Annotated in this window: 46 protein-coding genes (2 of these 46 only partly in view); 13 read left to right on the forward strand and 33 right to left on the reverse strand. The window is 50.3% G+C overall.

The window, feature by feature from the left end:
- On the reverse strand, positions 1 to 366 hold the beginning of the coding sequence (locus A7975_RS21685) for an ABC transporter ATP-binding protein (RefSeq protein WP_065386518.1). It extends 660 nt beyond the left edge of the window; 366 of the gene's 1,026 nt are visible here — the first part of the coding sequence; the start codon lies at positions 364 to 366; its stop codon lies beyond the left edge, outside the window.
- A 347-nt stretch (positions 367 to 713) separates the two neighbouring features.
- Between A7975_RS21685 and A7975_RS21690 the strand changes: the two genes are divergently transcribed.
- Both A7975_RS21690 and A7975_RS21695 read left to right on the forward strand, forming a co-directional pair.
- Entirely contained in the window at positions 714 to 1,760 is a 1,047-nt protein-coding gene (locus tag A7975_RS21690; RefSeq protein ID WP_053372722.1) for an LCP family protein, read from the forward strand.
- A gap of 98 nt (positions 1,761 to 1,858) precedes the next feature.
- Positions 1,859 to 3,172 carry a glutamate-1-semialdehyde 2,1-aminomutase gene (locus A7975_RS21695; protein WP_065386519.1) on the forward strand — a complete coding sequence of 438 codons (1,314 nt, stop codon included), beginning with the start codon at positions 1,859 to 1,861 and terminating at the stop codon, positions 3,170 to 3,172.
- A 444-nt stretch (positions 3,173 to 3,616) separates the two neighbouring features.
- On the opposite strand, the gene A7975_RS21700 is transcribed toward A7975_RS21695, so the two are convergent.
- The 8 genes from A7975_RS21700 to A7975_RS21730 all read right to left on the reverse strand — a co-directional run bounded on the left by A7975_RS21700 (position 3,617) and on the right by A7975_RS21730 (position 11,940).
- Positions 3,617 to 4,774: a PQQ-dependent sugar dehydrogenase gene (locus A7975_RS21700; RefSeq protein WP_255314430.1), complete on the reverse strand. Its 1,158-nt coding sequence runs from the start codon at positions 4,772 to 4,774 to the stop codon at positions 3,617 to 3,619.
- Between the two features lie 94 nt (positions 4,775 to 4,868).
- Positions 4,869 to 5,723, reverse strand: coding sequence for an inositol monophosphatase family protein (locus tag A7975_RS21705; RefSeq protein ID WP_065386520.1), 855 nt, complete (start codon positions 5,721 to 5,723; stop codon positions 4,869 to 4,871).
- Between the two features lie 108 nt (positions 5,724 to 5,831).
- Positions 5,832 to 6,650: a sulfite exporter TauE/SafE family protein gene (locus tag A7975_RS21710; protein WP_065386857.1), complete on the reverse strand. Its 819-nt coding sequence runs from the start codon at positions 6,648 to 6,650 to the stop codon at positions 5,832 to 5,834.
- Between the two features lie 107 nt (positions 6,651 to 6,757).
- Entirely contained in the window at positions 6,758 to 7,783 is a 1,026-nt protein-coding gene (uvsE, locus tag A7975_RS21715) for a UV DNA damage repair endonuclease UvsE (RefSeq protein ID WP_065386521.1), read from the reverse strand.
- Positions 7,784 to 7,786: 3 nt separating this feature from the next.
- On the reverse strand, positions 7,787 to 8,104 hold the full coding sequence (locus tag A7975_RS21720; protein WP_053372726.1) for a hypothetical protein: 318 nt from the start codon (positions 8,102 to 8,104) through the stop codon (positions 7,787 to 7,789).
- Between the two features lie 940 nt (positions 8,105 to 9,044).
- Complete coding sequence (locus tag A7975_RS33775) at positions 9,045 to 9,332, reverse strand: hypothetical protein (protein WP_141680385.1); 288 nt, start codon at positions 9,330 to 9,332, stop codon at positions 9,045 to 9,047.
- Between the two features lie 152 nt (positions 9,333 to 9,484).
- On the reverse strand, positions 9,485 to 10,597 hold the full coding sequence (locus tag A7975_RS21725; protein WP_065386522.1) for a D-alanine--D-alanine ligase: 1,113 nt from the start codon (positions 10,595 to 10,597) through the stop codon (positions 9,485 to 9,487).
- A gap of 23 nt (positions 10,598 to 10,620) precedes the next feature.
- Positions 10,621 to 11,940, reverse strand: coding sequence for an amidase domain-containing protein (locus tag A7975_RS21730; RefSeq protein WP_369688947.1), 1,320 nt, complete (start codon positions 11,938 to 11,940; stop codon positions 10,621 to 10,623).
- A gap of 288 nt (positions 11,941 to 12,228) precedes the next feature.
- Between A7975_RS21730 and acnA the strand changes: the two genes are divergently transcribed.
- The gene (gene acnA / locus A7975_RS21735; RefSeq protein WP_065386523.1) at positions 12,229 to 14,952 is read left to right on the forward strand and encodes an aconitate hydratase AcnA; all 2,724 of its coding nucleotides are present in this window, start codon (positions 12,229 to 12,231) and stop codon (positions 14,950 to 14,952) included.
- 128 nt (positions 14,953 to 15,080) lie between these two features.
- Here the strand turns inward: acnA and A7975_RS21740 are convergent, their stop codons facing one another.
- Positions 15,081 to 15,824: an IclR family transcriptional regulator gene (locus A7975_RS21740; RefSeq protein WP_053372729.1), complete on the reverse strand. Its 744-nt coding sequence runs from the start codon at positions 15,822 to 15,824 to the stop codon at positions 15,081 to 15,083.
- Between the two features lie 248 nt (positions 15,825 to 16,072).
- On the opposite strand from A7975_RS21740, the gene A7975_RS21745 reads away from it, so the two are divergent.
- Both A7975_RS21745 and A7975_RS21750 read left to right on the forward strand, forming a co-directional pair.
- Positions 16,073 to 17,128, forward strand: a complete 1,056-nt coding sequence (locus tag A7975_RS21745) for an alpha/beta hydrolase (protein WP_065386524.1) — start codon at positions 16,073 to 16,075, stop codon at positions 17,126 to 17,128.
- A gap of 77 nt (positions 17,129 to 17,205) precedes the next feature.
- A complete protein-coding gene (locus A7975_RS21750; RefSeq protein WP_369688948.1) occupies positions 17,206 to 18,300 on the forward strand; it encodes a Fe-Mn family superoxide dismutase in 1,095 nt (364 codons plus the stop codon).
- Between the two features lie 60 nt (positions 18,301 to 18,360).
- On the opposite strand, the gene folE is transcribed toward A7975_RS21750, so the two are convergent.
- From folE to A7975_RS21790, 8 genes are all read right to left on the reverse strand, one after another.
- Positions 18,361 to 18,954, reverse strand: coding sequence for a GTP cyclohydrolase I FolE (gene folE / locus A7975_RS21755; RefSeq protein ID WP_053372731.1), 594 nt, complete (start codon positions 18,952 to 18,954; stop codon positions 18,361 to 18,363).
- Positions 18,955 to 18,990: 36 nt separating this feature from the next.
- Entirely contained in the window at positions 18,991 to 19,212 is a 222-nt protein-coding gene (locus tag A7975_RS21760; protein ID WP_053372732.1) for a YneF family protein, read from the reverse strand.
- Positions 19,213 to 19,341: 129 nt separating this feature from the next.
- Positions 19,342 to 19,872, reverse strand: a complete 531-nt coding sequence (locus A7975_RS35510) for a methylated-DNA--[protein]-cysteine S-methyltransferase (protein WP_053372733.1) — start codon at positions 19,870 to 19,872, stop codon at positions 19,342 to 19,344.
- On the reverse strand, positions 19,865 to 21,043 hold the full coding sequence (queG, locus tag A7975_RS21770) for a tRNA epoxyqueuosine(34) reductase QueG (RefSeq protein WP_065386525.1): 1,179 nt from the start codon (positions 21,041 to 21,043) through the stop codon (positions 19,865 to 19,867). The genes A7975_RS35510 and queG overlap by 8 nt, the downstream gene beginning before the upstream one ends.
- A 3-nt stretch (positions 21,044 to 21,046) precedes the next feature.
- Complete coding sequence (gene rnhA / locus A7975_RS21775) at positions 21,047 to 21,481, reverse strand: ribonuclease HI (protein WP_053372735.1); 435 nt, start codon at positions 21,479 to 21,481, stop codon at positions 21,047 to 21,049.
- 57 nt (positions 21,482 to 21,538) lie between these two features.
- Positions 21,539 to 22,132: a signal peptidase I gene (gene lepB, locus A7975_RS21780; RefSeq protein ID WP_063845943.1), complete on the reverse strand. Its 594-nt coding sequence runs from the start codon at positions 22,130 to 22,132 to the stop codon at positions 21,539 to 21,541.
- Positions 22,129 to 22,686, reverse strand: a complete 558-nt coding sequence (locus A7975_RS21785; protein WP_053372736.1) for a DUF402 domain-containing protein — start codon at positions 22,684 to 22,686, stop codon at positions 22,129 to 22,131. The genes lepB and A7975_RS21785 overlap by 4 nt, the downstream gene beginning before the upstream one ends.
- A gap of 111 nt (positions 22,687 to 22,797) precedes the next feature.
- Entirely contained in the window at positions 22,798 to 23,220 is a 423-nt protein-coding gene (locus A7975_RS21790) for a GNAT family N-acetyltransferase (protein ID WP_053372737.1), read from the reverse strand.
- A gap of 354 nt (positions 23,221 to 23,574) precedes the next feature.
- Here A7975_RS21790 and A7975_RS21795 point away from each other — a divergent pair, with 354 nt between their 5' ends.
- The gene (locus tag A7975_RS21795) at positions 23,575 to 24,186 is read left to right on the forward strand and encodes a superoxide dismutase (RefSeq protein WP_053372738.1); all 612 of its coding nucleotides are present in this window, start codon (positions 23,575 to 23,577) and stop codon (positions 24,184 to 24,186) included.
- Positions 24,187 to 24,901: 715 nt separating this feature from the next.
- On the forward strand, positions 24,902 to 25,519 hold the full coding sequence (locus A7975_RS21800; protein ID WP_065386526.1) for a hypothetical protein: 618 nt from the start codon (positions 24,902 to 24,904) through the stop codon (positions 25,517 to 25,519).
- Positions 25,520 to 25,599: 80 nt separating this feature from the next.
- Here A7975_RS21800 and A7975_RS21805 read toward each other — a convergent pair whose 3' ends face one another.
- The 9 genes from A7975_RS21805 to A7975_RS21845 form a co-directional block, all read right to left on the reverse strand.
- Positions 25,600 to 26,718, reverse strand: a complete 1,119-nt coding sequence (locus tag A7975_RS21805; protein ID WP_065386527.1) for a S1C family serine protease — start codon at positions 26,716 to 26,718, stop codon at positions 25,600 to 25,602.
- Between the two features lie 15 nt (positions 26,719 to 26,733).
- Positions 26,734 to 27,996, reverse strand: coding sequence for an FxLYD domain-containing protein (locus A7975_RS21810; RefSeq protein ID WP_141680386.1), 1,263 nt, complete (start codon positions 27,994 to 27,996; stop codon positions 26,734 to 26,736).
- Between the two features lie 160 nt (positions 27,997 to 28,156).
- Positions 28,157 to 34,183 (reverse strand): S-layer homology domain-containing protein, encoded by a 6,027-nt coding sequence (locus A7975_RS21815; protein ID WP_065386529.1) that lies wholly within the window; start codon positions 34,181 to 34,183, stop codon positions 28,157 to 28,159.
- Between the two features lie 304 nt (positions 34,184 to 34,487).
- A complete protein-coding gene (locus A7975_RS21820) occupies positions 34,488 to 36,158 on the reverse strand; it encodes a ribulokinase (RefSeq protein ID WP_053372742.1) in 1,671 nt (556 codons plus the stop codon).
- Between the two features lie 14 nt (positions 36,159 to 36,172).
- Positions 36,173 to 36,868, reverse strand: a complete 696-nt coding sequence (gene araD / locus A7975_RS21825) for an L-ribulose-5-phosphate 4-epimerase (protein ID WP_065386530.1) — start codon at positions 36,866 to 36,868, stop codon at positions 36,173 to 36,175.
- A 164-nt stretch (positions 36,869 to 37,032) separates the two neighbouring features.
- Positions 37,033 to 38,142, reverse strand: coding sequence for a GntR family transcriptional regulator (locus A7975_RS21830; protein WP_053372744.1), 1,110 nt, complete (start codon positions 38,140 to 38,142; stop codon positions 37,033 to 37,035).
- Positions 38,143 to 38,280: 138 nt separating this feature from the next.
- A complete protein-coding gene (gene galU / locus A7975_RS21835; RefSeq protein WP_065386531.1) occupies positions 38,281 to 39,159 on the reverse strand; it encodes a UTP--glucose-1-phosphate uridylyltransferase GalU in 879 nt (292 codons plus the stop codon).
- A 92-nt stretch (positions 39,160 to 39,251) separates the two neighbouring features.
- The gene (locus A7975_RS21840) at positions 39,252 to 40,643 is read right to left on the reverse strand and encodes a sensor histidine kinase (RefSeq protein WP_082198372.1); all 1,392 of its coding nucleotides are present in this window, start codon (positions 40,641 to 40,643) and stop codon (positions 39,252 to 39,254) included.
- The gene (locus A7975_RS21845) at positions 40,640 to 41,314 is read right to left on the reverse strand and encodes a response regulator transcription factor (protein WP_053372747.1); all 675 of its coding nucleotides are present in this window, start codon (positions 41,312 to 41,314) and stop codon (positions 40,640 to 40,642) included. The genes A7975_RS21840 and A7975_RS21845 overlap by 4 nt, the downstream gene beginning before the upstream one ends.
- A gap of 157 nt (positions 41,315 to 41,471) precedes the next feature.
- Here A7975_RS21845 and trxB point away from each other — a divergent pair, with 157 nt between their 5' ends.
- On the forward strand, positions 41,472 to 42,416 hold the full coding sequence (gene trxB, locus A7975_RS21850; protein ID WP_053372748.1) for a thioredoxin-disulfide reductase: 945 nt from the start codon (positions 41,472 to 41,474) through the stop codon (positions 42,414 to 42,416).
- A 245-nt stretch (positions 42,417 to 42,661) separates the two neighbouring features.
- Positions 42,662 to 44,659, forward strand: coding sequence for a glycoside hydrolase family 13 protein (locus A7975_RS21855; protein WP_082198373.1), 1,998 nt, complete (start codon positions 42,662 to 42,664; stop codon positions 44,657 to 44,659).
- A gap of 189 nt (positions 44,660 to 44,848) precedes the next feature.
- Here A7975_RS21855 and A7975_RS21860 read toward each other — a convergent pair whose 3' ends face one another.
- A complete protein-coding gene (locus A7975_RS21860) occupies positions 44,849 to 45,160 on the reverse strand; it encodes a hypothetical protein (protein ID WP_065386532.1) in 312 nt (103 codons plus the stop codon).
- A 131-nt stretch (positions 45,161 to 45,291) separates the two neighbouring features.
- On the opposite strand from A7975_RS21860, the gene A7975_RS21865 reads away from it, so the two are divergent.
- Both A7975_RS21865 and A7975_RS21870 read left to right on the forward strand, forming a co-directional pair.
- Positions 45,292 to 46,257: a LacI family DNA-binding transcriptional regulator gene (locus A7975_RS21865; protein WP_176707781.1), complete on the forward strand. Its 966-nt coding sequence runs from the start codon at positions 45,292 to 45,294 to the stop codon at positions 46,255 to 46,257.
- A 69-nt stretch (positions 46,258 to 46,326) separates the two neighbouring features.
- Positions 46,327 to 47,604, forward strand: coding sequence for an MFS transporter (locus A7975_RS21870; RefSeq protein WP_065386533.1), 1,278 nt, complete (start codon positions 46,327 to 46,329; stop codon positions 47,602 to 47,604).
- A 98-nt stretch (positions 47,605 to 47,702) separates the two neighbouring features.
- Here A7975_RS21870 and A7975_RS21875 read toward each other — a convergent pair whose 3' ends face one another.
- The 4 genes from A7975_RS21875 to A7975_RS21890 form a co-directional block, all read right to left on the reverse strand.
- Positions 47,703 to 49,361, reverse strand: coding sequence for an alpha-amylase family glycosyl hydrolase (locus A7975_RS21875; protein WP_065386534.1), 1,659 nt, complete (start codon positions 49,359 to 49,361; stop codon positions 47,703 to 47,705).
- Positions 49,362 to 49,365: 4 nt separating this feature from the next.
- Positions 49,366 to 50,205, reverse strand: a complete 840-nt coding sequence (locus A7975_RS21880; protein WP_053377473.1) for a sugar ABC transporter permease — start codon at positions 50,203 to 50,205, stop codon at positions 49,366 to 49,368.
- Positions 50,206 to 50,207: 2 nt separating this feature from the next.
- Positions 50,208 to 51,521 carry a carbohydrate ABC transporter permease gene (locus tag A7975_RS21885; RefSeq protein ID WP_053377474.1) on the reverse strand — a complete coding sequence of 438 codons (1,314 nt, stop codon included), beginning with the start codon at positions 51,519 to 51,521 and terminating at the stop codon, positions 50,208 to 50,210.
- Between the two features lie 122 nt (positions 51,522 to 51,643).
- Positions 51,644 to 52,963, reverse strand: coding sequence for a sugar ABC transporter substrate-binding protein (locus tag A7975_RS21890; RefSeq protein ID WP_065386535.1), 1,320 nt, complete (start codon positions 52,961 to 52,963; stop codon positions 51,644 to 51,646).
- A 498-nt stretch (positions 52,964 to 53,461) separates the two neighbouring features.
- On the opposite strand from A7975_RS21890, the gene A7975_RS21895 reads away from it, so the two are divergent.
- Both A7975_RS21895 and A7975_RS21900 read left to right on the forward strand, forming a co-directional pair.
- Positions 53,462 to 54,490: a LacI family DNA-binding transcriptional regulator gene (locus tag A7975_RS21895; protein WP_053372754.1), complete on the forward strand. Its 1,029-nt coding sequence runs from the start codon at positions 53,462 to 53,464 to the stop codon at positions 54,488 to 54,490.
- 4 nt (positions 54,491 to 54,494) lie between these two features.
- Complete coding sequence (locus A7975_RS21900) at positions 54,495 to 56,459, forward strand: glycoside hydrolase family 15 protein (protein WP_065386536.1); 1,965 nt, start codon at positions 54,495 to 54,497, stop codon at positions 56,457 to 56,459.
- A gap of 83 nt (positions 56,460 to 56,542) precedes the next feature.
- Here the strand turns inward: A7975_RS21900 and A7975_RS21905 are convergent, their stop codons facing one another.
- Positions 56,543 to 57,671, reverse strand: the 3' portion of a protein-coding gene (locus A7975_RS21905) for a carbohydrate-binding module family 20 domain-containing protein (RefSeq protein ID WP_483295927.1). 32 nt of this gene lie beyond the right edge of the window; only the last 1,129 of its 1,161 coding nucleotides appear in the window; its start codon lies beyond the right edge, outside the window; its stop codon occupies positions 56,543 to 56,545.

The following is a 57,671-nucleotide window of genomic DNA, read 5'->3' on the forward strand; positions in this document are numbered from 1 at the left end:
CAGAAGCTGAAAGGATTCAATAACGCCGATATCCCACCATAATTGCGAGCGCTGGCCGAATACGACGCCAATGCCGTTTACGAATTTCTCGCGATCCTTGAACGGCACATAGCCGTTTACCTTGAGTTCTCCTGACGTTGGCACCAAAATGCCCGTCAGCATTTTGATCGTGGTTGACTTGCCTGCTCCATTCTCTCCTATATAGCCGCATATTTCGCCTTGCGGAATTTGAAAGGAAATATCTTTAACCGCCGTTACCTCATTGTACTCGCGTTTAAACAAGTCCTTGAGGGCGCCGGATAGGCCTTCGCGGTTCTTTTGCACACTGAATTGCTTGCGTAAATCCTTTACATCGATTGCTAACATCTGGTTGTTATAGCCCCTTTCGCTTCGACATTTCCTAGGAAATAGCGATCTTTTCTTACCTAAAACGATAAAACTTGCTTCTACATGTCGTTCAGCTTTATAATTTTATGATATGTAATCATACAGTAGTTCACGCCTAGCGTAAACGGTTGAGTCTGCCGGAGGCAGTTCAGCTTCCGTTTGCCGATGAAATATACGCACTTATATTTCCGGCGCAACCTGCTCCGCTAGCCTTCTTCCTGGATGCGGACCATTCGCTATGCCATCTTTGTTCATGCTTACATTTGAAATGTACCCTCTTGGGACAAAAAGATCCAGCAGCATCTGAAGGGAGCACGTCTAACGAAATGCCTAAAGAGACGAATAAGAAAAGAAAGTGGAAATGGTTGTACATCAGCCTCTCCGTAATTCTAGGCGCGGCGGCAGCATTTGTCATTTACTGGAGTGTAGGCATATATAATGCGCTGGATAACTTCAGTGATCCGGAGGCAACGAAGGCGCCTGTCGACGGCGTTGAAGCTACGCCTGTTCCGATCCCCGAATGGGAGGGCAAGGAACGCGTTAATATTTTGCTGCTTGGCGGTGATGCTCGTGGGGTTGATGAGGGCCAGCCGGCTCGTTCAGACTCCATATTGGTCGCTTCGTTCGATCCTGTTACCAAGAAAGCGCATCTGTTCTCTGTGCTGCGGGATACTTACGTCAATATCGAAGGACATGGCAAAGGCCGGATCAATACAGCGCTTACTCTAGGGGAATACCCGCTAGCGATGAAAACAGTCGGCGATCTGCTTGGTCTCGACATTCAATACTATGTATATACCGACTTTGAAGGCTTTAAGAAGCTGATCGATACGATTGGCGGCATTTACTTCGATGTCGAGAAAGATATGCATTACACGGACAACGCGGACGGCAACCGTTACGATATCGATCTCAAAAAAGGCTACCAGCTGCTCGATGGCGATAAAGCGCTTCAGTACGTTCGCTTCCGCCACGATGCGATGAGCGATTTCACGCGGACCGGACGCCAGAGAGAATTCTTGCAAGCAGTAGCAAAGGAACTTCAATCGTCTTGGAACATTATCCGCATGAAAAAAATTCTGGATAGCGTTCAGCCTTATGTGAAAATGAACATCACCGTGCCTGACATGCTGAAGCTAGGCCAGCTTGGCGTCAAAAGCCATGTAGCCAGCACGACGCAAATCCCGCCGATGGAACTTATCGCTGAGGACCGTGTTGGCGGCGCGTCCGTCATTGGAATCAGTGACGAGGATGAGCTTCGCTCCTACGTACAAATGACGCTTGAGCAGGATGATACGGTGCCCACGCCTACCGAATCCGCTACACCAAGCGACGGTACGGCAAGCAGCTCCAATACCAACTCGAAGCAGTAACCTATAGATACACGCAACGGCGAGCTTGAGTTGCGTGTATTTTGCTTCTTTTTCTACTACCGTTATTCACAACTACTTCAATTTGGAGGCTACTTTCCATGACCTTACAACGACCCAATTCAGAAAAGCTATACGAGGAAGCATTGCAGCATATCGTCGGCGGCGTCAACAGTCCCTCCCGTTCCTACAAAGCGGTAGGCGGCGGTGCCCCGGTGTTTATGAAACGCGGCGAAGGCGCTTATTTCTGGGATGTCGACGATAACCGTTACATCGATTATTTGGCGGCATACGGCCCCATTATAACCGGACATGCTCATCCACATATTACGGAAGCTATCGTTCGTGCCGCGCAAAACGGTACCTTGTACGGCACGCCTACCGAGCTCGAAATTACGCTCGCGCGCATGCTGAAGGAAGCTATCCCTTCACTCGACAAAGTTCGATTCGTCAACTCAGGCACTGAGGCAGTGATGACGACCATTCGTGTCGCACGCGCCTATACCAAGAAAAGCAAAATCATCAAGTTCGCAGGCTGCTATCACGGCCACTCCGACCTCGTGCTTGTCGCGGCAGGCTCCGGCCCATCGACGCTAGGCATTCCCGATAGCGCTGGCGTGCCTGCTAGCATTGCAAGCGAGGTCATTACCGTTCCGTTTAACGATCTGCCTGCGCTTAAGGAAGCATTGGATCGCTGGGGACACGAGACGGCCGCCGTCATGGTCGAGCCGATTGTCGGCAACTTCGGCATGGTAATGCCGCACGAGGGCTTCCTGGAAGGGCTCTGCAAGCTTACGCGCGATGCCGGCGCACTTGTCATCTATGATGAAGTCATCAGCGCATTCCGCTTCCATTACGGCGCTGCGCAGACGTATGTCGCTTTCCCGGACCATAAAGCGATTGAGCCAGACTTAACGGCGCTTGGCAAAATCATCGGCGGCGGCCTTCCGATCGGCGCTTACGGCGGACGCCGCGAAATAATGGAGCAGGTCGCTCCGCTTGGCCCTGCTTATCAAGCAGGCACGATGGCCGGCAATCCTGCCTCCATCTCCGCGGGCATCGCCTGCTTGGAGCTGCTGCAGGAGCAAGGCGTCTACGACAGAATGAACGCGCTCGCGACTAAGCTCGCAGCAGGGCTGCACGCTGCCGCTAAGCAACATGACATTCCGCTCACGATCAATCAAATTCGCGGTTCATTTTCCGCCCATTTCTGCGATCATCCCGTTACCAACTACGATGAGGCGCAGGATACGGACGGCGAGCTATTCGGCAGATTTTTCAAGCTCATGCTGGAGAAAGGCATTAATCTAGCGCCATCCAAATACGAAGCTTGGTTCTTCACAACCGCGCATACAGAAGCCGACATTGATGAAACCATTGAAGCCATTAATTATGCTTTCGCTAAACTGAAATAAACCCATACAAAACGGATTATCTCAAAATCAGTAAATTTCCTCGAAATGATTACTAACTTGGAACCGAAAGTCTAGACGACGGCTAGCCGCTCGTTTGGCGGGGAGAATGCGAAGAGATAAGGCTACTTTCTAGACTTATTTCTAGAATTTCAGCTTGCTTGGGTGAAATAGAGCTAGATTCTAGCTCTATTTTCCTTTGGCGCGCCCCGGAGGCTCATTTTCAGCGGAATGTGAAGAAATAAGGCTAATTTCTGGATTTATTTCTAGAATTTCAGCTTGTTTGAGTGAAATAGAGCTAATTTCTAGCTCTATTTTCCTTTGGCGGCGCAATTGCCGGAGAAGCGACATCATTTTAGGTAAAAAAAGAACCGTCCCTAAAGGTCTTTCCAGACCTTTCGAAACAGCCCCGTTTTGCGCTTCATGCGCTGCGTCATGTTCGCTTTGCTATTCAATTGGCTTAAGCAGCAGCAGACGGTCATCCGTCTTTGCCGGAATGCCGCGGCCATCGGTGTTGTTCGTAATGACGTAGATGCGTCCATCCTTCATTTTCACATCACGAAGCCTGCCTTCGCCCTCGAATACGACAGCCATTTCCTTTGTAGCCGGGTCGAACCGGTAAAGCGCGCCTCCCATCAAGGTCGCAATCAAAATGCGGTTGCTCTCATCCATCGTCGCTCCTGAGGGTGCGATTGCCGTTTCTCCTGAATGGTAAATAGGCGTTATCAATCCTTCGTGCTCTTCATCGCCATAAATGGTCGGCCAGCCGTAATTGCCGCCCGCATCAATCACGTTAATCTCATCATGCCCGCCGGGATCACCCGATGGACCATGCTCCGTATTAAACATCACATATTTATCATTCCATACGAGCCCTTGCGGATTGCGGTGCCCATACGAATACACATATGACCCAGGAAAAGGATTATCCTCCGGTACCTTGCCATCAAGCGTCATTCGCAAAATTTTACCGGCTAGGCTGCTTCGATCCTGCGCTAACTCCCTTTGCTGGGCATCTCCTGTCGTTACATAAAGGAGCTTATCCGGTCCAAAAGCCATCCGGCCGCCATCATGGTTCGCTGCTCCCGGAATCCCTTCAAGAAGTGCGCGCACCTCATCCCATTGCTCGCCATTTTGCTTAAGAAGAACGACTCTGTTCAAAATACGGCCTTTTTCCTCATAGGTATGATAGGCATATGCCATTTTGGACTTTGCAAAATCCTGCGCCAGCAGGAAGCCAAGAAAGCCGCCCTCGCCAAGGCCATGTACGCCTTTTTTCAAGCGCACCGCTTGACGGGTCATTTTATTGCCGTCAACTTTGACAACATTCCCTTCCCGCTCGCTAATATAAACGGTATCATCATCGAACGTGATCACCCACGGCACACGAAGGTCCTGCGCCAGCACCTCGTACGCTGCGGCTGTGTCGTCCGTCTCTGTAGGTTCGCTCGTTTCCGTTTCTAGCGGCTTATCGGTTGCTTCGGTTGCCGGCGTATTTGTCGATGGAGGTGATTCGGAAGTTTTAGTAGACTCGCATGCAGCCAGCATGCCCACGCATATCATTGTCATCATTAGCGCGGCTATTCGTTTTCTAGCAGTCAGCATCGTATGTTCCTCCCTCTCAATCAGGCATGAGCTATAACTAGAGACAAAGAAGGACAGCGTATCCGCCAGCAAGCAGTACGTTGTCCTTCCATCATTACTTATTTGCTTCCGCTTCGGCTAACGCTGCGATTAGCTCCTCTTGAATATGTCCATTCGACGCTACGACGTTGCGAACGCCCAAGTCGTAAGGCTCGCCAGTCGTGCTGCTTACGACGCCGCCCGACTCCTGCACAAGCAGGGAGCCTGCCGCCAAATCCCAGCTGTTAAGCCCAATCTCCCAAAATCCGCTCAGGCGACCTGACGCGACATATGCCATATGCAGTGCGGCAGAGCCGGCCATACGAAGATTGCGAACCTGCGGAGCTATCGCCTGTATGCCCTTCAAGTTCAGCGGTAGCGCATAATGGTGATCGGCCGGGAATCCGGTTGCAATAAGGCTGTCACGCAGCGTGTTATCGCTGGACACCTGCATCCTTTTACCATGAACATAGGCTCCCTTGCCTTTCTCCGCGACAAACATTTCATCCTTCATCGGATCGTAGACGACACCGACGATAACTTCGCCGTTATGGGCAAGAGCAATCGATACGCAGAAATAAGGAAAGCCGTGTACGAAGTTGGTTGTTCCGTCAATTGGATCAACAATCCACAAGTATTCAGCATCCCGAATATTTTCAAGCGCACGCGTAGAAGCCTCTGGCCCAGGCTCTACACCCTCCTCACCAAGAAAGGAATGGCGGGGAAAATGAGTCAAAATCAAATTTTTAATCAAGCGCTCCGAGCCTTTATCTACTTCCGTAACAAGGTCATGTGAAGAGTACTTTATATCAAGGCTTGCATGATTGCCAAGCTTCATTTTAATCCATTCTCCTGCTTTCGACGCGCAGTTGATTGCGACAGCAGTAAAGCTTTTGCCGCCTACAACGGAAGCATTGTTCTGGTCACTCACGGTCCATCACTCTTCCCTCTATGTAAATTTACGAACGGTTGTATCCACGTTATCTTCTATTACGCATAAAGCTCATCTCAAGTTTCGCATAAGACTATTTTCACAGTATTAAAATGATCTAACACCTTCAATAATTAATTGTGCGGCCAGCAGAAGCAGCGTTACTCGGAGCAGCCACAACAAACCTTTGCCGCTCATTTTCACAGCAATGGCAGCGCCTAGCTTGCCCCCGATCCAAGCTCCCGGCACTAAAGCCAGCACAAGCATCCAATCCGTCTCTCCCAAATAGATATGCATGCCGCTTCCAAGAATAGATGATAAAAAAATGACAAACATCGACGTAGCCGTAGCCAAATGCGGCGGAAAACGGAACAGCAGCACCATAAGCGGTACGAACAGCGAGCCGCCTCCAATTCCGAATAAACCCGAGATCAAGCCTACGCCAAAGCCAATGGAAAGCGCTGGAGCGATGCTATAGCTGTACGTATGCTCCTCACCGGATGCATCGGTCATCGTTCGAACGGTCGACCATTGTTTAGAAAACGGTTTCATATGGTCTCGAGCGATCAAAAGCGATGCCATCAGCAGCATAAAAACGCCGAATACAAGCTGGAACACGCCGGCAGGGAGCAATCCTGTCATTGCCGAGCCAAGCATGGCAGCGGGACCGCTCGTTATAAAAAATAACCAGCCGCTGCGAAAATCAACAATTTTCCGCTTGGCATAACTCAGTGTTGAAGCAAGTGCCGTAACGACTAACACCGTTAATGAAATGCCGACAGCCGTTGCGTGCCCAATTGCTTCGCCCGTCAGCACAGGTCCGATCAGCATGAGTACGGGAACGATAATAATGCCGCCGCCAAGTCCAACAATGCTGCCGAACATCGCCGCCACGACGCCGAGCAGTACTAGAAGTATCCATTCCATGATGCGATCACCTTTTTCAGCCATATTCGAGTTACTGCTGCGGGAGAGACTGCAAACATATAATAACACCGCCAAGGATTGGCCTTGACGGTGCTTACATTCAATCATTAGTGGTGAGCGTCAATCTCTACTCGTCCGCCATCTAACACTTTGACACCTGCTCCGCTTTGTTCCATTTGCTTAAAATCGTCCATGAGCTTGAATAAAGCCTCGTCCTTGCTCTTAGCCTCAAGCATGCAGTCCAAATATTCGGTGCTGCGAGCCGTCTGCCTTAGAAAATGAACTAATGGCTCTGCCTCCACAAAATCCGCATGACCACGGGGATCGGATACGCTTTTGGGACTGGAAGCATGAATTTTGCACGGAAGCTGACTAGCGCTTGTAAAGCCCAGCCTTTCTCGTTCCTTCTGCCAGGTTCGCTCTATTCTCGGCCATATGCCGTTGTAAAGCTCGTCCTCACTGACATCGCCATGATTCACGGCATGATGGTGAATATCGAGTACCATCGGAACCTCGACTTGCTCAGCTGCCTCAAGCGTCTCCCTTGCGTTAAACGTTTTGTCGTCGTTCTCAAGCGTGATCCGGTGTTTAAAACGAGGCGACAAGGCGCTGAATTGACGGATGAACCGCTCCCCAGCTACAGCCTTGTCGCCATATGCTCCACCGATATGTATGTTGCATTTGGTCGCTTCGTCCAGCCCCATCGCCTCTAACATGAGAGTATGATGGAGCAAGTCCAGCTCCGACTTTGCGAGCACCTCGGGCCTTGGCGTGCTGAACACGCAAAAGTGATCCGGATGAAAGGACACTCGAATGCCATTTTTCTGGGCGTATTCGCCGACTTCTTGAAAAGAAGGCGCTAGAGCCGCAAATGGATTCCATTCCAACAAATTCTCATGCGTAGCAAGCGGGATCAGCTTGGACGAAAATCGATACATTTGAATGCCGCTAGCTTTGCAATGCTTCAAAATGCGCAGCGTGCTTCGCAGGTTCTCCTCCGCAATACGCTCCAGCTTTCGGATGCCCGCCTCGCGGTCGTCCAGCTTCGAGAAGTTAGCGAACGTCATCGTTCTGGACGGTGATGCATTCTCTACCTGCAAGCTCATGGCGACAAAACCTAATCTAACGATCATTGTTTAAGCCCTCTCGCCAAAAAACATTTCAAAGGCAAGCGCCGTTTGAACCTTTGCTTCTTCGTCAGTCAGCTTTCTCACGAGCTCCATCTCCACTTGTGTCACTTCTTCGCCTTGGAAATTAATTTCCGCGATAGAAGCTAAAATGCGGACAATCGCTATCGCCTCATTGGCTGGCGTATAGGCAATAACCTTCTGGCCCGTCGGAAATACGCGAAAGCCGCTCTTCATCATTTTGCCCCGACCATACTCCAACAATTCATACAGCTCTTGTTCGGACTTAAATTTGCACACGGAGTTAAATTCAGTCGCAAAACCCATATTGTTTCCCTCCTTTCAGTGGAATTTCAACGGAGTTTCTACCAAACCTTCAGTGGCCACTACCAAACCTTCAAAGGCTACTCCCCAACCTTCAAAAGCTTTTCGAACCCACCCAAACCCTCCCTTCCAAGGGAGGGCCCCAAGGGTTGCACCCTCTGGACTCCCGCAACTGAACTAACGTTAGAGCTTGTGCGGCGCTCGGAAACCTCCATTGGCGGTGGATCGCTTTCGTCCCTGCGGGACACGCTTTACGTTTGTGCCACTTTCATTACCAAACCTTCAAATGCTTTTCGAACCCACCCAAACCCTCCCTTCCAAGGGAGGGCCCCAAGGGTTGCACCCTCTGGACTCCCGCAATTGGACTAACGTTAGAGCTTGTGCGGCGCTCGGAAACCTCCATTGGCGGTGGATCGCTTTCGTCCCTGCGGGACACGCTTTACGTTTGTGCCACTTTCATTACCAAACCTTCAAATGCTTTTCGAACCCACCCAAACCCTCCCTTCCAAGGGAGGGCCCCAAGGGTTGCACCCTCTGGACTCCCGCAATTGGACTAACGTTAGAGCTTGTGCGGCGCTCGGAAACCTCCATTGGCGGTGGATCGCTTTCGTCCCTGCGGGACACGCTTTACGTTTGTGCCACTTTCATTACCAAACCTTCAAATGCTTTTCGAACCCACCCAAACCCTCCCTTCCAAGGGAGGGCCCCAAGGGTTGCACCCTCTGGACTCCCGCAATTGGACTAACGTTAGAGCTTGTGCGGCGCTCGGAAACCTCCATTGGCGGTGGATCGCTTTCGTCCCTGCGGGACACGCTTTACGTTTGTGCTTCTATATTACTTTTAAGAGCATTAAACATCTTTAACACCATTCGTTGCTGCACTTTCCATACTTTCTATCGTATGAGACACGCTTCCAACATCGCACCCTTTAAACAGCAGATAATCAATCGAATATCCATTTAGCGGGAAATACTCCCGTTAAATTCTCAAATATAGGATCGTACCATGGATTAGCGGGAATTCCTCCATCTAATTTGGCGAAAAGTGCCTCATAGAGATGAGAAACTACATTTTTAGCTGGAGAAATTCCGGTTAAATTGGATTTCAGCCTCTTTTTAAAGAAATTAGCTGGAGCTTTTCCCGTTAATTGCTGCTGGTCCATCCGCCGACTTGAGCGAGCTCGAAATAAACAGCGACGAATAGGTCTACAAACAGCTTGTCCAAAGGACAAGAAAGAAAAAACTCCTTTATGTATCTATTTTGGCTCAGCGTTACGTTTTATGGGCTAACCGGCCACATAGCAACGTTCCATCATCCCAAAACAATAAATAAAAGATTTTTTCCTCGCACTATTTATGAATGGGTTATAAGTCCTTTAACCTGCTAAGTAGCGTCGCCTGTAAAATCGATGCGTTGCTTCTCGGCGTGGCGAGCAAGGGCTAGCGAAATTAATGTGTCTAACAACTCTTTATATGGAATGCCGGTTTCCTTCCACATGAGCGGGTACATGCTGAATGGGGTGAAGCCTGGCAAGGTGTTGACTTCGTTAATGAAAATCTGGTTATCGTTTTTCCGAAGGAAAAAGTCTACGCGTGATAAACCTGAGCCGTCGATCGACTGGAAGGCGCGAACAGCCATTTCTCGAATGGACTCCGTAATTTCTGGCGACAGGATAGCCGGAATTTGCATAGTCGACTTACCGTCAATATATTTGGCTTTGTAGTCGTAGAACTCATTGGATGGCGCAATTTCACCTGGCACTGAAGCTCTCGCATCGTCGTTGCCCAGTACGCTTACTTCGATTTCGCGGGCATCCACGAACTCTTCCACGATTACTTTACGGTCGAAGCGGAAGGCATAGTTAACGGCGGCAACTAATTCTTCGCGGTTTTTCGCTTTCGATACGCCGACGCTTGATCCCAGATTGGCTGGTTTAATGAAGCAAGGATAGCCGAGCGAAACCTCGCATTCCATAATGAAGAAGGAAGCATCCCTTTCCCATTGCGTCCGGTTGAAGTAGCGGAATACGCATTGCGGCAAACCTTCTTGGGCGAATACTTTTTTCATCAGAATCTTGTCCATCCCAACGGCAGAAGCGAGAACGCCCGCTCCAACGTAAGGGATGTTCGCCATTTCGAACAAGCCTTGAATCGTGCCGTCTTCCCCGAATGTACCATGCAGCAGCGGGAAAATAACGTCAATACGCGTCTCGTTCTCTGCAGACGCTTCTTTGTTTAAGCCCGCAAACAAAGGGGCGAGCGCAAAGCCTGATTGCTTCGCCTCGCTCCCGCCAAAACGGAGCTCCTCTACGCTGCTTGGGCGGGCATGGAGCGAGTCGCCCGTTTTCCATTCGCCTTGTTTTGTAATATAAAAAGGTTTGATTTCGTATTTGTTATAGTCAAATTCACCCATTACTGCGTAAGCCGTTTGCAAAGAGACCTCATGCTCTCCCGATTTCCCCCCGTAAACTAAACCTACTCGAACCTTGCTCCCCATGGCATATCCTCCGGTACAATTATTTATAATAGGTCTGCAATGTGAAAAAAACGATATTTCGTTTGTTCCGTCCATGCATAGGAATCACGATAATCCCAATAACGATGCCTGCTGGAAACCGTGTTGGCATTCACTAGCGGCATGCCGAACGAGTCAAAGGCCGTTACGATTGTGCTGTGCTGAAAACGATGATCGCCATTCCAGTCATACGTGATGACATCGCCAAGCTGCAGCTCATCGGCCGATTGTACAACCTCCGCGCGCAGGCCCGAAGACCTCGAAGCAGTCAAATAATTCGTTATAGCATTCGATACCGCCCAGCTATAGCTCCACCATTCGCTGCCTTTGTTACGTCCTTTATACCACCAGCCCGTTTCCCTCTTACCAGTATAGTTCATCGGAGCATTGCCTGCAAAGATGCACTGCGACACGTAATGTGTACAATTTACCTCAAAAAGCTCATACGACGGGTTGCCTTCATTCCACCAACGGTCCGCATATGCAGCAACCAAATCTCTCCTGTAACGAATGCCGGCTGGTCGGTGTTTGAATTGCTGTAATAGGTCATAATTTAAGTATGGTGTTGACGGTGACGATAGATCGCCAAATAGCTCCGAATGCTCATCGACGGTCATCCAGTTGTCTGAAGCAGTGCCAAAACGCGGCCTGCGCTCCGCTATGATCGGTTCTACGCGCAGGACTTCCCAGGCATTGCCCGAGGATCCAAGCCATAGACGTTCGAATTCGGATCTTTCCTCCATGTAAAATCGTCCAGACTGCTCCATCCTTCTTTTGATGTGAAGCCGAATGAGCACTGAAACTTCGCTGGATGATTCATTAAAACGGATAATCTCTGCTTTAGTCTCGCTGCCTGCCGGCAATGCGCCTCTAAGCAGATCACGCTCACGCAGACGCTCGAGCCTGCATCTTAGCCGGTCGCAGTGATCGGCATCGGTCACATAATCGGTCAGCACGGTGGCATGCTGATTCGCTTCTGCCTGATTGTATAAGCTCACATAGCGATGAACGGCAGATTTCCAGCCTTGCAGCTTCCCTTGCTGCGAGTATGGATCGTAATCCGATGAACGCAAAAGCGAATTCAGCTTAGACGTTTGCTGCTTGATTGGTTTTGCCTCTAGCATCGCTTTCTCTAGGCTTTGCAGCGCTTGATCGGCGCCATCGGCTTGCCGCTCCGCTTGCAAGCCGAAAGGCGATGGCTGCTTTTGCAGAGCATGTGTCGCAACTTTTTGCTGCGGCTTACGCTGTGGCGCTGCTGGCTTGGACGGCGCTGAGCTGCGCTTTTGACCTTGAGGACCCTGTCCCCCGTTACCCGTACGCGACATAGCAATCCCTCCTTAACCTTGTCGTGCATGCAATGCGTAAACGGCTGCAGCCAGCCTCTGGCAGAACTAGCTGCTTTAGCCTAACGCTGATTAACTGCTTCATTATATGAAGCCAGCTTCCGTTTCATGTAACATTCATCTTCATGGATTCCACACAATTTACAGGCCCATAAGGACATAATTGGACTTTACGGAAGGACTATTTTAACGATATACTATAGATATAGCGATTTTGAAATTGTGTTTCACAGAATGAAACACGAACTACATTCAAAGAGGAGAATGACGATGTCTACACAAAATCATTATTCGGTTCGCACAACGCTGGACGCAGGTGGCAAAACATACGCTTACTACCGTCTGGGCGGACTTGAAGAGCAAGGACTAGGCGACATTTCGAAACTGCCTTTTTCCATCAAAGTATTGCTTGAGGCTGCTGTTCGTCAATTTGACGGCCGCGCCATTACGCCAGAACATGTAAAGCAGCTTGCTACATGGGCTGACGGACGCGAAGATAAAGAAATTCCTTTCATCCCTGCTCGTATCGTATTGCAGGATTTCACCGGCGTACCGGTTGTCGTTGACCTCGCGGCAATGCGCGATACCGTGAAAAAAGCTGGCGGAGACCCGAAAAAAATCAACCCGCTCGTACCGGTCGATCTCGTAATCGACCACTCGATAATGGTTGACGCATTCGGTACGCCTGAAGCGCTTGAGTACAACACGAAAGTTGAGTTTGAGCGTAACGAAGAGCGTTACCGTTTCCTTCGCTGGGCACAAACGGCGTTCGATAACTTCCGCGCGGTTCCACCGGGCACAGGTATCGTTCACCAAGTTAACCTTGAGTACTTGGCATCCGTTGCAGCTACAAAAACAATCGACGGCGAAACTGTTGTATACCCAGACTCTCTTGTAGGTACGGATTCCCACACTACAATGATCAATGGTCTTGGCGTTGTCGGCTGGGGCGTTGGCGGTATCGAGGCTGAGGCTGGTATGCTTGGTCAACCGCTATACTTCGTAATGCCTGAAGTTATCGGCTTCAAATTGACTGGCAAGCTGGCAGAAGGCTCAACAGCAACTGACCTTGCGCTTACCGTTACTCAAATTTTGCGTAAAAAAGGCGTTGTTGGTAAATTCGTCGAGTTCTTCGGCCCTGGTTTGTCTAACATCAGCCTTGCTGACCGTGCAACGGTTGCCAACATGGCACCTGAATACGGCGCAACAATCGGCTTCTTCCCTGTCGATACAGAGACGCTTAGCTACATGCGCCAAACAGGCCGTTCGGAAGATCTTATCGAGCTTGTTGGCTCGTACTATAAAGCACAAGACATGTTCCGTACTGACGAGACGCCAGATCCTGTATTCTCTGACATCGTTGAGCTTGATCTTTCCACAATCGTTCCTTCACTTGCAGGTCCGAAGCGTCCACAAGACCGCGTAGAACTTACTGCAATGAAAGAATCGTTCAACAGCATCATCCGCACGCCGATCGACAAAGGCGGATACGGATTGACTGACGATAAAATCGATCAGGTTGTAACGGTTAAGCATAATGACGGCCAAGTGAGCAAAATGGGCACTGGCGCAGTCGTAATTGCCGCAATTACAAGCTGCACGAACACTTCAAACCCAAGCGTTATGGTCGGTGCCGGCCTCGTTGCTAAAAAAGCAGTAGCACTTGGACTTAAGAAGCCTGCTTATGTAAAAAGCTCCTTGACGCCAGGTTCGCTTGTCGTAACGGAATATTTGACAAAAGCAAACCTGCTTGAGCCGCTTGAAGCGCTAGGCTTCCACGTTGCAGGTTATGGATGCGCGACATGTATCGGTAACTCCGGTCCGCTTCCAGACGAAGTAAGCAAAGCGATCGCAGACAACGATATGACGGTATCCGCCGTTCTTTCCGGTAACCGTAACTTTGAAGGCCGCGTTCACGCGCAAGTTAAAGCGAACTACCTGGCTTCACCGCCGCTAGTTATCGCTTACGCGCTTGCTGGAACAACTAACATCGATTTGACTACAGATCCAATCGGATTTACGGAAGACAACAAGCCTGTATATTTGAAAGATATCTGGCCTACGTCCCAAGAAATCAATGATGCGATGACTGCTGCGCTTAACCCGCAAATGTTCCGCGACAAATACGAGAACGTATTTACGCAAAATGAGCGTTGGAACGCGATCTCGGTTCCTAAAGGCGAAAGCTACGAGTGGGATGCAAAATCGACGTACATCCAAAACCCGCCGTTCTTCGAAAACCTTGGTCCTGACCTAACGGATATCGAAGATATTCATTCCGCAAGCGTGCTTGCGCTTATGGGCGATTCCGTAACGACTGACCACATCTCACCTGCTGGTAACATTACGGTTAACAGCCCAGGCGGCCAATACTTGATCGAAAATGGCGTTAAACGCGAAGACTTCAACTCCTACGGTTCACGCCGTGGTAACCACGAAGTTATGATGCGCGGTACGTTCGCGAACATTCGTATTCGTAACCAAGTGGCTCCAGGAACGGAAGGCGGCGTTACGACTTACCTGCCTACGGATGAAGTGATGTCGATCTACGATGCTTCGATGAAATATCAAAAAACCGGTAAAAACCTTGTCGTTCTTGCTGGTAAAGAGTACGGTACAGGAAGCTCCCGTGACTGGGCGGCAAAAGGTACTTACCTGCTTGGCGTTAAAGCTGTTATCGCGGAAAGCTTCGAGCGTATTCACCGCTCCAATCTGGTTGGTATGGGCGTATTGCCACTCCAATTCCCAGAAGGCCAAGGCTGGAAGACGCTTAACATTACGGGTCGCGAGACATTCGACATCGTTGGCTTGTCCAATGACGTTACGCCTGGTGCGCAAGTTACCGTTACGGCAACACGCGAAGACGGCACAACATTCGACTTCCCTGCAATCGTGCGCCTAGATTCGATGGTTGACGTCGATTACTACCGCAACGGCGGTATCCTTCAAACGGTACTTCGCCAAATGATCGCAAACATGAACACAACAGCTTAATTGCTGAAAAAGTACAAAAAGAGAAGAGCATTGCCGTCCTGACGGCAATGCTCTTTTTTACGTTTAAGGAACAAAAAACAGCAGACCCGAAGTATGCCTTTATGCTTCGGATCTGCCGTTTATTATTGCTATAAAATCATAGTCCCCATCCGTTTGGCGGATTCCATCATAACCGGCGCATATTCCCTCATCGTCTCCATCGTCAGCCTGCTTGCAGGGCCGGATACAGACAACGCGGCTGTCAGCTTCCCTGTCCGGTTAAATATGGGTGCGGACAAGGCTGCAGCCCCCGTCTCGCGCTCCTCGAAGCTAGTTGCATAGCCCTGCAAGCAAACCTCTTCGAGCTGCTGCTTGTAATGGTCCAGATCGATGGAGTAAAGCCATGCCGGGTCTCCAAAGATGCTTTCCTGAACAAGCGGGTCGGAATAGGCAATGAGCACCTTGCTGGACGCACCGGCATACAGCGGCAGCCTTGCGCCTACCGGCGCCACTCTGCGCACGGGCTGATTGCTCTGCACCGCTTGCATGCGAATCCTCTCGGAGCCGTCTCTTACATATATGCTAACTGTTTCACCCAGCTGGTCGCGCAGCCGCTCCATCTCTGGCAGCCATATGGTGGCTTGATCGTCTGAACGCGACAAATTGGCGGACAGCTCCCACATTTTTAAACCTAAATGATAACGGTCAGTCGAGCGGTCACGCTCGATAAAGCCCTTCTCCTCGAGTGTAGCGAGCATCCGGTGAACCGTGCTTTTGTGCAGGCCAACATGTTCGGCAATTTCCGTCATCGCCCAGTCCGTCTTCGTAGTAAAGCATAGCAATATATCAAGCGCTCGATCCACTGCTCGAACCGTCGATTTTCCATCTTCCATGCAGCCGCACCTCTTCCTCAAAAGTTTCATCCAATGAAACCGATTCTCATTCAGTATAACTCATCGCTTCCATCATCGTAAAGAAAAGATCTTTACATTACAGCAATATTACAAATGATTAACATTACCTCGACATCAATTGACAGGCTCCTAGGACCGGACTACGATTAAAGTACTAGAAAAGAAAAGCGCTTTCAGCGCTGAGCCAAAAGATCCAAGAGAGCTGCTAGCAGAGGGAGGACGACGACATGAGCACGACCATCATGACACCATTGCCACTAGAAGGCGGATTTCCGCAGAACCTTCAGCCCTTCCCTTTGGGAGATTCCGACAACCTGTTCCAGCTTCGCAAAACAAGAAGCCGCGGCAAGCACCTGCTCGTCGCCTCCATCGCTTCACTCACGGCTATGATCCTGCTTGCCGTTATTATCTTTCATGGCTATGTCGCTTGGATGCTAGCTTATCCTTTTGTCGCACCGCTATCCTCAAATCCGCAAGCGGCTATCGGCCTAAACTATGAGGATGTCGTATTCCCTAGCAAAAGCGGAGATACGACGGTCAGCGGCTGGTTTATTCCGGCGGAAGCTGATGCGAGCGAAGCTGCGCCCTCGGCGCGCACAGTCGTTTTCAGCCATGGCTATGGCGCTAATCGTGAAGAATCCTGGGTACCGATGTATGAGCTCTCGAAGCTGCTGCACGGTTTGAACTATAATATATTGTTGTTTGATTACGGCTACGCCTCGAAGGAGTACAAGGCACCGGCCACCGGCGGCCTCGAGGAGTCGCAGCAGCTGCTTGCAGCCGTAGATTACGTCAAATCCCGCGGCGCTGAGGATATCGTCGTCTGGGGCTTCTCCATGGGTGCGGGAACCGCCCTGCAAGCTGCGCTCCAGACCGATGACATCGATGCGATGATACTCGACAGCTTATTTATTCCAAGCCCAGAGGCGTTATTTGATAACCTGAATCAATTTGTCTCGCTGCCGCGCTTCTCCCTGCCGCTTATCGAGTCGATGATTCCCCTTTGGACGGGAACAAGCTTCGGTTCTATTCCGGCAAGCGAGGTTATCTCGAATGTCTATGATATACCGCTTTTCATCATTCATGGCACGAATGACGTCAAGGCGCCATTCACGACCGCTGAAGCTATTGCCGAAAGCCAAGGCAACGTTCTCTCCCGCTCATGGATCGTGCAAGATGGCAAGCATGAGCTGCTGTTTCAAGTGCATCCGAGCGAATATATTCAGAGAGCAGCCCTATTTTTAAGCCAAGTCGATCAGCAGCTGCAAGCAGAAAAAGGATAAAACAAACAAGCACGACATAAGCCCGTTTCACAACGAATACATCTAACATAGATGCACTTGTTGCGACAAAGGAGGCGATGGTCGTGCTTTTTGTTTATGGAACGCTCATGCCCGTTCGCGTGATGGAATTAGTTCGGCATTGGAAGCTGCAGGAGAAAGAGCATGCCGCCGTTATTTTACAGGCAACTCCTGAGCTGGAGAGCCAGTATGTAGAGCTTCTCGAGTCCTGGGATCCCATCTTCTCGCAAACTGCGCATTATACGAATCAATGGCTGGATGATTGGGTGCCCTACCCGACACGCTTACCCTCACATATCGAACAGACCGTTGATGCGCTTGTTGACGCTGCGCTTGAGCAATCACGAACCTATGTCGATCAGCTCGCTCAACTGACTGAGCGCATAGCCGCTGTATCGACAACTTTAAGCAAAACTGTCATTTCCCATTCGATCCGAGAATCAAACTATTACATCGGCTTAATGAGCGCCTACCGGCAAGCTGTGAATAGCCCCGGCAACAGCCGGCAGCGCGCTCCGCTCCTGCAGGTTGTGCCGATTGGCGGCCATACGCTGCCTCCCTTGCCTTATGCCTATGATGCGCTTGAGCCTTATATCGATGAGCACACGATGCAGCTCCATCACCGCATCCACCACCAGTCCTATGTGGATGGCTTGAATAACGCGGAGCTTCAGCTGCAGACAGCGCGCAATACCGGTAATTTCGATCTCGTAAAGCATTGGGAGCGCGAGCTCGCCTTTCATGGTGCCGGCCATTATTTGCACACCCTCTTCTGGTACGTCATGTCACCGTACGGCGAAGGTGAGGCGATGGGCTCGCTCAGCAATCAGCTGCGAAATGATTTCGGCAGCTTTGCAGCCTTTAAGAAGCAGTTCAGCGAAGCGGCTGCGAAGGTCGAGGGCAGCGGCTGGGCTGTTCTAGTATGGAGCCCGCGCAGCAGGCGGCTAGAAATTTTGACGGCAGAGAAGCATCAAAACCAATCACAATGGGATGTCATCCCATTGCTCCCTTTAGACGTATGGGAGCATGCGTACTATTTGAAGCATCAAAATAAACGACCCGACTACGTGCAGGACTGGTGGAACGTCGTTCATTGGTCTTACGTGAATGAAAGGTTCGAAGAGGCGAGGAAGCTCGTTTGGGTGCCGTTCTGACAAGCGCAAATCAAAAAAGCCCGTCAGGAGAGATTCCTAACGGGCTTTCTATTGCGCTATTTATTGCTTGAGCAAAGTAAGGAACTCCGAGCGAAGCGCCGCATTGCTGCGGAATTCGCCTCTTACTGCGGATGTTACCGTCTTGCTGCCCGGCTTCTTCACGCCGCGCGCGCACATGCACAGATGCTCGCCTTCCACGACGACCATCACGCCATTTGGCTGCAGCTCCTCAGCGAGAATATCCGCAATTTGCGACGTGATGCGCTCTTGCACCTGCAAGCGGCGAGTTACCGCCTCGACAAGGCGAGCTAGCTTGCTTAGCCCTGCGATTTTGCCGCTAGGGATGTAACCGATATGTGCCTTTCCGAAAAACGGCGCCATATGATGCTCGCACTGACTGTAATACACGATGTCCTTTACGATGACGAGCTCCTCGTGCTGCTCATCAAATGTGACGCCAAGTACCTCGCGCGGATCAACCTCATAACCAGCAAAAATTTCCTCATACATCCGAGTTACGCGAGCGGGCGTTTCCAGCAAGCCTTCACGCTCCACATTTTCGCCAACCAGCTTCAAAATTTCTCTTATATGATGTTCAATCTGCTCCCGGTTGCTCGTCACATTCGAATTGACGTAATCTTTCCTTCCCGCCATTTCTGTACACTCCTTCCGGTCCTCGCACGCTTCTATTTATCTGCGAGGCATTTTTTGATTTTTCATCATGTGCTGTGCTTTTTGCATTTGCTGCTTATTCAAGTTGTAGCCCATTTGCTTAGCCATCTTCTGAATCATTTCCGGATCGTTTTGCATCTTCTCAAGCTGCTTCCGCAGATAGAATACGCCTACAAAAAAGCCCCCTACAGCTCCTGCAATTAAAGTTACAATCGGCACTACAATATTAACCCAAGACATACGTTCCACCCGACCCTTTCTAAATCTCCTGCTGTGTATAATGTTCCCATGATAGCATGTTCACCTTGTGTTCGCAATGAACAACATAACGCTAATTGCAACCATTTTGAAACAGCTAATCGGCTTGTATTAGGCTCTGGTCTCAAGATCAAGCAGCGCTATCTTAATCGGCAGCCCTCCGCCATAACCGACCAGTTGCCCGCTTGCCCCAATTACGCGATGGCAAGGCACAATGATCGATACCGGATTGCGATTATTCGCGCCGCCAACGGCACGCATCGCGCCCGGCTGTCCCAGCATCACCGCAATGTCTTTGTATGTGCACGTCTCGCCATAAGGGATTTGCTGCAAGGCTGCCCATACCTTCTGCTGAAAAGGCGTACCATACATCTCAATAGGCAGATCAAACTGCTGCAATTGCCCGGCAAAATAAAGCTTCAGCTGCTTCTCCGCTTCCATCAGCAGCGGATGCGACGATGCATCCACCAGCGTAATGTCAGCGGCATGCGGCCCTAAGTGGCGTACCGCCCACGGTTGAAGCCTATCCAAGGCAGCCTCATAGGAGGAAAAATCCAAATGGCAAATGCCTTTGTCCGTTGCCGTCAATGTCATCACCCCGATAGGTGAATCCAACTCGGCTGCGTATAGCCGCTCAGTCATTCGCGACACCTGCTTCCGTCTTCTTCTCGGCCTCTTTGTTGATTTGATCAAGCGCATTCGCTATCGCTTGCTGCGCTTCCTCATCGCTTTCTTTGCCTGAAGCTGCGAGCAAAGCCGCCTCCGCCTGCTCACCGCCAATTCGGGCGAGCGACCAAGCGGCCGTACCGCGCAGCACGGGGCGCGGATCTTGCTCCAGCACGCGAATCAAATCGGGCACCGCGCTTGCGTCTTTAAAGTTGCCCAGCGCGATCACCGCATTGCGCTGGATCGGCTTCTTGCCGCGCCATGCCGAAGAGGTGCTTCCGTATCTGGCTTGAAATTCTTTGTTTCCTATTGTAAGCAAAGGAATTAGCAGCGGCTTTGCAAGCTCGTTGTCGGGCTGCAGCTCCGGCTGGTGCGTCCAGTTTTTACCCCGGTTTATCGGACAGACGGTTTGGCAAGTATCGCAGCCATACAGCCGATTTCCGATTTTGCGCATGAATTCGTCGGATACCATACCCTTTGTTTGCGTCACGAAGGAGATGCACCTGCTGGAATTTAATTGGCCTGGTCCAACTAGAGCGTCCGTCGGGCATGCGTCAATGCATTTTGTGCAGGAGCCGCAGTTTTCCGTAATCGGCTCATCCGGCGCGAACGGTATATTCGTAATCATCTCGCCCAGATAAATCCATGAGCCAAGCTCAGGTGATATAATTGCGCAGTTTTTTGCACTAAAGCCAATTCCCGCACGCTCTGCGACCGCGCGATCGGACAAGGCACCCGTATCAACCATGCTCTCTACGCGAAGGTCCGGCACCCGCTCCCTCAGCCAAGCCTCCAGCTTCGCAAGCCGGTCCCGCAGCACTTTATGATAGTCGTCTCCCCATGCCGAGCGAGCCATAATGCCCCGCCTTGCTCCCGGCTCCGACTTGGGAGGATTCTTCAGCTTGGAGGGATAGGCGATTGCAATCGCTATAATAGACTGCGGATTGTCAAAAAGCAGCGCGGGATCCGTTCGCTTCTCAATATCAGGCTCCTCAAAGCCGGATTCTCTTCCCAGCTCGCGATGCCGAATCAAAATTTGTTTTAATGAAACGAAAGGATCAGCGGACGCGATTCCTATTTTGTCGATGCCTAGGCTTGGAGCAGCCTCCACCATTTCTTCCTTCAACTTTGCCCATCTATCATTCATGAGCTACAACCGTTTAATCGCTGCGCGAGCGAGCTCGTCACAGCGATTATTCCATTCGTTGTCGCTATGGCCTTTTACCTTTACGTATTCTACTTTATGCCTCTGCATAAGCTCCCAAAGCGCTTTCCAAAGCTCTTGGTTCTCAACAGGCTCCTTCTTGCTGTTCTTCCATCCGTTGCGCAGCCAGCCTTTGATCCAGCCCTTCTGGAAGCAATTCACGACATACGCCGAATCGCTATACACCTTCACCTGACAGGGCTCCTTCAGCAGCTTCAAACCCTCGATCACCGCCTGAATCTCCATGCGGTTATTCGTCGAATGTTTCTCGCCGCCCGAAATCTCCTTCTGATGAACGCCAAAAAACAGCACCGCTCCCCAGCCGCCCGGACCCGGGTTGCCGGAGCATGCTCCGTCTGTGTAGATGGTAACGTCCTTCATTGTCGATCCCTCCTTAAAGGTTTGCGGATGCAAACCTACTTCGTAAGCGTATACCTGCTATAATCCTCTTATTTCTTTATATGGCCATAAAATATAATCGGCTCTGCCCCGAATCAGCTCTTCCGGCACTGCATGAAACGTCCTGCTGTCTAGGCTAGCTCTAGCATGGCGATTATCTCCCATGACAAAATAATGCCCTTCGCCGATAACTTCTGGCCCATAGCTCATATCTTCGATTAAAGAATCCGTGTATGGCTCGTCCACCAGCTCGCCGTTGCGATATAAACGCTCATTGTGAACCTCGATACGGTCACCGGGAACGCCTACTACCCTTTTCACGAGATACTTCTCTTCTTTTGCGCCTGTATTCGGCTCCTTCAAAATAACGACGTCCCCGACCTTCGGCTTGCCGACCAAAAAAACGATTTTATTAACAAAGAGCCACTCATGGGCCGTTAATGTCGGTTCCATCGAATGCCCCTCGACTTTGGAGAGATTGAATACAAAAAAATGCAGTAGCATCACGACTGCAAAAGCAAAAACTAATGTTTTCGTCCAATCCAGCAGCTCTGCCAGCCATGAAGAACCGTTGCTAGCTGCGATATCGGCATCGTTCTCCCGCGCCTCATGATCCTGATTGATCCGGCTCATTGCTCCACCTCATCCATTCGTCTGCGCCATTCCTCATAATAAAGAGTCACGCGTTGGTCTTGAAAAGGGGGCTGTCCGAGGTCGATGCGTCGCAGAAGAGCTTCAAGCCCCTCCTGCACCTTATCGTCGACCATTTTCGGATAGTGGTAAGCCGCTTTATGCATCTCGTATTCATCTTGGTCGACAACGAACCTTCCGCCGTCTACCGTACGGATAACATCCAAATCATAGTCGATATAAGTGAGCACATCCCCCTGCAAATAAGGCGGCGAGGCGATGTTGCAATAATAGCGGACGCCCCCCTCCTCGAGCAAAGCGACGATGTTATACCATTGCCCAGGTATAAAAAAGGAGACTGCAGGAACGCGGCTGATCCACACTTTGCCATCAGACTCTTGAATCGGCGTTTGGCGGTTTATGAGTACGAACATAGACTCCGCCTTATGCTCATCAGCGCGCAGCTCATCCGGAACGAGCCAATTCTGCTGCCATGTACGGTGAATGTGACCGTTATGCTTGAAGCTTTTGATGACACAGTGCCGATATGGTTCCATCCCGTTCTCCTTGTTTAAGTGTATAGTAATAAGAAAAGCATATCTCACCGCCAAAAGCAATGGCGATGCAGATATGCCCTGCGTACAATCTAACATGCAGTAAAGTTCGCGTTAACCCGCAACAATGCTCAGTTTCTGAAAAGATCTGATAAAATCGTTGGCTACGTAGCCCATTGACTCATACAGCGGCAGAACCGGTTCATTATGCTCGTCCGCGGTTATTAGTATCTTTGTGACATGGCGCTGTTCGAAACGCTGGCGCAATGCCTGGATAAGCGTTCTACCGATTCCTTTCCTTTGGTGGAGAGGAGAGACGGCAATTCGATAATAATAACCTTTGTTATTATCAATCGTACCGATAATCATGCCCACAATTTCGGAATTTTCGACAGCGACTAGAACTAAATCACTATCCCATGACAACTGGCGGGCAAAAGCCTCCATCGTTTGTTCGTAGCACTCTTCTGATAGAACATCTTCGAGTAGTGCTGTAATTGATCGGTAATCGGACAACTGGAAGGAACGAACATTCATTTAAATTACACCTTCTATACCATGTCATAGTACTGCATTTAGAATATATTACGACAAATTTTAACGAAATCCTGCTTGTATCTTTAATATTCCTTAAAAAAATTAAACAAATCATCGATTATCTCCTGAAAACGCTTAATATTAAGCGCTTTCATCAATTTAATCGTTTTTTTTGTAAACTGATACGGTTCTATGTGACTATTTCGAATAATTTGCTCGGCTCTGTGTTACCCTATTGCAGGTATGTTTGCCGCCCCTCCCTCTTCCGACTTTTGAAACAATAATGTTGATTTATTCAATCGGATAAGGGATAATGGACTTGGATAACTACATATAATTAGGAGGCTGTAAAAAATGGCACATCAACTACCTGCATTGCCGTACGCGCACAACGCACTTGAGCCGCATATCGATGCGACTACAATGGAAATTCACCACGGCCGTCACCATAACGCATACGTGACTAACCTTAACGCTGCTTTGGAGTCCGCTCCAGAATTGCAAAGCAAATCAATCGAAGACTTGATCTCCGATCTTGCTAGCGTTCCTGAAGCAATCCGCACGGCTGTTCGCAACAACGGCGGCGGACATGCTAACCACAGCTTGTTCTGGGAAACAATCGGACCAAACGCTGGCGGAGCACCAACTGGCGCTCTTGCAGCAGCAATCGAAAGCGAGCTTGGCGGCTTTGATACGTTCAAAGCAGACTTCGCTAAAGCAGCTACAACTCGTTTCGGCAGCGGCTGGGCATTCCTAGCAGTAGCTAACGGCAAATTGAAAGTATACAGCTTGCCGAACCAAGACAGCCCGATCATGGAAGGCGAAACGCCAATCCTTGGTCTTGATGTTTGGGAGCACGCTTACTACCTGAACTACCAAAACAAACGTCCTGACTACATCGCGGCGTTCTGGAACGTAGTTAACTGGGATGAAGTTAGCAAACGTTACGATGCAGCTGTAAAATAATATTGTTTTTCCAGTGAGGCGCTGCCTCATGCGAAACGAGCCCTAGAAGCGATTCTAGCGGCTCGTTTTTTTGTGTCCGGTAAAAGTAGCAGTTGACCTCGCAATGAATGCTAATGAGCAGCACACTCTGCCTATGGGCGGTAGATGCTGCTTGGAGCGGCAGATGCTGCGGCAGTTGCAAGATTAACGGGAAAAACTCCCGCTAATTGAAGCGATATCAGCCGAAAATTAGCTTTAGCAGGAAAATCTCCCGTTAATTTTTAACTTTTGGCCCGATTGGAGTGGAAAGCGCGCCGATTCAGGACATTTTCCAGTTAAATGATGAAACTGCCGTTCACGGCGGGAAATTAGATGGAGCTTTTCCTGTTAATTCTGTTTAGCAGCAATGGTGGGTAAGCTCGCAAGGGTAGTTGCTTCATATAAGACTATATTAGGCTCCCTTAGCGTATGCGAGGACCAGTTAAAGTAGTGTGTTTGGCGTTTGGCGTTTGGCGTTGGCGAAAACATGATACTCGGGTGACACCCATTGCGTCTAGCGAGCCATAGAAGCGATTCTATAGGCTTGTTTTCTTTTGCTTATTGTTCTGATCAGATAGAATGGCGTTTTTCAGCATCACTAACTGTCAAAACTCCCGAACACCGCATAGGCGTTTGCCGCATACGATACAGAAGGATAAATGCCTATACTGTTACGTGAAGGAGACTGAGTGCTTGCATGAACTATACTTATGCTAACGGGCAACAACCTCTCGCAGCTCCGCGACAATCAGCTCGAGCCGGCAGCCGCGGCTGCGGCTGCGGCGGAACGCGCATGATTATGCCGACGCCTTCGCAAGGCGGCTTCGGACCGGGTGGTCCGGGCGGCTTCCCGCCGGGGCCGGGGCCTTTCCCGCCGGGGCCGGGGCCTTTCCCGCCGGGACCTTTCCCGTTCCCGATTCCATTTCCGGTGCCGTTCCCGTTCAATCCCGGGCCGCACGCGTCGGTAACGGTCGTCATCAACGGAGGAAGAGCGTTCCCGAACGTTACGCAGGCTTACCGGGTGCCATTCCGTCCGGGCTTGTCAATTTACCAAGCGCTAGCTGAAACCGGCGTCGTCCGTTTTAATTTTAACGGGCAGATCGTATCGGTTAGCGGCATTCCGATCAGCGGCAATATTAGCTACCGCCTGCTATTGAATGGCCGCATTATTCCTGCGACACTGCTTAGCTTCCCTGTTCAGCGCAATGATTCTATCGCTTTGGAGCTCGTTTACAACGGGCTGCTGCGCGAGGAAGATAACGAAGCTGAATGGCCCGACCAGAGCGATGAATCCATCCCGTCAGAAGAGATCTAAAACAAATTTTCCAACAAGCAAAGAGCTAGAGAAAACAGTCTCCCCCGGACGGTTTTTTCTAGCTCTTTCTCTATAGCCCCTTATTTGATCGCTTTCCCTTTGCCGCTCAGAAGCTTCAGTTGATCGTTTTCGTAGCCTACCTCGTACGTCACCTGATATTTGCTAAGCACATTTTTGCCGTTAACCCGCTCGTCAACCGAAATGATCGCGATGACCGTCGCCTTATCGTTTCTGCTGTTATTCACGTGCATATTATCGATTACGACGTTTAGGGTCCCGAGATAACCTTCCCTGAACTTCTCGTAGCTGGTGCCTTCTTTCCAGTTGCCGCCAAGCAGCGAGTACGCATACACGTAATCCGCATTGTTCAAGCTGTCATAGAAATGCGTGACGAGATAGCCAGCAAACTCATCTATCGAAGCACTATCCTTCAAATCATCCTGCTCCTCGGGCTGCTCTACCTCAGGAAGCTCCGTCATCGGCTCCTTGGACCAGCCCTCCGCAATCTCGATTACATTCGATATCGGAATGCTGAAGCCGATCGAACCCTGCTCATAGCCCGCCGAGTTAATGCCAAGCACCGCCCCCGTCTTCTGGTCAACGAGGGGCCCACCGCTGTTGCCTGGCGCAATCGGCGCCGAGATTTGGTATAAATCCGAGTACAAATACGGCTCGATCTCAAAGCTTCTGCCAAGGCCGCTTATAATGCCGGTCGTAACCGTATTTTGAAAACCTAGCGGACTGCCTACAGCGAGCACCTCATCGCCAACCTCCGCTTTCTCATCGCGCACGACCTGCAGCGGCTCCGTCCCGGCCAAATCGGTTACGCGTACGACGGCAATATCGGTCTCCGTACTAATGCCGATAACCTCGCCATCCAGCTCGCGGGCATCCGCGGTTTTAATTTTCACCTTATGGGAGCCAGCCACGACATGGGCATTCGTGATCAGATCACCCTCCAAATTATAAAGAAAACCGGAGCCTTGATCGCCATCCTCCGTCTCGATCATCACGACCAGCTTCTGCGTCTCGAAAATAATGTCCTTAAGCGTCTTTGTCTTTTTCTCTCCCGCAACTGCAAGCAGCGGCTTGCCTGTAAGCTGACTAGGCACTTTGGAATGAATGCCCCAAACCGCAGCCATGCCGCCGCATAAAATCAGGGTTGACGCGATGGCGCTGATCCATGCTCGTTTACTCATCTCATCGCCCCCCTTTTAATCCAAATACCAAGTCGCATGATCAACGACTACGGTCGTATTTTCAACATGTACACCATCCAAGGTGCTCGTAAAGCTCAATTTCCCGCCCGGATCCACATAATCCGGCGATGCTACAGCCGTGCCTTTGCCTACTTCTTTGCCAGCGGCATCATGCACGATGAACTGCACAGAAATCGAATAAATTGGGCGCGTTGCGGCATTTTTCAGCTCCCCTGTTATCGTTAGATTGCCAGCCTCATCGAGCTTCGAATCGATTTTCACAACCTCGACGGCTGCCGTTTGGTTTTTCAAATCCTCTGCCGCCGCTTGCTGCATGGCATGCTCCAGACGCTGCTGCTCGGTTTTCTCGTAATCGGTTTGAGCTTTATTAATTTTCTTCTCAAGCGCTGCCAATTGCTCATTGCCGCTTGCGATCTCAAGTCCTTTGGACGTTATCTCTAACGCTTCCGAGTAATTTTTGGTTTTCAGAAGAGCTTCCGCATCCTTTAAGCTAATCGCTACGATTTTCGCCAAAATCTGTTCCCGCAGCGCCGATGCTTCGTCGCCTTCTAAGTGATTCGCAACCTTAAGCTTAGCTTCAAGCTCATCTACCGTATTCAAATCCGACAGCTCATCCGTCAGCTTCATCAGCTCGAGCTGCGCCCTGCAACCGCGTAGCTGATCCTTCACCTTGGCATAGATCGGCTCCGTATGGCCTCTCAGCTCATTTTTAAGCTGATCGAGCGTCTCCTCTGCTTCCGTAAGGCTCTGCTCCTCGAGCTGCTTGCCAGCGGCTGCTGCTGATTGAGACAGCTGGATGACATGATCTACAACCTCGGCATCCTTCTGCACCGCTGCAAAGCCCGGACGAGCCATGCTTGCTTCCTTAAGAAGCGCTGCCGCTTCCGCATATTTTCCTGCAAGCGCCTGCGCTTTGGCCTCGGTTTGCAGTTTGAGTACTTTATCATTGATCCCCGATTGATAGATATAGTAGCTAAATACCGAACCCGCCGTAATAAGCGCAAGGATAATCGGCATCAACCACGTCCTCACTGAGCGTTTTGCACTCCTTCTCCGCACAATGCTAGGCACGCTCGGTTGCAAAGCTAATTCTCTCTCATAATTAGTCTCTATAGCAACGGCTGTCTCCGATAAGACGACAGTTTGGTTATCAATAGCAGCCGTAGTCGTTTCCTCGTCCATAGCGAGCAGTCTTCCGCACTGACTGCAATAGACCGCATCGTCAGTCCGCTTTTTTCCGCAATGATAGCAATACACTTCCGTTCAACTCCCAGCCCATGATTCTCTCTATTTACATCTATCTATTCTATATGAATTAGTAGGTAATCTCCATTTAATTTAGTGGAAAATTTAGTTAGGCAAATAAAGACAGCTTCCCGTGGTCAGAGACCAGAGAAGCTGCCTTTATTAAGATTGTTTATTTGACATCGTCACTAAGATTTGAGGTCCAAGTCTCAGTTCCATCTTCATTACGCTTGGCGTTATGGGAAATGGTTGCTTCCTGCACGTCGCCAAAGCCCCAGTGGCTTTGCGGCATGTCAGGGAATTGTTGAGCAAGGCCCTGCAATGGACCTCTGTAAAGCATGCGGTTAATCATCGTAACAGCCTCGACACGAACGATATTTTTTGTCGGCTTGAAGCTGCCATCCGGATAACCGGTAAGGAATTTGCCGTTGTACAACGCTTCGATAGTATCTGCCGCCCAGTGTCCTGTTGTGTCCTTAAAGTGTGTTGTCGCTGGTGCGCTCACTTCAAGCTTCAGGAACCTTGCCATTACGGATGCAAGCTCTCCTCTCGTAACAGGCGCATCCGGACGGAAGGAACCGTCTTCGTAGCCGCTGAAATAGTTGTTTTTTGTTGCGATCTCAATGTAGTTCGTTGCCCAGTGGCCTTTGCGAATATCGTTATAAGCCAATGGATAGTTTACATCCTCGTTTTCTGTAAGCCTTGCGACAATAGCTGCAAGCTCTGCGCGAGTCAACGAGCCTTCCGGCTTGAACTCCTTGTCGGGATATCCCAAAATATAACGATAATGCGCAAGGTCGCCAAAACGCTCGGAGTATACATTGATTTTCACAGATGATTTTACCGTTGCGCCGTTAGCCAGAAGCTCGCCTGGAATATCAAATGCCGTATCCGCTGCTTTCATAAGCGGCCATTCGATAATCAGCTTAAAGCCTCCCGTTTGTCCTGCAAGCACATTGGCAACCTTCCATACGACCAAGTTTCCGTTAACCGCTCCGCCAGCTGCGTCTACAATAACAGCTCCTGCCGGAACCGTAACTTTAATCTCGCCCGTTGCAATCGTGCCGCCGGTAGCATTTTTGTAATCAACGGAAACCGTCGATTTTGCGCCTTCCTTTACCTTGTTTTTATCCACGGAAAGGGTTAGCGTCGGATCAGCAGCCGGTGCGGCTGGCACACCTGCCGGAACCGGAATCAGCTCCAAATCATGTCTGACAATTTCCCATTCTACAGAAAGAACGGGGCTTACGTAGCTTTGGTATCCGTTCTTCGATACAACAAGATAATAATCGGTTTCTGGATAGACCATATACGCGTAGAATCCAAAAGCATCGCTTAGCTGCTCAGGACTTGCATTGTCATTCGGTGCAAACCCAACGAGTGCTGGCAAGGTCACAGTTGCTCCCGGCGTAATGCCTTTCCCTTTATTGCGAGCAGTGTCTGCATAATGCAGCACGACGGTTGCCCCTTCAATAACAGCCTTCGTAACTGAATCTGTAATCGTACCGTATGGATCAACCAACGCTTCGGAAATATTCATCTCGCCGGAAGCCGTTACGCTTACCGCAGTCCGGCTAAATGCAATCGCCTTGCCCGGTTCAACCTCATATCTAATTTCAAGCTCGTATTCGCCGATAGCGAGGCCATCCGCATTAAATACACCCTGTCCATTCAGCGCAAAAGCTTTCGGAGCTCCGCCTTCCGAAACATAGCTGCCGTCCGCCTGCTTCAAATAAATCGTCGTCTTGGCAAGCAGATCGCCGCCGAACATGGAGGATTTGCCGTCTGGCTGCTTAAGCAGCACGATGCCGGTTACCGTTTTCTCAGAGTCGAAATTTTCTTTCCCCGAGCCTGTAACTTCGCCAACCTGAGCCGTTTGTTTGTACGTAACAGGCGTAGCAACTCCGCCTACATATACCGATTGCGTCACATCCAAATCGTAAATGACGTCACCCTTCGGCACAACGACGTAGTAAGCTCCGCTTGCATCGGTAACGACCGTTTGATCAAAATCCACTCCGGCCGTAATAATGCCGTCCCCATCAAGATCAAGCGTCACGCGAACGCTGGCTCCCGCCACAGGCGTGTTCGAGCTGCCTTTCGTAATGAAGCCCTTCACTGCGGCAGGCTGGAACGTAATGCTCACTTCGTCCTGCGACTTCAAGCCACGTGCCTTATCGTACACGTTCGCCCGAACAGGAACGATTTGCTCGTCGACACCTGTAATTTTCGCCGATTTATACGTTGCTTTCGCTATTCCTTGCTCATCCGTTACCGCAGTATTGCCGCCTACGAATTCACCTTTATGAACAGGAGCCGTGAAAATAACGGTTACGCCTTCTATTGGTGATCCGTCAGCATTTGTCAGCACGGCCGTAAGCTCGGTTGTTGATTTGCCATCGCCCAAAATTTTCTCCGGGCTTGCCGTAAGATTTAGATCTGCTTTCAGCACTTCAAAGCCGTTATCAAGCAATCTTGTCTCAGAAGCTAATGGGGCACCCTCTACGTCAAATGCCGTAAAAGCTACATCATATTTGTTCGCTGCGGTTGCCGCAGGCAGCAAATACGTTGTTTTCTCCCACTTCTTATAGCCGTCGAGCGCAAAGCTGTCCTGATTGACTAATATAAGAGGTACTGAAATACCGTTCACATTCGCATATACCTTCTCCGCGAGCCAAGAGCTAACTGCACGCAGCGTGAGCTGCTCGCCGGGAATGATTTTTAATACGTTAGGATCGCCTTGAGCCTTGTCGCCTGCCCAGCCGTCCAGCGCTCGATGGATATTAATCGTTACGGTTGCCGGTGCAGAAGTCTGGTTGTCATAATCTGTTACGCTGTACGTGAAGCTGTCTTGTCCCGAAATAAAATCGTCATTTGGCGTATAGATCCACGTGTCGCCTGATACATCATCATCTGCGGGTCTAAGCGAGCCTTTGACTGGATTGCTCTCCAAGCCGTACACGAGCGTCGTTACCGTCTCCATGTCCGTCCCTTTAAACGTAATGATGATTTCCGTTGTGCCTTCTTCCACGTTTGCCGTGATAGGCTCGGCAACAGGCTTGCCGTTGTAAGCAATCGACACCTTAGCCGGTGCTTCGGCATATTGCTTGCCGTCGCTTGCGCTCCAATCGAATTCAACCGTGCTGCCTTCCGCCAAATGAGCTGAAGGCTGGAATTTCAAGCTTGCCAGCAAGCTTTTTGCAATCGGAGCCGAGCTGCCCTGCTCCAAATATACGGATTCCCCTACTGAAGAGGTATACCAAAGCGTTCCGCTCTCTCCAAATTGTGCAGGAAGGGTAATAATAACTGCACTTAATTGATCGCCGCCATCCGCATCTGTAAACCGAGGCGAATCTGTAAAATCAATCGCGTTAAAATCAATGACTCTGCCCGATAGGCCAGCCTTGATCATATCGCCAACAACTGGCGGCGTATTGATCTTAATTGTAATCTGTTTGTTGTCCTTCGTGTATTGCTTGCCATCCGAGCCGCTCCAGTCGAAGGTTACCGAACCTGTAGCGTTAGAAGCAGGCACGAAGGTTAATCCATTCAGCTCTCCCGCTTTGATCTCAAAGTCCGGAGTCGTTATCGGGATTGCCGGTCCATCTCCAAGCTGCAGCATTAACTGGCCTTTGGCTGGCTCAGGAAGCGATACAAGCTTCACTTTATCCAAGCTCTCGTGATCCTGGTCGCTGTATACAGCTGTAAAGTCTGCTTGCTTAAACGGTACCGTTTCACCTTTCAAAATCGATTTTTCAATTGGATCAACCGTCGGCGCGGCATTAGCCGTAATGGTTACTGTGGCTGCAAGCACCGCGTATTTCTGGCCATTTTCGCCATTCCAATCAAAAGCAGCTGTGCCTGTGAAGCCGCTTGATGCAGGAGCGAAGGATAGTTTAGCAATGTCTCCGATGGCGATTTCGTCACCGGCAGCAACGGCTTCGCCGTTTAACAATAGTTCACCTTGCTCTGCTGCAGGCAGCGTAACAATCTTTACTGCCTTAAGGCCATTCGCATTGGAAGCTCCGTTAGCCTTCGAGTAATGGCTTTTGAACTCATCTGCCGTAAAGCCGGTTGGATCGTATTGAAGTCCTGTTTTTGCAATATTGCTGACAACAGGATCATTTGTATAGGTAATGCTGGCTTTAGCTGGCGCTAAAGAGTACTGATTGCCGTCATACCCTTCCCAATCAAATACAACCGTGCTTTCTTCTGCCAGATTCATAGCTGGGACGAAGCGCAGGCTGTTCAAATCCGTTATCGCAATTTCTGTTCCGGATGTAACCTGAGTCTCATTTCCCGCTAACGTATAGAGAAGCTTGCCGCTAGTCCCAAAGTTCGCTGGCAGCGTAATGCGCACCTTCGTTAGCGCGTCATTTTCCTCATCGACATATGCATTAGGGTTAGCGAAGTCCGTTGCTTTCAAAGATACCGTTGTGCCCGCTATAGCCGCGAAAGAGATATCGCTTACAATCGGCGCAGCATTAATGGTGATCGTTACCGTCTTCGTATCCTTCGCATATTGCTTGCCGTCCGAGCCGTTCCACTGGAACGAAGCTGCGCCTGCGGCACCGCTTGCCGGAACAAAGCTCAGCTTGCCCAAATCAGCTGCGTTAATTTCGTTGCCGGCTGCTACCGCAACGGCTGGATTACTGCCATTTTTGAACCACAGCTTGCCTAGCGCCGGATCAGGCAAAGAACTGATTTTCACCTTGCTCAAGCTCTCGCTTGGCGTAGTTGCATCTGTATACTGGCTCGTGAAATCGATTGCTCCAAAAGCCAATGTCTCGCCTTGGTTAATCTTTTTGGCGATATTAGCCACTACAGGAGCGACATTTGCCGTAATGGTTGCTTTAGCATCAATGGCAGCATACTTGTTGCCATCATAGCCGTTCCATTCAAATGACGTTGTTCCCGTGAAGCCCCCAACTGCCGGAACAAAGCTCAGGTTAGCAAGATCCGCCTTAGCAATCTCATCGCCGAGTCCCACATTCACATTCTGAAGCTTAAGCGTGCCTCCGCTCGGCAGCGAGACAATCTTCACCATTTCAAGCTTAGCCGGCTGCGCTTGTCCGGTTACGCGATAGTACTTGCTGCTAAAATCCGTCAATGCGAATGTCGTTGGCTCATATTGAAGGCCCGTTTTCGCAATATCCTTTACTGCAGGATCAAAGGTGGATAAGGAATAAATATGCTGTGCGGTGCCCGGCTGATCTTTGTCTGCCTGCTTGTCGAACAGCATGATGTTCACTGTATACTCCTTATTTGGATCGGCGCCTGGAACGGCAAGATCAATATTGCCCCATGTGCTCGGCTCACCTTGTTTGGCGTTTAAGAAGCTTTTCTCCTTCAGATCCACGTTTTGATCGACGATTTCCGTGCCGATTTGCGTTTTCTGAATGACGTTGACTTCCATATAGAAGTCTCCGCCCGCTTTTGGCAGAAAGCCCGTATCAATCGTTACCTTATTAGTTCCGACTGCTACCGTTGCACCCGTAATTTCACCGGTTTGCCTTATGCCGCCATCAATGACAAGCTGGCCCCAATCGACGTTGGTTACCCAGTCGCTCTTGTTGTTCGGATGATCAAAATAATGATGAACGGAAATGCCTACGAAATGATCTTGATTAGCCGCGATTCGGCTCCACTGATCTTCTTTTATTTCAATTACGGTCGTATTCCATGAGTTGTTTTTTCCTGATAGGGCTCCCAAGTAAAACGCTTGCGGAAACTCCTTCTTGTATGTAGCAGTGCCGAACCCTGATGCCCGCCAAGGTGTTGTCGGCGCAGCCAATGCGATATCCTCAGGCTTGGATGAAAAATAGACGCGGTCCCATTCGCCTGTACCGTTCTTGTTCGCTTCATCATACTCGTCTACATCATAAGCCCGAATAAGCATATAGGCGCTTTTTGTAGGCTTTGCCTTAACATCGTTAATCTTAAATTCGATCGGATAGACATTGGCGCTCTCAGCACCTTCGTTGCCGACAAGCTTGTCCATATCATTGTCAGCCGTACTGTCGGCTGCGCCGCCCTTCCAGTTGTCCGTGCCGGTGAAGTAAGTGGCTCCTGTTGTATCCGTTCCTGCGGCATTCACAGCATAAGGAACCGGAAGAAGCTGTGCCAGCAACAAGGTTACCGCCATAAATAAGGCGATCATCTTTTTTCCCCATAAGCGGTTCCGCTTACGGCTTTTCATTCTTACACTTCTTGACTCCAAAATGTGCAATCTCCCTTCCGTGCTTCTTTTTTCGGGTAAGTCCAAAACACCTAACCCCTTCCTCTTTGTCATACTTTAGGTCTACTACTATATTACTAGTCATAACTGTACAATTTCTGTACAAGTTCGACAGAATGCGCGGCGTTCTCAAACAAACCTTGTCGAATGTTCTGCATTCCACAAAGCAGACAGAAAAAAACGACTCCGCCGCTTTTTATAGCTGCAAGAGTCGTTTGGGTTTAGTATGCTAATCGATTGGTTTGGAATAAGTCCGGTATACGGCTTAGGCTTGCTCTTCTTTAATCGCTTTAAGGCGTTTCATCACGTCGTTTGAGCCGCGGCCGTAGTAATCATGGAGCAGATTGTATTCCGCATACAGCTTCTCATAGACCGCTACATTCGCCGGGATCGGCTTGAAGGATTCCTCGCGGACGCGAGCCATCTTCTGAGCCGCGTCTACGATGCTGTCGAAGCCGCCTTTCGCCGCGCCGGCCGCTACCGCTCCGAACATCGCCGCGCCAAGCGCCGGCGTCTGCTTGGATGCCGCCACCTTGATTTCACGATTCGTAACGTCTGCATAAATTTGCATGAGCAGCGCGTTTTTCTGCGGCAATCCGCCGCATGCGTACAGCTCATTTACTTCGACGCCGTTGTTATGGAAAGCGTCAACGATTTTGCGCGTGCCAAACGCCGTTGCTTCAAGCAGGGAACGATAAATTTCCCAAGGCTTCGTCAGCAAGGTCAAGCCTACAATCGTACCCGTCAAGTCTGTATCGACCAGCACCGAACGGTTGCCGTTCCACCAGTCCAGCGCAAGCAGGCCCGATTCGCCAACGTTCAGCTCGCTTGCTTTGCGAGTAAGATAAACATGCACGTTTTCGCCAGCTTGCTCCGCCTCTTGAAGCACGTAGGCAGGAACCGATTCCTCAACGAACCATTCAAAAATATCGCCTACCGCCGATTGCCCCGCTTCATAACCGAAGTAGCCCGGAATGATGCCGTCCTCAACGACGCCGCACATGCCTTCCACTTCCTTCTCCTCCGTGCCAAGCAGCATATGGCAGATCGATGTTCCCATCGCCATTACCAGCTTGCCCGGCGTTACGACGCCAACACCCGGCACAGCCGCATGCGCGTCCACGTTGCCAACTGCGATTGCCGTGCCTGGCGCAAGGCCGATACGGGCAGCGAGAGCAGGAAGCAATTCGCCGGCTTTCGAGCCCAGTGGAACAACCTCGCCGCGCAGCTTCGTCTCCGTCAAGTTCTCCAGGCGCGGATCAAGCGCTTTGAAAAAATCCTTGCTTGGATAACCCTCTTGCTTATGCCACATGCCCTTGTAGCCGGCGGTACAGCTATTGCGCACGATATTGCCTGTCAATTGGCCGATAACCCAGTCCGTCGCTTCAACGAATTTATCTGCCGTTTCATAGATCTCAGGCGCTTCGTTCAAAATTTGCCAAGCTTTGGCCATCATCCATTCGGAAGAAATCTTGCCGCCATAACGTGGCACCCATTTCTCTCCGCGCTGCGCAGCCATCTCATTGATGAGGTTAGCCTCGTCTTGGGCCGCATGATGCTTCCACAGCTTCACCCAGCTATGCGGATTGTCCTTGTAGGCATCCTGCGTGCAGAGCGGCTCGCCTTTTTCATCAATAGGAAGCATGGTGCATGCCGTAAAATCGATGCCTAGGCCAATCACGTCGGCAGGATCGATACCGGATTCCTTCATCACGGCAGGAACGGACAATTCCAGCACTTCAATATAATCAAGCGGATGCTGCAGCGCCCAGTCATACTCAAGCTTTATGCCGGAGACCGGCAGCTTCTCGTCGATAACGTGGTGAGTATAAGGCGTTACGTGCTCTGCCACTTCAGCACCGTTAGATAGATCAACAAGAACGGCGCGTCCCGATTGTGTGCCGTAGTCCACGCCAATTGCATATTTTTTGCTCATTATCCGAGTCCTCCTTATTTTTGGCCGTAGTAGGCGTTTGCTCCATGCTTCCGCAAATAGTGACGGTCTAACAAGTCTTGGTCCATTGGCTGTACGTTCGGATTAAGCTGGAACGTATGAAGCGCCATTTTTGCCACTTCCTCCAACACGACTGCATTATGAACCGCATTATGCGGGTTCTTGCCCCAGCAAAATGGCGCATGGCTGTTAACAAGCACCGAAGGCACTTGATTCGGGTCGATCTTGTTTTTCTCGAACGTTTCGACGATCACGTTGCCCGTCTCCAGCTCGTAAGCGCCTTTGATTTCTGCTTCCGTCATCGCGCGCGTACATGGCACCTCGCCGTAGAAATAGTCGCCATGCGTCGTGCCAAGCGACGGGATTGCGCGTCCCGCCTGTGCCCAACTGGTTGCCCAAGGCGAGTGCGTATGGACGATTCCGCCGATCGTCGGAAATGCTTTATACAATAACACATGCGTTGCCGTATCGGAGGATGGACGCAGGCTGCCTTCAACAACGTTGCCTTCCAAATCCACAACAACCATTTGCTCCGCTTTCAACTCTTCATAAGGAACGCCGCTCGGCTTAATGACCGCATAGCCGGACTCCCTATCAATGCCGCTGACGTTACCCCAAGTAAATGTGACTAATCCGTATTTCGGAAGATCCATATTCGCTTCCCAAACCGCATGCTTTAGCGCCTCCAACATGAGAATTGTACGCTCCCTTCAAACTTGCATTCATGTACTTGCCCCTATTCACTTATACGGACATTACCATCGAATAGCTCTGTTTTTATTATAAGTTGTACGTACAAGTGTGTCACGTTTTTTTTTGCCGCATTTCAACCAAGCATGAAGCGATCAACGGCTGGCTAGCTTTTGGGCGGCTGCGTGGATTCACGGATCACGAGCTCAGGATCATATACCTTGTCCAGCGTTTGGCGCCGCTGCTGCTTCTCCACCATACCGAGCAGCATGACGACAGCATCAGCGCCCATTTCGGTTTTCGGGTGGGCGACTGTCGTTAGCTTCACCTCCGTAGCAGTTGCCAAGTTAGCATCATCGAAACCAACGATCGATAGATCCTCCGGTACGGAAAGCCCGATCTGCCGCACGATATCAAGCATTTTTACCGCAAGCTCGTCGTTGTAACAAATGATAGCGGTCGGGCGCTGCTCCGGTTCACGTTGAAGCAAATCGAATAGCGCCTGCGCCGGCTTATCCTGCTTCTCTTCCGTAGAGTAGCGCAGCAAATAATCCGGCGGAACGGTTAAGCCCTGCTCCCGGTGGGCTCTTAGAAAGCCGCGCATCCGGTGTACGCCCTGAAAGTCATCGGTTTTGAAAAAGCCGGCGATCCGCGCATGCCCAAGCTTAATGAGATGCTCCGCCGCGCGATGGCCCCCAAGCTCATCGTCGACCCGAAGGCAAGGCGCATCCACGTCGCTGTAGCGTTCATTCAGCATAATATAAGGAATTTTGAGCGCATCCAGCGCCAAAAAATAGTTGAAGTTCGGGTTCCCCTCGGCACTCTTCGTCGGCTCGATAATAAGCCCGGTCAGCGGCTCGCGAAGCATCGACTCTAAGCTGTCCTTCTCTTTCTCCTTCTCGTTATCGGTGCTTGCCAGCAGCAATCTTGCGCCTACCGCGCGCAGGCTGGATTCAACGCCTCTAACGATCGTCGGGAAAATATAATCCGATATATGTGTTGTAATCATGCCGATCGTCATTCCTTGCGAAGCGTTTTTCCGCTCCGGCGCCGACTGGTCGGATACGAACGTTCCTTTTCCTTGGGCGCGGTAGAGCCAACCCTCTTGCTCCAGATCACCGAGCGCCTGACGGACGGTTTGCCGGCTCATTTCAAACTGCTTGCCGATCTCATTCTCCGATGGCAGCTTATCATGCGGCTTAAACTGCGCCGTGACGATCCAGGATAAAATTTGCTGCTTTAATTGCATATATTTGGGCGTTTGCTGTTCCTTCACTTCACACCTCAGCTCCGTTAGTTGTATGCCTAGTAGTATAGCATAAGCTTAACTTGTACGTACATGATCTTGTCGCCGCAAGCGACAGCTCTATAAAACAAGAAAAGCCGCCCAGCGGCGGCCCTTCAAATGATAGCGTTAAGCGTTCGTCTCTTTCAGCCTATCCAGCAAATACTTCCTGACCTCAGCGCCCAGATCTGCACGCTCTAATGCAAAATCGATCGTAGCCTGCACGAAGCCCAGCTTATCGCCGACATCATGCCTGCGGCCATCGAAGCGGTAGGCGGATAACGAGGCTATTCGGTTTAGCTGCTGCAAGCTGTCCGTGAGCTGAATTTCCCCAGCCTTGCCTGGCGTTGCTTTCTCCAGCAGATCGAAAATAACAGGGTCGAGGACATAACGGCCGACAACCGCATAGTTCGAGGGAGCCTGTCCTTGCGCCGGCTTCTCGATAATATCGCGGACGCGGGCAACCTGCTTGCCGCGCTCGATATCAACGATGCCATACTTATGCGTCTGATCCCAAGGCACTTCCATGACGGCTACGACCGACGAATGCTCCTGCTCGTACACATCCATCATTTGGCGCAAGCAAGGGGGATCCGACTTCAAAATATCATCGCCAAGCAATACGGCGAAGGGCTCGTCCGCAATAAAGCGGCGCGCGCACAGGACTGCATGACCAAGTCCAAGCGGCTCTTTCTGGCGAACGTAATAAATATCAGCCAGCTGCGATATTTTGCGAACCATCTCCAGCATTTCCTCGTTATGGCGAGCCTCCAGCTCCATTTCAAGCTCAGCCGATTTGTCAAAATGATCCTCGATTGCCCGCTTGTTGCGACCGCTGACAATAACGATGCTCTCGATCCCGGATTGAACGGCTTCTTCTACTATATATTGAATAGCAGGCTTATCGATGATTGGCAGCATTTCCTTCGGCTGCGCCTTCGTGGCGGGCAAAAACCTGGTGCCTAGCCCTCCGGCAGGTATGATCGCTTTCCGTATCCGCTTCTCCATTTGTAGCTTCTCCCCCAAATCGTTACATTACACGCAAAATATGCTCCCTTCATCATAACGGTTATCCCCTTATTTATCCATGCTTTAGCGCGTTATGAGCTGCTGGGCGGAGCGAGCGGAAGCCGAATCATGAAGCTTGCTCCGGCAAGCTGGTCCGCACCCGGATCGAGCGTAATATTCCCGCCGTGAATTCTCGCGATCTTGTGGGCAATCGATAGTCCGAGACCGCTGCCCCCTTGGCTTCTGTCCCTAGATGCATCGCCTTTATAAAATCGCTCGAACACGCGCTCCCGATCCTCCTCGCTGATGCCAATTCCCGTATCCGTAATGCGTACGACAGCGAAGCCGTCCTGTTCCGTTAGGAAGCAAGATATTTTGCCATCCTCAGGGGTGAATTTCATGCTGTTGGAAAGCAGGTTCATCCAAACCTGATTAAGCTGATCGCGATCTGCGGTAATGGTGGTCTCCTCCATTAGCAGCTCAACCGTCTGCCTCTTCGCAATCCAATGAGGCTCGCATGCCAGTACGACATCGCGCAGCTGTCGATCCAGCCGATACGACTCGGGATGGAAAGGATGATGCTGCGAATCCAGCGATGCCAAGTTGAGCAGATTCTCGCTCAAACGCGAAAGGCGCATGCTCTCTTGCTTAATGATGCTAATGTAACGCTCCCGCTCCGCTTCCGTTACTTCCTCGCTGCGCAGCGCTTCGGCGAAGCCGCCAATCGAGGTGAGCGGCGACTGGATTTCATGCGATACGTTCGATACGAAATCCTGTCGCATCATTTCGAGCTGCGACAAGCTGAGCGCCATTTTGTTCATGCCCTCGGCCAGCTCGCCAAGCTCATCGCCGCGCCTTGCAGGCAAGCGGACGCTAAAATCACCTTCTGACATGCGCGTTGCGGCGTTCGTCATCATTTTTAACGGCATCACCAAATAACGCGCCGCTACCAAGATCAGCACGCTGCCGACCAAGAGCAGCGTGACGAGCAGCGTTACTGCCGTCCAGATAAAGTTGCTATTTTGCGGAAAACGATCCGGCTGAACGAATAACGCCCACCTCTCGCTGCCGAACTGCGCCAGCTTGCCAAAAGCCGGCGGCAATGGCGGCTCCCCTACCTCGCTGAATATGTTCAGCCGAACCGTGCTGCCCCGGAATGCGCTGAGCAGCTGCTCATATGTGAGACTTCTGAGCATCAGCTCGCTTCGCTCTCCGGCTGTTACGACCCGATTGTTAATGCTGACCGCGATAATCGATTGCCCCTGCAGAGCAGACATTTCATCCAAAAAAACCTTTATCGAAGTAGGCTTGGACACGGCATACAGCTGCTCGATCCGATCAATCGACTTCTCCATTAATTGCGGCAGCTGCCCCCTTGCATCCCGCTTGAACATTTGATTCGTAAATAGAAAAGCAACGCCAATGCTGATCAATACGATAATGAGAAAAGTGGCGGTTATCCGCACGTATAAGCTATGAATCATGCCCATTCCTCCAGCCGATACCCAAGGCCGCGGATCGTGACGATACGAAAGCGGTACTGCTCCTCGGGAAAGCGGTCACGCAGCCTTTTGATATGTACATCCACCGTTCGCTCGTCGCCCTCGTAATCCATCCCCCATATTTGTTCAATAAGCTGATCCCGCGCGAAGGTTTTGCCCGGATAGCTTGCCAGCTTGAACAGCAGCTCGAACTCTTTGGGCGGCAATGTAAACTTCTCTCCGCTCGCAGACATATGGAAGTCGGTTTGGTTCATGGTGACATCGCCAAATTCGACGGTCTGGGATGCGGTTATCCGGTATCTCTTGAGCAGCGCCTTGACCCTCGCAACCAGCTCCGGCGGATCAAACGGCTTAACCATATAATCATCCGCTCCAAGCTCAAAGCCTCTTACCTTCTGGGAGGTTTCCCCTTTGGCAGTCAGCATGAGCAGCGGGATATCATAGCTTGATCGCATAGCCGCGCAAAGCGCCCAGCCATCCATACGCGGCATCATCACATCGATAATCGCGAGATCAGCGCGAACCGCCTCAAGCTTCTCTAGTGCATCTACTCCATCTATCGCTTCAATGACCTGATAACCTTCTCTTTTCAAAAATAGGCCAACCAGCTCTCTAATGTTCGGATCATCATCCGCAACGACGATTTTCGGCATCTTGTGTGTCCTCCAGACCTGCTTATGTAGTCGACGCAATCAGCATACAATACGAACATGAACGTTACATGAACGATATTGACTTTGATGCTAGATTGTAATAATTTTAAAGTAGTATTTATTATCTCAGAGCATTTTTAACTGGAGGCGAATATAGATGACTTATAAAACGATTATTATCGGTACAGGTCCTGCCGGACTAACATCTGCTATTTACTTGGCTCGCGCGAACATGGAGCCGCTTGTTATTGAAGGCTGGCAGCCAGGCGGCCAACTTACAACAACAACGGAGGTCGAGAATTTCCCGGGTTTCCCTGACGGCATCCTCGGCAGCGAGCTGATGTCCAATATGCGCAAGCAAGCGCAGCGCTTCGGCGCTACATTCAAGACGGGCTCCGTAAAAAGCGTGGATTTCAGCAAACGTCCTTATACGCTTGACGTGGAAGGCATTGGCGAGCTGAAGGCGGAATCGATCATTATTTCGACAGGCGCTTCGGCTAAATACCTTGGCATTCCAGGCGAGCAAGAAAATATCGGACGCGGAGTCAGCACTTGCGCTACATGCGACGGCTTCTTCTTCCGCGGCAAAAAAATTATCGTAGTCGGCGGCGGCGACTCCGCAATGGAGGAAGCGGTGTTCCTTACTCGCTTCGCATCCGAAGTAAGACTCGTGCACCGTCGCGACGATTTGCGCGCATCAAAAATTATGCAGGACCGCGCTCGCGCCAACGACAAGATCGTTTGGAGCTTAAACCGCACGCCGCTTGAAGTCGCTGCTACAGGCATGGGCTTGCAAGGGTTGAAGGTGCGCAATAATGAAACGGGCGAGGAAGAGCTTCTTGAGACGGATGGCGTATTTGTTACCATCGGACACACGCCTAATACCGGCTTCCTTGGCGGCCAAATCGATACGGACGATCAAGGCTACATTATCGTGAAGCCGGGCACCACAGAGACGAACATCCCAGGCGTATACGCCTGCGGCGACGTTCAAGACCGCAATTACCGCCAAGCGATTACCGCTGCGGGAAGCGGCTGTATGGCTGCTCTTGATTGCGAGCGTTTCTTGGAATCACAGGCACATGAAGAGGTTCATGCGTAAACTTTTTTTTGCGAACCGACTAGTACAATACGTGCAAATTATGTATAATAAAATTGTTGAGAGATACAATAGAAAGGCAATGCTACCGCAACCATTTGTTCGCAATATGCTTCGCGTGAGCGGCGCCTGAACGTATTATGGGAAAAGGTACAACCTCGGCTTTTATGAGCAGAGATTGTACCTTTTTTCGCGTTTATAAGCTGTTTTCCACACTCTTTTTATACCATTTATAAGGAGCAATTATGATGTTATTAGAAGCTATATATCACAGGCCAAAACAAAACTGGGCTTACGCCTACGACGGTAAAACGCTGCACCTCCGCTTGCGCACCAAAAAAGACGATGTCGCAACAGTAGAAGCCATTGTTGGTGACAAGTATGCGTGGGACCAAACCCTTACAACGGTCCCGATGCGCATTTTCTCATCCGATGCTTTGTTTGATTATTGGGAGACGGCCGTCATTCCGCCCTTCCGCCGGCTGCGCTATGCGTTCCGTTTAACTAGCGGCGCTGAGTCGATTATTTTCTCGGACAAGGGCGTTGAGCTTACGCTTCCCGACAACTCCAATTCATTTTTCGACTTCCCTTATATTAATCCGATCGACGTGTTCGCGCCGCCGGCTTGGGTGAAGGATGCTGTGTTCTATCAAATCTTCCCGGAGCGGTTTGCGAACGGCGACCCGTCGCTGAGTCCGAAAAACGTACTGCCTTGGGGCGGCGAGCCGACTCCTCAGAACTTTTTTGGCGGCGATCTGCAAGGTGTAATCGATCATTTGGATCATATATCCGAGCTTGGCATAAATGCGGTCTACTTCACGCCGCTATTCGAAGCGACGACTAACCATAAATACGATACGCAGGATTATATGAAGGTTGATCCGCATTTTGGCACAAACGAGAAGCTCAAGGAATTGGTTGATGCCTGCCATGCCCGCGGCATTCGCGTGCTGCTTGACGCCGTATTCAATCATTCCGGCAAAACGTTCCCGCCATTCGTCGATGCGCAAAAGAACGGCCAGCAGTCGAAGTATGCGGATTGGTTCTATGTTCGGGAGTGGCCGCTGCAGGTCGTTGATGGCGTCCCTTCTTACGAGACTTTCGCCTTTGAACCGCTCATGCCTAAGCTGAACACCGAGCACCCGGAAGTAAAGCAATACTTATTCGAGGTTGCGCGTTACTGGATCGAGGAGATCGGCATCGATGGCTGGCGCCTTGACGTAGCTAATGAGGTTGACCATCAGTTTTGGCGTGAATTCCGCAAGACGGTAAAAGACGTCAATCCGGAAGCGTACATTTTGGGTGAAATTTGGCATGATTCGATGATGTGGCTGCAGGGCGATCAATTCGATGCGGTCATGAACTATCCGTTCACGAACGCGGTGCTCGATTTCTTCGCCTATCAAACAATCGACGCGACTTCCTTCGCCCATGCGATCGGCACGCAGCTTGCTGCCTATCCGCAGCAAGTAACGGAAGCGGCATTTAATTTGCTTGATAGCCACGACACGCCAAGGCTGCTCACGATCTGCGAGGACAATACGGAAGCGATGAAGCTCTCCTCCTTGTTCCAGCTGACTTACCCTGGAACCCCATGCATTTATTACGGGGATGAGGTAGGCATAAACGGTGCAGGCGACCCTGGCTGCCGCAAATGCATGGTATGGGACGAGGCTGAGCAAAATGGCGAGCTGCTGCAATTTTACAAGGCAGCAATTGGCCTTCGCCACCGTTATAGCGCGCTTCGCAGCACGGACATCCGCTTCGTGCATGTCGGCGCAGAAGACGGCACCTTGGTGTACGAACGCCGTGATGGCGACCAGCGCTTGCTTGTTGCGCTGAATGCGCGCGGCAAAGCTGCCGACGTTAGCTTCACGATTGATTCGGCTGCGTCCGCTGGGCAAGATGCAACTCCTCACGCTGTAGCTTTCACAGGCTTCGCTAGCAAAGAGGTGGCTGCCGCTGAGAATGCAGCGCCAGCTGAAGCTTTGAAAGCTGAAGTTAATACCGTCACAGCTGAGGCTGCTGAGGAAATGGGCGCTGCTGCTGTTCAAGGGAACGACTTGACCGATGCTGCTGCCGCTGTCGTGAAGAGCAATAACGATTCGACTTGGTCCGTTTTGTTGTCAAGCGTTAGCGAAATCGCTGAAAGCTCTAGCGTAGCAAGCAATGCCGCGGGCAAGCTGAAGCTTACGCTGCCAGCTTATGGCTTTGTGATTTTGGAGCAAGCCAAAGCTGACGTTTAATGGTTAGCTGTAGTTGCTCGAAGTAAAGGCATAGACAAAGAGGCGGTCCACCCGATGGACTGCCTCTTTGCGCTTTGCTGAACGAGTCAGTAAGGTGCGGCAGCGTACGATCCCCTTTTGCCACACGCCAGCTTCACTCTATAAGCACCTATACGTGCTGCTCCCAATATTTTTTTATGCCCCTGAATATTAAGATGACTTATTTTTAATTTGTTTTTGCAATTGAGCGATTTGTTTCTGCATCTGCTCTATCTGTAGCTGCACTTGCTGCTGCTCACGCTGTTTGTCCTGCTGGTCCTTTTGCGATTGAATTTGTGCCTTCTGTTCTTGCTCCAGCGCTAGAGCCTGCCCCGCAGCTGTAATTATATCCCCAGCCGTAACTAGCAGCTGCCCAATAAACTGGATGAGATCCGGAAGATTATCCCCATTATCAAAAATAATATTGTCTCTCGTTCTACCGCTTCTTGCGCCTTTGCCCGGGTTATCACGGTTGTACGCCATACGAGTCCCTCATTTCATATTAAAATATTCGCCGTCGTGAAATTAGGTGACAATTTACATTTTATCCCTATGTTGCAAGTGCCGCTAGACAATCGCATATGGTTCATGCCATAATAACTTAAACGATTAAGTTGTTAGTTTTCATACGAGCAAGGAGCTGCATACCCATCAAAAAAGCTACGCTTAAGGATATTGCGAAAGCCGCCCAAGTTTCCGTCGCTACAGTAAGCTATGTGCTCAACAACGTTACCAACCAGACGATCCCCGATGAGACCAAATGCCGGGTGCTGGATGCCGCAAAGCAATTGAACTACGTTCCAAACCTAGCCGCGCGCTCACTGGTGAAGCAAAAGTCAGGCTTGATCGGCATCCTCATCAACCGGGCGAACAACGAGGGGATTTGGAAGCAGCTTCGTTACGCTTCATTCATTAATCGGCTTGAGCGTCTGTTAACGGATCGAGGCTACCATGTCGTCTTATCATCGCTTGAGGCCTTGAATCCAAAGCTCGATGTAATATCGGAGCGAAAATTAGACGGCGTGTTTGTCGTAGACGTAAAAAGCGAAAATTTCCATCTCATATCCAGCCACTTCTCCGAAGGCGTGCCGCTCATTGTCATCGACAGCATCATTGATGACCCGCTTTTTTATAAAGTGAACTTTGATTATAGCGACGCTTTTGCCAAAGCAAGTGCCTCATCGCTCCTCCATCCCAGCTATATCGTTATGGACAGCTTGAATAATGCCGAGCTTACCCAGTCCATAATTAACAGCAGCGGCATTGATCCAAAGCTCATTCATATGATGGAGGATGAAGATCAGCTGCAGCGATTTCTTGATCAACATGCGGATAAAAGCGGAGTCGTACTCAACGAATTCATCGGGGCGATCACAGCAAAGTATGCCAATCCGGCGAAGCTCGCCGTTATTTGCACCGCTGATTGCCCAGAAATCCTGCCGGCAGCAGTGACGCGTGTCCAGTACGACAATCGCAAGACAGATGAAGCTTTTCAACTGATGATGACCCTTCTAGACGATCCAAGGGCTGGTCCTGAGCATAAATATATTGAAGTCGAAGCAAGTCCAAGCGCAGAGTAATCTCTGCCTTTTTCTATAATAACTTAAACGTTTAAGTTAAGCTCCACCCACATTAAGGAGGAATAACCTATGCTTGAACTAGCCAAAAATGCGGAAGCCAATCCATCCCATGCTCAGCAGCAAAATTCCGCTGCCCCTTCCATTTGGCGCAACCGCTCGTTTATGCTCGTCTTCTCCAGCTACAGCTTGTCGCTGCTAGGCAATACGTTCCACAGCATCGCATTAAACTTATGGGTGCTGCAAACTACAGGCAGCGCCAAGCTCATGTCGGTTGTACTCATTACCCACCTCGTCATCAGCATGTTATTCGGTTCCTTCGCGGGAACAATTGCCGACCGCACCGACCGCCGCACCTTAATGTGGGTGACGGATATCGTCCGTTTTGTTCTTGTCGCCGCCATCGCCGTTCTAATTTTTCTTCCGAATGTGCCCTTTATTTATGTCGTCCTATTAACCGGGCTTGTAGCGTTTGCAGGGGTATCTCGAACGCCCGCATTCCAAGCCTCCCTTATCGAGATCGTTGGCAAAGAGCAGCTTACGAAAGCCGTTGGGGCGATCAGCATTTCCGATAACATCATTCGAATATCCGGCTTCGCGCTAGGCGGCATTGCCGTCGCAGCCTTTGGCGGGGCATTTGCGATTGCCATCGATGCCGCAACCTTCCTCCTATCAGGCATTCTTCTCTTGCTTGCAGGCAAATTCCCTTATGCAGCCGTCCGGGATGACGCAAAGCCAAAAACCTCCTTTAAGGAGGATCTCACAGCCGGCTTCCGTTATGTTTGGCATGATCCATTTGCCAAGGGCGTCATTATTTTGCTGCCGCTCGTGATGTTCTTCTTTTTATCCACATTTATGCTCATTCAAGTAATGGCGGTTCAGGTATGGCAGGCAAAACCCTTTGTATTCGGACTAATGGAGGCCTGCATTCCGCTCGGGTACGTCATAGGGTCTATTTTGATCATGAGGTTTAATACACGTTTAAAAAGCAGAGGAAAATGGATCATTGGGAGTATGATCCTGATGGGGCCAGTCTTTATTGCGATTTCGCTGCTGTCCTCGGCTGCCGTCGCGCTCCCGTTAATTCTGCTCGTCGGCTTCCTCTTCTCCTTCAGCACGACGATCATCTTTATTGCGCTGCGGGTCGCCATTGATCCCGCAATGCAAGGCAGAGTGTTCGGGCTAATCGGCGCTTTAACCAGCGTCGCTCCTCCAGTTGGGTTAGCTGTATTCTCTACCTTTTCCGACATTTACGGCCCAGCCGTCATTATCGCCATTAGCGGCGCAGCGATGCTTTTCATTGGGCTCCTCGCCTACAGCCGGATGAAGTCCATACGCGAGTTCAACTAAAGGTTATCCCTTTAATGAGCCGCCAAGCGCAAAGGATAGTCGGTTAGATATAACAAAAAGAGGGAACCGCACATGATGTGCGATTCCCTCTAATCGTTTTATTTCAAAATAACGGTACTATACGCCGGCAGCGACAGCTTGCTTCCGTCCAGCTTCGCTCCGCTGTTAGTCGCACGGGCTAGCTCCTTGAACTCGCCAAACGTCTGCGACGGCTGCAAATCCGTCGTTTGCTGCTCGCCCGATAAATTATGCACGACGAGCACCCGTTCACTCGCCATGACGCGGACGTACACGCTCAGCTTCTGATTGGCAGGCTCCAGCTTAAACTCCGCAATTCCTCCGCTCTGCAAAGCCGGCTCCTCGTTGCGCCACTTGATCAGCTCGCGATAATGATGCAGCATCGACTGATCATCTGCCGATTGTGCTTCGACGGATACCGAAGGAGCATCCGCATTAAAGCGTGACTTCTCCCATGTCGTCTGCCCTTCGCCTCCGCTTGCCGCGCTATACCACAACATCGGCTCGCGAATGTACTCATCCGGCTTAGCGCCCTTCATGCCAAGCTCTTCGCCATAATAAAGATATGGCGTGCCCGGAAGCGTGAGCAGCATAGCAGCGGCCATCTTCGCATGGTTGACATTGCCCGCCAGTACAGTCATGGCACGGTTTTGGTCATGGTTGCTCAGGAACGGAGCATCAACAAAGGTTCCGCCAGAAGACTTCTCATATACGCCATATGCGCGGCCTAACGAGAAAGCCAGATCTGCATCCTGCTCCGAGCTCGCCGCACTAAGCAAACGTCCAGCAAGATCAAAGTGGAAGGCCGAGTTCAGCGCTTGATCAAAATAAGGCGCGATAACGGTTAACGAATCCCATACCTCTCCGATCAAATAAGCATCCGGCTTCACTTTGCTCATGCCCTTGCGGAACTCCTGCCACCAAACCTTGTTTTTCTCCTGAACCTCAGGCGTGCTCGCCGTTGAAGCAAAATCGCCATAAATATGCTTGGCAGCATCAAGGCGGAAGCCGTCCAGACCCTGCTCAAGCCAGTATTGACCGATTTTGATCATTTCCTCGCGCACCTTCGGCTCGTCGAAATTCAAATCCGGCATGCCTTCCCAGAAGACACCCAAATAGTTAAGGCTGCCATAGCTATGCCATGGGTCGCCGCCTACCGCGCCGTCCGCCCTTACCTGCTCGCCCTGCTTCGCAAAGGTATACCAGCTGCGATAAGGGCTTTTCTCATCCGCGAGCGCTTCCTTAAACCAAGGATGCTCCTTGCCCGTATGATTAACGACAAGATCCATAATGACTTTAATGCCGCGCTTGTGCGCTTCATCCAATAGCTTCTTCAAATCTTCCAGCGTGCCGTACTCTGGATTTATCGCGTAGTAATCGGTTGTATCATAGCCGTGGTAGCTGGGCGAGGCGTTAATCGGCATCAGCCAAATGCCGCTCACGCCAAGCTCCTTCAAATAATCAAGCTTGGCGGTTACGCCATTCAAATCGCCGACCCCATCACCATTCGTATCATAGAACGAACGGACGAATATTTCATAGTAGACTCCGCCAGGCTGCTCATCTACTTGATAAGTGGCAGCGACCGGCTCTCCGCTTTGCTGTGCGGCTTCATCCGCTTGCGCAGCGGCCGGTTTCCCGCTATTGCTTCCTTCATCTTGGGAGCAAGCCGCGAGCATAGCCAGCAAAATCAAGCCTAGCAGCATCGCTGCCGCATAACGAACCCGTTTGACTCCCATGCCTTTATCCTTTCGAAGCGCCAGACATCAGCCCTTGTACGAGGAAACGCTGCAAGAAGACAAACAGCAAGGTGATCGGAATCGCAATCAATACAGCTCCCGCTGCGAACAGCGTGAAGTTACTGTTCTGGTAAGAGTTAACGAGATCCCACATACCGACGGCAAGCGTCCAGTTGTCTTTGCTCCGAAGCACCAATCTCGCAAAAATAAAGTCAACCCATGAGCCTGCAAATGAAGTCAGCGCCACATAGGTCAGCATTGGACGCGACAATGGCAGCATGATTTTCACAAACACTTGAAGGTGCGAAGCACCGTCGATTCGAGCCGCTTCATCAAGGCTCCGCGGAATCGTATCGTAGAACCCTTTGACAACGAAACCCCCGAGCACTGAGCCCGCTGAATATACGATAATAAGAGCAGCATGCGTATCAAGCAGGTTAAGCTGCAGCAAGAAAATGAAGATCGCGATCATGCTCATGAATCCCGGGAACATGCCGAGTACAAGCATAACCGTCAGCGTCATCTTGCGCCCGCGGAAGCGGAAGCGCGACAACGCGTACATGCTGAGCGTGACTAGAATCGTTGAGAAGATCATCGTCAGCGTCGCAATTTTCAACGTGTTCATATACCAAACCCCGTAACGGAAGCTCGGGCTCGTGAACAGCTCTTTATAGTGAACCAAAGTGAATGTATCCGGAATGAGACTTTCGCTAAATAGAGCCGTACCCGGCCGAAGCGAGGATAGCAGCACCCAAAGAGCAGGATAGACTGCACAGATCGCTATACCGATCAAAATGACATAGCTAAGCGTCAGACGCACAATATTTGCGGTTTTGCGGCCCATTTTCATTGAATCATATCCTCCTCTTTAAATGACCGCGAACGGCGATAGTTATAAATAGAGAACGACGCCACGATAATGAAGATAATGATGCCGATCGCAGACGCCATATTGAATTGGCTATTGTTCAGCGTGAGCTTATACAGCCAGGTGACGAGCAAATCCGTGCTTCCCGCGTATTGATAATCCCCTTTTACCGGGTCACCGTTCGTCAGCAAGAAAATAACGTTAAAGTTATTCATGTTTCCTGCGAACTGCGTGATCAGAATCGGAGCGGTAGAGAACAAAACAAACGGAAGCGTAATAATACGGAATTTCTGGACGCCAGTCGCCCCGTCTACATCAGCCGCTTCGTACAAATCTTTAGGGATAGCCGTCAATACGCCGAGAATAAGAACCATCGATACCGGAATACCGATCCACATATTCACGATAATAACGGTGACCTTTGCCCAAAATGGATCAGTGAGCCACGGCAGCTTACCCATGCCGAAGTAGCCTAAGTATTGATTGATCGGACCAAATTGTCCGTTGAACAAGTTTTTCATCACGAGCAAGGAAATAAGCTGAGGGATCGCATACGGAATGATGAACAGCGTACGCCAAAGCTTTTTGAAACGAATGCCCTTTTGTTCAATAAGAAGCGCTACGAGCAAGCCGCCGAAATAGGTCGTTACCGTCGCGATAACCGCCCAAACAATCGTCCAAGTGAATACGCCTACGAAGGTATGGCTCCATGTCTTGAGTGTCAGCAAGTTAGCGAATGTTTGAAAGCCTACCCAGTCAACCAGCTTAGCCGGAGGAATATGATCAGGCGATGCATAGTTGGTGAACGCGAGCATGACCATGAAGATAATCGGCATGATTGTTAAAAACAATACGCCCAGCGCCGGCAGCGTCAGCATCAAATGCGGAAAATTGCGATCCGTCAAATGTGCCAGCGTTTGGCGGAAGCTTGCAGGCGTGGCTCCTTCATCTCTTTGCTTTCCGTTCCGATATGCATCGCGGATATTCATAACATAGATAACGACAAAAAGTATGAATATAATTAACGTAATTAATCCGCTTATTAATAGAAAGATCGAATGATCTCCTTCTACTCGAACACTGATTTTACCGACTTTCTCAAGCCCTTGCGTTTTCTCGCCGAGCGTAACTACGCCCCAGATTGCTCTTCCTAAATTCGGAACAAAATACATAAGCGCTGCCGCTTCAACAGCGAGCATAATTAAACCTTTAACGATTTGGCGGTTATACAATTGGCCAAGACCCATTACGAGTAACGACAATATAGCCGCGGTGCTGCGATGACGATTCATCCCGCCTGGCTCCCTTCCTTTCATATAAAAAAAACATCCTGCCGCAGCTGTTAACGCAAGCGGCTAATAAACATCGGTTTACCCGCCGAACAGCTTCGGCGGGTAAACCCGATTAGATGATATTATTTTGCTGTTGCTGCGCCATTGTTTGCATCTTTGATTTGTTGAACCGCATTGTCGAGCGCTTCTTTTGCATCCTTGCCGGAGTTCCATACGTCAGCGAAAGCTGCGCCGATTGGGCTCCATACGTTACCCATCTCAGGGATAGATGGCATTGGCGTCGATTGGTTGAACTGCTCTAGGAAGCCTTTAACAACTTCGTTTCCTTGTACGGTAGCGTCTGCTGCCGCTTCGATGTTCGCAGGAATCGCACCTGTGAGCTCAAAGTTTTTCAACTGTGCTTCTTTAGTCGAAGCATAGTAGGAGAATAGACGGGCTGCGTTCGGGTATTTCGAGAATGAGTTAACATACCAAGCTTTGATGCCAGAGAAGGAAGAAGCCGGTTGGCCGTTAATGCTAGGCAATGGAGCTACGCCGAAATCAATTCCTGCGTTTCTGTAATCGCCAATTGTCCAAGGACCGTTAATATCCATTGCCAGCGTTCCGCCAATGAACAAACCTTTTTTAATATCGTAGTTGATATCCCCGGAATTCAAAGGCAAGATGCTGTTTTTAAGCGAGCCGTAGTATTTCAGGCCAGCGATTGCGCCTTCTGTGTTAAGGCCGATATCTTCTTTGTTTTGACCGTTATCGCCGTATACATAACCGCCAGTGGAGATGAACGGATAGCTGAAGTAGAAGTTGCCTACATCCCACATCAAACCGTATTTGTTGTTTTTCGTGTCGTTAAACGTTTTGGAGAACGCTACAACCTCGTCAAACGTTTTTGGAGCTTCTTTGATTAGAGCCTTGTTATAAAACAGCGCGTAAGTTTCTACCGAACGCGGGTATCCGTAAAGTACGCCGTCGTAAGTAACCGCGTTTACGGCGATTTCTGAGTTCGCGCTTTTGGATTGCTCTTCGTAGAAATCATTTGGCAATACTAGGCCCGCTGTAACGGCTTTACCAAGGTTATCGTGCGGGAACAAAACAACGTCTGCGCCAAGACCTGCAGGACCGTCAGTAACAAGCTTGTTAACTTGATCGCCTGCGCCGATTTCCTCGAATTTAATTTCGATGCCGTATTTTGCAGTGAACTCCTTCGCAATGGCTTCAACGAAAGGACGCTCTTCTTTACTTTCCCATACTAGAAGCGATGCGCCTTCTTCAGGAACGATATCTTCTGCTGCTGCGCCTTCATCTGTTTTGTTGTTTTCTGTATTGTTCGCTGGAGCATTAGTTGCGTTGCCAGCTTTTTCTGTGTTGCCGCCTTTGTTTGATCCGCCGCATGCGGAAACGATAAACAAGGCTACAATTAATGACATTACAAACCACTTTTTCATGCTAGGTGATCCCCCTCCATAATGTGTTTCATGCCTTTTTTTGAACTAGCGCCTTCCAAACAATTCCTTGAGCCCATCTTCATAAAATGCCGATTTCGTACAAACAATATGCGTAATAATTAGAACCGCTATGCCATTTTAAACGACGGACACGGCAAGCGCAAACGTTTGTACAAGAATCGCTAGAAAATGCTGCGAAATCGGTTTATTAGCCGTTTCACAATTTTTTATGACCGTAAAATTGTCTTGTAAGCGTTCTATTCGTGTTTTCATCATACAACAGGGCATGCGGTTTGTTAAAACGTTTGCACAGTTCAATTTTCCGGAAAAATAATATGTTAGCTTTGATTTTCGCCTGTTTTCTCTTTCTGCTTCAGTTTTTTATCATTTGTATAACGCTTTCCTAAGATATATATTTACTTTTAGACAACAGTTGCATTAGGATGAAGCATATTAGCACAAGCACAAACGATTTGCGCGATGGGGGCTCAACTATATATGGTAACCATTAAAGATATTGCGAAAGCAGCCGGTGTATCGCCCTCTACTGTATCCAGGGTTGTGTCCAACCACCCTCGTATTAGTAAGGCAACTACCCAGAAGGTTAAACGAATAATGGAGGATATGGGCTATCATCCGAATGTGATGGCGAAGAGCCTCGTATCAAAGACAACCCAGACGTTAGCGATCATGCTGCCACGTCCTGCGGAAGAGCTGTTCCAGGATTTCTTCTTTGGCGAGCTGCTGCGCGGCATACTGACACAATCAACGCGCGCAGGCTACGATATGCTGCTTACTGCCGCCACCTCGCCAAGCGACGAGACCGAAACGATTTCCCGCCTTGTGTTTGGGCGCAGAGTTGACGGCGTAATACTATTATCCTCCAGGGTAAATGACCCCTTAATTGATCTATTGAACAAACATAACTTCCCTACTGTATTGATTGGGCGCACGGAAGACCGTCCTAACATTCTATCTGTCGATAATAATAATGAACAAGCAGCCTACGATGCGACTCAGCATTTGATTCTCCAAGGCCATGAAAGAATCGGCTTCGTGAGCGGACCTCCTTCTCTAACCGTTGCGCATGACCGCATGAAAGGGTACCGCAGAGCGATGCAAGAGGCTGGGCTGCCCGTCAAATCGGAATGGATCGTTGAGGGCGAATTTTTACAGCAAAGCGGCTATCGTGCGATGTCATTTATGATGAGTCTGCCTGAACGCCCTAGCGGCCTTGTCGTTATTGACGACGTTGTCGGCTTCGGTGTATTGCGCGGCTTGACTGAACTTGGCTACAAAGTGCCGGATGATCTCAGCCTCGTTAGCTTTAATAACATTGCCCTATCCGAGCTTGCCACGCCGCCGATCAGCTCTATCGATATAGGAACATACCAGCTTGGCTACACGGCTTCGCAAATGTTAATCCGGTTAATTCAAGAGGAGAGCGTGCATCAAAACCGCATGATTATTCCGCATAGGCTGATCGTTCGCGAATCTTCGATTCAAACCGTAACCAAAAGGAGTTGACAGCATGTCAAATAAAAAACCGTTTTTAGTGGATGCCATTATCGGCAATTCCAAGTTTCTCGCATCGCTTGGCCGCACAGGCAAAATGTATCGCCTGTGGTGGCCGAACATCGACCTGCCGCAGCATGTCGATGCGATTCGCACAGGCATTCAATGGGATCAATTACCCGTATCTTGGTTTGATGAAGACGCGGATGGCTGGAAGCATGAAGCTAAATACGCGGACAAAACAAACATTTTGGGCGTTAGCGCCCGCTCGGAGCAGCAGCCTATTCAAGTAGACAGCCTCCATCTTGCCGTACCGGGTCAAGATATTATCGTTCGTGAATATACCTTCACGAACAGCAGCAATCAGCCTGCTTCCTTCTCGTTTATCGTGCATTCCTCTTTCCTAGTGAGCGAGAATCAGCTATACAATACGACGATGTTTAATGTCGATAACGATTCATTGGTTCATTTTCGCCATAAGTACTATTTTGCGCTTTCAAGTGCAAACGTATGCACTGGTTACCAATCCGGACTGGCTTGGGATATGGTTCAGCAAGGCGAGCTAAACGGAAAGAACATCGATATGAGGCCAGACGGCGCCTTAAAATGGCGCATCGACGAGCTGGCAGCCGGCGCATCCGTGACGATTCCCGTCTATTTAACCGCCGGTCACGATGAAGAAAGCGTATTGCAACAAATGCGTACTGCAAAAAGCAAACCAAGCGCGGAATGGATCGCTGAGACGACGGCTTACTGGACCAACTTCCTCGCAGAGGCAGCGCCATGTCCGATAGACGATGCCGAAATTTCCGACTTGTACGACCGCTCCCTGCTTATGTTTAAGCTGATGTCTGACGAGCAAACTGGAAGCATCATTGCCGCTCCCGAATTTGATGAAAACTTTGTACGCTGCGGCGGTTATTCCTATTGTTGGGGCCGAGATGCCGCATTCATTACGACCGCGCTTGATAAAGCAGGCCTCGGCTCGTTATCCGACAGCTTCTACGCTTGGACGCTTACCGCGCAATCGCCTGACGGCTCCTGGCAACAGCGTCATTATCATGATGGCAGCTTAGCTCCATCATGGGGTCTTCAAATCGATGAAGGCTCGTCGATCATTTGGGGGATGTGGCAGCATCATTTGGAGCAGAAGGATCATGCGTTTGCCGAGAAGGTATGGCCGGCCGTGGAGAAAGGCGCCTCCTTCCTCATTAACTTCTTGGATTCGGAGAGCGGATTGCCTAAACCGAGCATCGACCTATGGGAAGAGCGCGAAGCATCACATACGTACTCCTCTGCTGCCGTTTACGGCGGTTTGACGGCTGCTGCCAGCTTTGCGGAGCTTGCTGGACGTTCTAAGCTTGCAGCGGAGTGGAAGGCTGCGGCAGAGCGGATTTCAGCGTCCATCAAGGAGCTATGCTGGAATGAAGAAGGCGGCAGGTTCTACCGCGGCGTCAATCTTACCGTTCAAGCTGGCAAGTACGAGCAAGCGATCGCTTCCGGCGCTGCAGGATTTGTATCAGAGGGCATAAAAGGCTACCAAAAATATACGCTCAACCACGATCCTATCATTGATGTCAGCTTGCTCGGCATCGCGGTTCCATTCGGCGCCGTTGCTGCCGACCATGACCATATGCGCCGCACGGCCGATGCCGTTGATGCCGCATTGACCGTACCGGGCGTAGGCGGCATCAAGCGTTATGAGGATGATATTTATATTGGCGGCAATCCATGGATTCTTACTACTCTATGGCTTGCTCATTATCGCATTGAAACCGGCAGCCTAAGCGAAGCGAAGCAATTGCTGAAGTGGGCGCTCGATCACCGTACAGAGACGGGCTTGCTCCCTGAGCAGGTGGACAAAAACACAGGCGAAACGGCTTGGGTTGTCCCGCTAACATGGTCGCATGCGATGTTTATCTTGACGATCTTCATGCTTGCGGAAGCGGAGAATAAGACTGGCGCGACTGCTCAAGTATAATAAAATAACAAGCAATAAAAGCCGACGGTAGATTTCCACCGTCGGCTTTTTTTTGCTGCGCTATAGGCTTTTTTAGCGAAACATTATGACCAAGTAAAGACGGATGTGTCCGCCGTTCCCGTAGAGCTGGATGGCGAGGTAAACGATCGATTGGTTCCGCTCTCCCAGATTACATTGCCAAGACTGTCCTTCTTAATGAATTTGAACTCGAAGGTCGTCCCCTTCGGTACGCTGACCTGCAGGAACCAAACCGGATAATTGGGATTGAGCATCGCTTCGGTCGATTTTGCCGGATCCCAGCTGCCAAGCTCAGGAATGCTTCCGACGATATGGATATTTTGACCGACTGCGGTTGTGGCATTCACTTTAAAGATGACCTGCACTTGATCGCCTGACAGCACCTCGTAAGTGAAGCTGTTGCTGACATTCGTGCCTTTTGTAACCGTGATGCCGCTAGCGCCAGCCGCTACAGCAGGTACAACGGCCTCGATAAACGTATCATTGTTGGAAACGACCGTTGCGGCAACCGTTCCGAATTTCACTGTAGCCGATCCGCCTAAGCCCGTTCCATAAATATAAACGGTGTTGCCTGGACGGCCGGACGTCGATACAACATCGCCAATTCTAGGAACCGTGGTGCCAAGCGAAGGGTTATAGGACCACACATTCACTTCGCCGCCAGAGAGCGTGAAGCTGGAAATTTTATTTTGACCCGATACGCTTGTTACTGGATTTGAAGCGCCGCCCAGCACATCGCTGTATGTTCCAGTCGGCAACGTTGTATTAATGGCAGGAACGGTATAGGAAAGGTCAGGCTGCCTGTTTATAGCGACGATAACTTGCTTGTCGTAGAACTGGCGCTGATAGACGAGCACATTGTCCGTGCTGTACAGGATGGAAGTGGTGCCGTAAGCGACTGCTTCATTGGTTTTGCGCAGGGCGGATAGCTCCTTAATGACCTTAAAGGCGGTTGTCGTCTCATCGAAAGCAGCCGCTTTCTGCATAAACGGCCTGCCTGCAATGTCACTGCTATCCACTGAGGAGACATATTGCTCGGTACCGTAATAAATATTTGGCGTACCGCGTGACGTTAGCAAAGCGGCAAGAGCAGCATGATAAGGCTTATTGTTCGACTGGATGTAACGGAAACGTGTGACATCATGGTTGTCGAGGAACGTAACCGCTTGATTCTCATAGGAATAATCGCTGCTC

Source organism: Bacillus sp. FJAT-26390 (assembly GCF_001682865.1).
Lineage (GTDB): Bacteria > Bacillota > Bacilli > Paenibacillales > Paenibacillaceae > Pristimantibacillus.

Excerpts from the sequence above, each read along its gene's own strand:
- A7975_RS21890 (WP_065386535.1), bottom strand. The coding sequence starts at position 52,963 with ATGAAAAAGTGGTTTGTAATGTCATTAATTGTAGCCTTGTTTATCGTT.
- A7975_RS21845 (WP_053372747.1), bottom strand. The coding sequence starts at position 41,314 with ATGCCGAAAATCGTCGTTGCGGATGATGATCCGAACATTAGAGAGCTG.
- A7975_RS21815 (WP_065386529.1), bottom strand. The coding sequence starts at position 34,183 with ATGAAAAGCCGTAAGCGGAACCGCTTATGGGGAAAAAAGATGATCGCC.
- A7975_RS21805 (WP_065386527.1), bottom strand. The coding sequence starts at position 26,718 with ATGAGTAAACGAGCATGGATCAGCGCCATCGCGTCAACCCTGATTTTA.
- galU (WP_065386531.1), bottom strand. The coding sequence starts at position 39,159 with ATGGAGAAGCGGATACGGAAAGCGATCATACCTGCCGGAGGGCTAGGC.
- A7975_RS21860 (WP_065386532.1), bottom strand. The coding sequence starts at position 45,160 with ATGGCGTACAACCGTGATAACCCGGGCAAAGGCGCAAGAAGCGGTAGA.
- rnhA (WP_053372735.1), bottom strand. The coding sequence starts at position 21,481 with ATGAAGGACGTTACCATCTACACAGACGGAGCATGCTCCGGCAACCCG.
- A7975_RS21790 (WP_053372737.1), bottom strand. The coding sequence starts at position 23,220 with ATGAATGTTCGTTCCTTCCAGTTGTCCGATTACCGATCAATTACAGCA.
- queG (WP_065386525.1), bottom strand. The coding sequence starts at position 21,043 with ATGAATGATAGATGGGCAAAGTTGAAGGAAGAAATGGTGGAGGCTGCT.
- A7975_RS21710 (WP_065386857.1), bottom strand. The coding sequence starts at position 6,650 with ATGGAATGGATACTTCTAGTACTGCTCGGCGTCGTGGCGGCGATGTTC.
- A7975_RS21880 (WP_053377473.1), bottom strand. The coding sequence starts at position 50,205 with ATGGGCCGCAAAACCGCAAATATTGTGCGTCTGACGCTTAGCTATGTC.
- A7975_RS21725 (WP_065386522.1), bottom strand. The coding sequence starts at position 10,597 with ATGGGGAGCAAGGTTCGAGTAGGTTTAGTTTACGGGGGGAAATCGGGA.
- lepB (WP_063845943.1), bottom strand. The coding sequence starts at position 22,132 with ATGAGCCGGATCAATCAGGATCATGAGGCGCGGGAGAACGATGCCGAT.
- A7975_RS21720 (WP_053372726.1), bottom strand. The coding sequence starts at position 8,104 with ATGGGTTTTGCGACTGAATTTAACTCCGTGTGCAAATTTAAGTCCGAA.
- A7975_RS21730 (WP_369688947.1), bottom strand. The coding sequence starts at position 11,940 with ATGTCGCGTACGGGTAACGGGGGACAGGGTCCTCAAGGTCAAAAGCGC.
- A7975_RS21695 (WP_065386519.1), top strand. The coding sequence starts at position 1,859 with ATGACCTTACAACGACCCAATTCAGAAAAGCTATACGAGGAAGCATTG.
- A7975_RS21750 (WP_369688948.1), top strand. The coding sequence starts at position 17,206 with ATGGTCGTGCTTTTTGTTTATGGAACGCTCATGCCCGTTCGCGTGATG.
- A7975_RS21820 (WP_053372742.1), bottom strand. The coding sequence starts at position 36,158 with ATGAGCAAAAAATATGCAATTGGCGTGGACTACGGCACACAATCGGGA.
- A7975_RS21760 (WP_053372732.1), bottom strand. The coding sequence starts at position 19,212 with ATGTCTTGGGTTAATATTGTAGTGCCGATTGTAACTTTAATTGCAGGA.
- A7975_RS35510 (WP_053372733.1), bottom strand. The coding sequence starts at position 19,872 with ATGACTGAGCGGCTATACGCAGCCGAGTTGGATTCACCTATCGGGGTG.
- A7975_RS21885 (WP_053377474.1), bottom strand. The coding sequence starts at position 51,521 with ATGAATCGTCATCGCAGCACCGCGGCTATATTGTCGTTACTCGTAATG.
- A7975_RS21785 (WP_053372736.1), bottom strand. The coding sequence starts at position 22,686 with ATGGAACCATATCGGCACTGTGTCATCAAAAGCTTCAAGCATAACGGT.
- araD (WP_065386530.1), bottom strand. The coding sequence starts at position 36,868 with ATGTTGGAGGCGCTAAAGCATGCGGTTTGGGAAGCGAATATGGATCTT.
- A7975_RS21800 (WP_065386526.1), top strand. The coding sequence starts at position 24,902 with ATGAACTATACTTATGCTAACGGGCAACAACCTCTCGCAGCTCCGCGA.
- A7975_RS21745 (WP_065386524.1), top strand. The coding sequence starts at position 16,073 with ATGAGCACGACCATCATGACACCATTGCCACTAGAAGGCGGATTTCCG.
- A7975_RS21855 (WP_082198373.1), top strand. The coding sequence starts at position 42,662 with ATGTTATTAGAAGCTATATATCACAGGCCAAAACAAAACTGGGCTTAC.
- A7975_RS21700 (WP_255314430.1), bottom strand. The coding sequence starts at position 4,774 with ATGCTGACTGCTAGAAAACGAATAGCCGCGCTAATGATGACAATGATA.
- A7975_RS21840 (WP_082198372.1), bottom strand. The coding sequence starts at position 40,643 with ATGATTCATAGCTTATACGTGCGGATAACCGCCACTTTTCTCATTATC.
- uvsE (WP_065386521.1), bottom strand. The coding sequence starts at position 7,783 with ATGATCGTTAGATTAGGTTTTGTCGCCATGAGCTTGCAGGTAGAGAAT.
- A7975_RS21870 (WP_065386533.1), top strand. The coding sequence starts at position 46,327 with ATGCTTGAACTAGCCAAAAATGCGGAAGCCAATCCATCCCATGCTCAG.
- A7975_RS21795 (WP_053372738.1), top strand. The coding sequence starts at position 23,575 with ATGGCACATCAACTACCTGCATTGCCGTACGCGCACAACGCACTTGAG.
- A7975_RS21875 (WP_065386534.1), bottom strand. The coding sequence starts at position 49,361 with ATGGGAGTCAAACGGGTTCGTTATGCGGCAGCGATGCTGCTAGGCTTG.
- trxB (WP_053372748.1), top strand. The coding sequence starts at position 41,472 with ATGACTTATAAAACGATTATTATCGGTACAGGTCCTGCCGGACTAACA.
- folE (WP_053372731.1), bottom strand. The coding sequence starts at position 18,954 with ATGGCGGGAAGGAAAGATTACGTCAATTCGAATGTGACGAGCAACCGG.
- A7975_RS21690 (WP_053372722.1), top strand. The coding sequence starts at position 714 with ATGCCTAAAGAGACGAATAAGAAAAGAAAGTGGAAATGGTTGTACATC.
- A7975_RS21895 (WP_053372754.1), top strand. The coding sequence starts at position 53,462 with ATGGTAACCATTAAAGATATTGCGAAAGCAGCCGGTGTATCGCCCTCT.
- A7975_RS21900 (WP_065386536.1), top strand. The coding sequence starts at position 54,495 with ATGTCAAATAAAAAACCGTTTTTAGTGGATGCCATTATCGGCAATTCC.
- acnA (WP_065386523.1), top strand. The coding sequence starts at position 12,229 with ATGTCTACACAAAATCATTATTCGGTTCGCACAACGCTGGACGCAGGT.
- A7975_RS21740 (WP_053372729.1), bottom strand. The coding sequence starts at position 15,824 with ATGGAAGATGGAAAATCGACGGTTCGAGCAGTGGATCGAGCGCTTGAT.